This window comes from Flavobacterium glycines, assembly GCF_900100165.1.
Lineage (GTDB): Bacteria > Bacteroidota > Bacteroidia > Flavobacteriales > Flavobacteriaceae > Flavobacterium > Flavobacterium glycines.
Genome location: NZ_FNEO01000003.1, coordinates 57,672 through 115,342 on the forward strand (window position 1 = coordinate 57,672; position 57,671 = coordinate 115,342).

Annotated in this window: 37 protein-coding genes (2 of these 37 cut by a window edge); 9 read left to right on the forward strand and 28 right to left on the reverse strand. The window is 34.2% G+C overall.

Features of this window, described 5'->3' with window-relative positions:
* Positions 1 to 1,642, forward strand: partial view of a phenylalanine--tRNA ligase subunit beta gene (gene pheT / locus BLR17_RS10065; protein ID WP_066323801.1) — the 3' portion only. The gene continues 779 nt to the left of window position 1, outside the view; only the last 1,642 of its 2,421 coding nucleotides appear in the window; its start codon lies beyond the left edge, outside the window; the stop codon is at positions 1,640 to 1,642.
* Between the two features lie 80 nt (positions 1,643 to 1,722).
* Here the strand turns inward: pheT and BLR17_RS10070 are convergent, their stop codons facing one another.
* From BLR17_RS10070 to BLR17_RS10080, 3 genes are all read right to left on the reverse strand, one after another.
* A complete protein-coding gene (locus BLR17_RS10070) occupies positions 1,723 to 2,679 on the reverse strand; it encodes a phosphoribosylaminoimidazolesuccinocarboxamide synthase (protein ID WP_066323798.1) in 957 nt (318 codons plus the stop codon).
* Positions 2,680 to 2,761: 82 nt separating this feature from the next.
* Positions 2,762 to 3,592 carry a Cof-type HAD-IIB family hydrolase gene (locus tag BLR17_RS10075; protein WP_066323794.1) on the reverse strand — a complete coding sequence of 277 codons (831 nt, stop codon included), beginning with the start codon at positions 3,590 to 3,592 and terminating at the stop codon, positions 2,762 to 2,764.
* A gap of 196 nt (positions 3,593 to 3,788) precedes the next feature.
* Positions 3,789 to 4,739 carry a PhoH family protein gene (locus BLR17_RS10080; protein ID WP_066323791.1) on the reverse strand — a complete coding sequence of 317 codons (951 nt, stop codon included), beginning with the start codon at positions 4,737 to 4,739 and terminating at the stop codon, positions 3,789 to 3,791.
* Positions 4,740 to 4,935: 196 nt separating this feature from the next.
* Here BLR17_RS10080 and BLR17_RS10085 point away from each other — a divergent pair, with 196 nt between their 5' ends.
* The 4 genes from BLR17_RS10085 (at position 4,936) to dnaN (ending at position 9,444) form a co-directional block, all read left to right on the forward strand.
* The gene (locus BLR17_RS10085; RefSeq protein WP_066323790.1) at positions 4,936 to 5,766 is read left to right on the forward strand and encodes an SAM hydrolase/SAM-dependent halogenase family protein; all 831 of its coding nucleotides are present in this window, start codon (positions 4,936 to 4,938) and stop codon (positions 5,764 to 5,766) included.
* A gap of 42 nt (positions 5,767 to 5,808) precedes the next feature.
* Positions 5,809 to 6,534, forward strand: coding sequence for a gliding motility-associated ABC transporter permease subunit GldF (gldF, locus tag BLR17_RS10090; RefSeq protein ID WP_066323788.1), 726 nt, complete (start codon positions 5,809 to 5,811; stop codon positions 6,532 to 6,534).
* The gene (gldG, locus tag BLR17_RS10095; protein ID WP_066323787.1) at positions 6,534 to 8,219 is read left to right on the forward strand and encodes a gliding motility-associated ABC transporter substrate-binding protein GldG; all 1,686 of its coding nucleotides are present in this window, start codon (positions 6,534 to 6,536) and stop codon (positions 8,217 to 8,219) included. The genes gldF and gldG overlap by 1 nt, the downstream gene beginning before the upstream one ends.
* A 106-nt stretch (positions 8,220 to 8,325) precedes the next feature.
* Positions 8,326 to 9,444 (forward strand): DNA polymerase III subunit beta, encoded by a 1,119-nt coding sequence (gene dnaN, locus BLR17_RS10100; RefSeq protein WP_066323786.1) that lies wholly within the window; start codon positions 8,326 to 8,328, stop codon positions 9,442 to 9,444.
* A 330-nt stretch (positions 9,445 to 9,774) separates the two neighbouring features.
* Here dnaN and BLR17_RS10105 read toward each other — a convergent pair whose 3' ends face one another.
* Both BLR17_RS10105 and BLR17_RS10110 read right to left on the reverse strand, forming a co-directional pair.
* Positions 9,775 to 11,547 carry a MutS-related protein gene (locus tag BLR17_RS10105; RefSeq protein ID WP_066323785.1) on the reverse strand — a complete coding sequence of 591 codons (1,773 nt, stop codon included), beginning with the start codon at positions 11,545 to 11,547 and terminating at the stop codon, positions 9,775 to 9,777.
* A 70-nt stretch (positions 11,548 to 11,617) separates the two neighbouring features.
* Complete coding sequence (locus tag BLR17_RS10110) at positions 11,618 to 12,451, reverse strand: universal stress protein (RefSeq protein WP_066323783.1); 834 nt, start codon at positions 12,449 to 12,451, stop codon at positions 11,618 to 11,620.
* A 146-nt stretch (positions 12,452 to 12,597) separates the two neighbouring features.
* Here BLR17_RS10110 and mnmE point away from each other — a divergent pair, with 146 nt between their 5' ends.
* Both mnmE and BLR17_RS10120 read left to right on the forward strand, forming a co-directional pair.
* Positions 12,598 to 14,010: a tRNA uridine-5-carboxymethylaminomethyl(34) synthesis GTPase MnmE gene (gene mnmE, locus BLR17_RS10115; protein WP_066323781.1), complete on the forward strand. Its 1,413-nt coding sequence runs from the start codon at positions 12,598 to 12,600 to the stop codon at positions 14,008 to 14,010.
* A 221-nt stretch (positions 14,011 to 14,231) separates the two neighbouring features.
* The gene (locus tag BLR17_RS10120) at positions 14,232 to 14,501 is read left to right on the forward strand and encodes a hypothetical protein (protein ID WP_066323778.1); all 270 of its coding nucleotides are present in this window, start codon (positions 14,232 to 14,234) and stop codon (positions 14,499 to 14,501) included.
* Positions 14,502 to 14,573: 72 nt separating this feature from the next.
* Here the strand turns inward: BLR17_RS10120 and BLR17_RS10125 are convergent, their stop codons facing one another.
* The 4 genes from BLR17_RS10125 to BLR17_RS10140 all read right to left on the reverse strand — a co-directional run bounded on the left by BLR17_RS10125 (position 14,574) and on the right by BLR17_RS10140 (position 18,733).
* Positions 14,574 to 16,064: a sialate O-acetylesterase gene (locus BLR17_RS10125; RefSeq protein WP_066323777.1), complete on the reverse strand. Its 1,491-nt coding sequence runs from the start codon at positions 16,062 to 16,064 to the stop codon at positions 14,574 to 14,576.
* Positions 16,065 to 16,123: 59 nt separating this feature from the next.
* A complete protein-coding gene (locus BLR17_RS10130; RefSeq protein ID WP_066323774.1) occupies positions 16,124 to 16,426 on the reverse strand; it encodes a hypothetical protein in 303 nt (100 codons plus the stop codon).
* Positions 16,427 to 16,697: 271 nt separating this feature from the next.
* A complete protein-coding gene (gene uxuA / locus BLR17_RS10135) occupies positions 16,698 to 17,906 on the reverse strand; it encodes a mannonate dehydratase (RefSeq protein WP_066323771.1) in 1,209 nt (402 codons plus the stop codon).
* 11 nt (positions 17,907 to 17,917) lie between these two features.
* Complete coding sequence (locus tag BLR17_RS10140) at positions 17,918 to 18,733, reverse strand: SDR family oxidoreductase (protein ID WP_066323768.1); 816 nt, start codon at positions 18,731 to 18,733, stop codon at positions 17,918 to 17,920.
* A 114-nt stretch (positions 18,734 to 18,847) separates the two neighbouring features.
* On the opposite strand from BLR17_RS10140, the gene BLR17_RS10145 reads away from it, so the two are divergent.
* Entirely contained in the window at positions 18,848 to 19,717 is an 870-nt protein-coding gene (locus BLR17_RS10145) for an AraC family transcriptional regulator (RefSeq protein WP_066323963.1), read from the forward strand.
* A gap of 109 nt (positions 19,718 to 19,826) precedes the next feature.
* Here BLR17_RS10145 and BLR17_RS10150 read toward each other — a convergent pair whose 3' ends face one another.
* The 10 genes from BLR17_RS10150 to BLR17_RS10195 all read right to left on the reverse strand — a co-directional run bounded on the left by BLR17_RS10150 (position 19,827) and on the right by BLR17_RS10195 (position 43,221).
* Entirely contained in the window at positions 19,827 to 21,134 is a 1,308-nt protein-coding gene (locus BLR17_RS10150; RefSeq protein WP_066323766.1) for a rhamnogalacturonan acetylesterase, read from the reverse strand.
* 24 nt (positions 21,135 to 21,158) lie between these two features.
* A complete protein-coding gene (locus BLR17_RS10155; protein ID WP_066323763.1) occupies positions 21,159 to 22,604 on the reverse strand; it encodes a sialate O-acetylesterase in 1,446 nt (481 codons plus the stop codon).
* Between the two features lie 234 nt (positions 22,605 to 22,838).
* Positions 22,839 to 25,823, reverse strand: a complete 2,985-nt coding sequence (locus BLR17_RS10160) for a glycoside hydrolase family 2 protein (protein ID WP_066323760.1) — start codon at positions 25,821 to 25,823, stop codon at positions 22,839 to 22,841.
* Positions 25,824 to 26,141: 318 nt separating this feature from the next.
* Positions 26,142 to 26,768, reverse strand: coding sequence for a hypothetical protein (locus BLR17_RS10165; protein ID WP_245683132.1), 627 nt, complete (start codon positions 26,766 to 26,768; stop codon positions 26,142 to 26,144).
* A gap of 144 nt (positions 26,769 to 26,912) precedes the next feature.
* The gene (locus BLR17_RS10170) at positions 26,913 to 30,566 is read right to left on the reverse strand and encodes a hybrid sensor histidine kinase/response regulator transcription factor (protein ID WP_066323756.1); all 3,654 of its coding nucleotides are present in this window, start codon (positions 30,564 to 30,566) and stop codon (positions 26,913 to 26,915) included.
* 189 nt (positions 30,567 to 30,755) lie between these two features.
* Positions 30,756 to 33,668: an exo-beta-1,4-galactosidase gene (locus BLR17_RS10175; RefSeq protein WP_066323754.1), complete on the reverse strand. Its 2,913-nt coding sequence runs from the start codon at positions 33,666 to 33,668 to the stop codon at positions 30,756 to 30,758.
* A gap of 10 nt (positions 33,669 to 33,678) precedes the next feature.
* Positions 33,679 to 36,027 carry a beta-galactosidase gene (locus BLR17_RS10180; protein ID WP_066323750.1) on the reverse strand — a complete coding sequence of 783 codons (2,349 nt, stop codon included), beginning with the start codon at positions 36,025 to 36,027 and terminating at the stop codon, positions 33,679 to 33,681.
* A gap of 18 nt (positions 36,028 to 36,045) precedes the next feature.
* Complete coding sequence (locus BLR17_RS10185) at positions 36,046 to 38,469, reverse strand: beta-galactosidase (RefSeq protein ID WP_066323747.1); 2,424 nt, start codon at positions 38,467 to 38,469, stop codon at positions 36,046 to 36,048.
* A gap of 33 nt (positions 38,470 to 38,502) precedes the next feature.
* Positions 38,503 to 41,793, reverse strand: a complete 3,291-nt coding sequence (locus BLR17_RS10190) for a DUF5107 domain-containing protein (RefSeq protein WP_066323745.1) — start codon at positions 41,791 to 41,793, stop codon at positions 38,503 to 38,505.
* 30 nt (positions 41,794 to 41,823) lie between these two features.
* The gene (locus BLR17_RS10195; protein ID WP_066323743.1) at positions 41,824 to 43,221 is read right to left on the reverse strand and encodes a sugar porter family MFS transporter; all 1,398 of its coding nucleotides are present in this window, start codon (positions 43,219 to 43,221) and stop codon (positions 41,824 to 41,826) included.
* A gap of 137 nt (positions 43,222 to 43,358) precedes the next feature.
* On the opposite strand from BLR17_RS10195, the gene BLR17_RS10200 reads away from it, so the two are divergent.
* A complete protein-coding gene (locus tag BLR17_RS10200) occupies positions 43,359 to 44,237 on the forward strand; it encodes an AraC family transcriptional regulator (protein WP_066323739.1) in 879 nt (292 codons plus the stop codon).
* Here BLR17_RS10200 and BLR17_RS10205 read toward each other — a convergent pair.
* From BLR17_RS10205 to BLR17_RS10245, 9 genes are all read right to left on the reverse strand, one after another.
* Complete coding sequence (locus BLR17_RS10205) at positions 44,234 to 45,211, reverse strand: M20/M25/M40 family metallo-hydrolase (RefSeq protein ID WP_066323737.1); 978 nt, start codon at positions 45,209 to 45,211, stop codon at positions 44,234 to 44,236. The genes BLR17_RS10200 and BLR17_RS10205 overlap by 4 nt on opposite strands.
* 54 nt (positions 45,212 to 45,265) lie before the next feature.
* Entirely contained in the window at positions 45,266 to 45,598 is a 333-nt protein-coding gene (locus tag BLR17_RS10210; RefSeq protein ID WP_066323735.1) for an L-rhamnose mutarotase, read from the reverse strand.
* A gap of 41 nt (positions 45,599 to 45,639) precedes the next feature.
* The gene (locus BLR17_RS10215; protein WP_066323733.1) at positions 45,640 to 46,701 is read right to left on the reverse strand and encodes a sialidase family protein; all 1,062 of its coding nucleotides are present in this window, start codon (positions 46,699 to 46,701) and stop codon (positions 45,640 to 45,642) included.
* Positions 46,702 to 46,732: 31 nt separating this feature from the next.
* Positions 46,733 to 48,064 (reverse strand): sugar MFS transporter, encoded by a 1,332-nt coding sequence (locus tag BLR17_RS10220; RefSeq protein WP_245683133.1) that lies wholly within the window; start codon positions 48,062 to 48,064, stop codon positions 46,733 to 46,735.
* A 28-nt stretch (positions 48,065 to 48,092) separates the two neighbouring features.
* Positions 48,093 to 48,815 carry a copper homeostasis protein CutC gene (locus tag BLR17_RS10225; protein WP_066323731.1) on the reverse strand — a complete coding sequence of 241 codons (723 nt, stop codon included), beginning with the start codon at positions 48,813 to 48,815 and terminating at the stop codon, positions 48,093 to 48,095.
* 136 nt (positions 48,816 to 48,951) lie between these two features.
* Positions 48,952 to 50,523 (reverse strand): SusD/RagB family nutrient-binding outer membrane lipoprotein, encoded by a 1,572-nt coding sequence (locus tag BLR17_RS10230; RefSeq protein WP_066323728.1) that lies wholly within the window; start codon positions 50,521 to 50,523, stop codon positions 48,952 to 48,954.
* A 10-nt stretch (positions 50,524 to 50,533) separates the two neighbouring features.
* A complete protein-coding gene (locus tag BLR17_RS10235; RefSeq protein ID WP_066323725.1) occupies positions 50,534 to 53,647 on the reverse strand; it encodes a SusC/RagA family TonB-linked outer membrane protein in 3,114 nt (1,037 codons plus the stop codon).
* A gap of 403 nt (positions 53,648 to 54,050) precedes the next feature.
* Complete coding sequence (gene nagB / locus BLR17_RS10240; protein WP_066323957.1) at positions 54,051 to 55,964, reverse strand: glucosamine-6-phosphate deaminase; 1,914 nt, start codon at positions 55,962 to 55,964, stop codon at positions 54,051 to 54,053.
* 141 nt (positions 55,965 to 56,105) lie between these two features.
* On the reverse strand, positions 56,106 to 57,671 hold the 3' portion of the coding sequence (locus BLR17_RS10245) for an alpha-L-fucosidase (protein ID WP_066323723.1). 525 nt of this gene lie beyond the right edge of the window; the window shows 1,566 of its 2,091 coding nt (coding positions 526–2,091); its start codon lies beyond the right edge, outside the window; the stop codon is at positions 56,106 to 56,108.

Genomic DNA, 57,671 nt, shown 5'->3' on the forward strand with positions numbered 1-57,671 from the left:
CAATATTGTCGATGTAACTAATTATGTTTTGCACGATTTAGGACAACCATTACATGCTTTTGACGCTGCCAAAATCAATGGGAAAATCCATGTAAAAACAGTTGAAGCAGGAACAAAATTCATCACTTTGGATGAAGTGGAAAGAACATTACATGAAGAAGATTTGATGATTTGTGATGATAAAGGTCCACTATGTATTGCAGGTGTTTTAGGAGGACAAAACTCCGGAGTAAGTAACAACACTACTTCTATTTTCTTAGAAAGTGCTTATTTCAATCCGGTGAGTATCAGAAAAACAGCCAAAAGACATCAATTAAGTACAGATGCTTCCTTCAGATTTGAAAGAGGGATTGATCCTTCCATTACAGCTTATGCTTTAAAACGTGCGGCTTTATTAATTCAGGAAGTAGCCGGTGGAAATATTACTTCAGAAATTGTTGAAATTTACACTAAAAAGGTAGAAGATTTCTCTGTATTTGTAAATTTTGATAAGGTTACTAAAATTATCGGCCAACAAATTCCAAAAGACACTATCAAAAAAATATTAGCTTCATTAGATATTAAAGTCAATAGTGTTTCGGATGCCGGTTTAGGATTAACAATTCCTGCTTATCGTGTAGATGTACAAAGAGAAATTGATGTTATTGAAGAAATTCTGAGAGTTTACGGTTATAATAAAATTGATTTTTCAAATAAGTTAAATGCTACTGTTTTCAACGCTCCGAGAAACGAAGATTATAAAGTACAAAATATTGTTGGCAATCAACTGAATTCACAAGGATTCCACGAAATGATGGCCAATTCATTGACTACTGCTTCTTATGTTCAGCTTTCAGAAATGTTAAAAGAAGAGCACAATGTAACGATGTTAAATCCATTGAGCAACGATTTGGCAGCTATGCGCCAATCATTATTATTCTCCGGATTAGAAGCTATTGCTTATAACATCAATCGTAAAAATGCCGATTTAAGATTATTCGAATTTGGAAAATCCTACCATAAATTCCTTTCGGGTTATGAAGAACAAAAACACCTTACGCTATTTTTAACAGGAAACAGAAATCAGGAAAACTGGACTAATCCACAAAAACCTTCCGATTTCTTCTTATTCAAAGGTTATGTAGAAGGAATTTTTACCCGATTAGGAATTCAAAAAACACAAAACAGCCCTGTAAAATCTGATGTTTTCTCAGAAGGAATTGCGATTGTTTCCGGTCATAATATTTTAGTTGAATTTGGTGTGGTAAAAAAATCTATTCTGAAACATTTCGGAATTAAACAAGAGGTTTTCTTTGCTGATTTTAATTGGGAAAATGTTTTAAAATCGATTCCAAACAAAATTAAGTACAGCGAAATCACTAAATATCCGGAAGTACGTAGAGACTTGGCTTTATTGATTGACCAAAATGTAAACTACGACAGTATTTACGCAATTGCAAGACAAACTGAGAAAAGCTTACTAAAAAACATCAACCTTTTTGATGTATATGAAGGTAAAAATCTGCCGGAAGGTAAAAAATCATATGCTTTAAGTTTTATCCTTCAGGATGATTCAAAAACACTTACTGATGCTCAAATTGATAAAATCATGAGCAAACTGCAAAAGAATTTTGAAACTGAACTTGGAGCCAGTTTGAGATAATTCTCAACATTTCAAATAAAACAAAACCCATCTTGTTCTAAAAAACGAGATGGGTTTTATTGATTCTATTTGTATCAAAATTATTTTTGACCTGCTAAATAAGCCAAAACATTCTTTTCAATTCTTTCATTGATATTCGAAATATCAGCCTTAACAAACTTCTCTCCTATGATATTTTCGTATAATTCGATGTATCTTTCAGAAACACTTTCAATGTAAGCATCTGTCATTTCAGGAATTTGTTGTCCTTCCTGACCTTGAAAACCATTTTCTATTAACCAACGACGAACAAATTCTTTAGACAATTGTTTTTGCTCCTCACCTTTTGCCTGTCTTTCTGCGTAACCTTCAGCATAAAAATAACGGGAAGAATCCGGAGTATGAATTTCGTCAATCAATACAATTTTTCCATCCTTAGTTTTTCCAAATTCGTATTTGGTATCCACCAAAATCAATCCGCGGCTTGCTGCAATTTCAGTTCCTCTTTGAAACAACGCTCTGGTATATTTTTCTAAAACTAAATAATCCTCTTCGCTCACGATCCCTTTTGCCAAAATATCTTCTCTTGAAATATCCGCATCGTGTTCACCGTTATCCGCTTTGGTAGTTGGTGTAATAATTGGTTCCGGAAATTTATCGTTTTCTTTTAAGCCTTCAGGCATTGTAACTCCACAAATTTGTCTTTTACCAGCAGCATATTCGCGTGAAGCATGCCCTGATAAATAACCACGAATAACCATTTCTACTTTGAAAGGCTCACATAAATGACCTACAGCCACACTTGGATCCGGAGTAGCAATCAACCAGTTTGGAACAATATCCTGAGTCAATTCCATGAATTTAGTAGCAATTTGGTTTAGAATTTGTCCTTTGTACGGAATTCCTTTTGGCAAAACCACATCAAAAGCCGAAAGCCTGTCGGTTGCCACCATTACTAATAACTCATCATTAATATTGTAAACTTCTCTTACTTTACCTCTATAAACCGATTTCTGATTTGGAAAATTAAAATTAGTTGTTCTGATTGTATTGCTCATTTAGATACGTATTGCGTTGATTTTATAAGAATGCAAATTTAGGATTATTTTGAATAGAAAAACAAAGAAAGTTCCCTGTCTTTTATTTAGATTCTAAGCTTGTATTTTTTAAAATATTTTCAACCAAATAATTCGCAACTCCGTCTTGGTGATTTTTTGAAATCACTTCCAAATGTGCCAATTTGTTTTTCAAACTATCCGGTGCATTTCCCATCAACAAACCTTTGGCAGTAGCATTCAACATACCCTCATCATTGTAACCATCTCCAAAAGAAATGGCCTGATGAAATTCGTATCCTTCTTTTTCTAAAATTCGCCCAATAGCAACACTTTTATCTACCGATTTGTTCATAAACTCCAAACAATGTGGCAAGCTAAACGCATGACTAAATGTATCAGGATATTTCTCTAAAATTTGCTCTCTCAATTCGAGCAATTTTCCGTGGCTTTCATGCTTAAAGAATATTTTGATAGCATTAAAATCGGTAATTTCTTTATAATTAACTAATTCAGGAACATAACTTAACTTAGTTTGAAATTCCAACAACTTATTGTCATGTTTATTTGTTTGCCAAACATTTTCTTTAAACAAAACAACGGTATATTCATCTGGAATATCCATCTGCATTACAGATTGTACGGCATTACTTTCCATATTAGTAGCAAAAATCAATTCTTTATCTGGTGCATGAATTCTAGCACCATTAGAAGTAACCAAATAAATAGGAAAATCTAAAGTTTCTACAATGGACATCGCATCCAAATGATGACGACCTGTAGCCACAATAATTAAATAATTCTGATTGTATAATTCTCTAAAAACCTCTTTGGTATAATCTGAAATTTGATGATCACTGTTTAATAATGTTCCGTCTAAATCACTTACAATGACTTTTATCTTTTCTTTTATCATAAATTCATTCGCTCTTATTGTTTTGCAAAAATACCGAAAATACAGGGAAAGAATTTTAAATATATATCAAAATAACAGCAATTTAACGTATTGCTAAACATTATTCCTGTTCTAAAATTTTCAAAATTTACCAAGGATATAAAAAAAGACGACCCCAAATGGAGTCGTCCTTAAATTTGTTCTCAATAATCAAAAATTAATCGGTGTTCTCAGTATACTTATAAGCATCGATTACTTTTTTAACTAATCGGTGGCGTACAATGTCTTTGTCGTCCAGATAAATAATTCCAATTCCTTCAATATCTTTTAAGACCAATAATGCTTCTTTTAATCCTGAAATGGTTCTGCGTGGCAAATCAACCTGTCCCGGATCTCCGGTTACCATGAATTTGGCATTTTTCCCCATACGGGTTAAAAACATTTTCATTTGCGAATGGGTGGTGTTTTGAGCTTCATCCAGAATTACAAAAGCATTATCCAGTGTACGTCCGCGCATAAATGCCAATGGTGCAATTTGGATAATTCCTTTTGCAATATGATCTTCCAGTTTTTCGTTCGGAATCATATCGCGTAAAGCATCATAAAGCGGTTGCATGTAAGGATCCAGTTTTTCTTTCATATCTCCCGGAAGAAAACCTAAATTTTCCCCTGCTTCTACTGCCGGACGGGTAAGGATGATGCGTTTTACCTGTTTTTCTTTCAATGCTTTTACAGCCATTGCTACTCCTGTATACGTCTTTCCTGTCCCTGCCGGTCCTACAGCAAAAACCATATCGTTTTTGTTGATGGTATCAACCAGTAATTGTTGGTTAGGAGTCATTGCTTTTACAATTTTCCCTCCTACTCCGTGTACTAAAATTTTATCATTTGGACTCATTTTTCGGTCGTCCTGAGCATCTCCTAAAATTACGCGTTCAATTACATTATCATCAATATTGTTGTAACGGGTAAAATGAAGCATCAATCTTTGAAAACGCCTTTCGAACTCGTCCAATATGTCTTTTTCTCCAAATGCTTTTAAAGTTGTTCCTCTGGCAACTATTTTTAATTTTGGATAATATTTTTTAATGGTTTCAAGATGAGTGTCTTGAGCACCCCAAAACTCTTTTGGAGCGATGTCTATGAGCTCGATGATTCTTTCGTTCAAAGGGTATAGTTTTAGAATATTACTAAATCAATTTAAAAACTCATCCAAAATGCTTTTTCATCTTGGCTTTATTTGGTTACTATATTAGAATTTATTTTTGCTTTTTTGCTTTTTTGAGATTACTATTATTAGCTTTGCATATCTCAAATTTAATAAAATTTAATTTTAGATTTCACCAATAGTTATAAACAAAAATATGTCAATAATTACCCTTACTACCGATTACGGCTTGAAAGATCACTTTGTTGGTTCTTTAAAAGGGAAAATTTTATCTGAGTATCCGGAGGCTCAAATTATTGATATTTCGCATGATATAGATCCGTTTAACATTGTAGAAGCCAGCTACATTATTGGCGCTTCGTATTCAAGTTTTCCCAAAGGAACCGTTCACCTTATTGGTGTAGATATGGAATTGAATAAAGAAAACCTACACATTGTAATGCAATGGAACGATTCGTACTTTATTGCTGCCGATAATGGAATTTTAAGTATGCTTTCGCAAAAGATAGTTCCGCAAAAAATTGTAGCGATCAATATACACGATCGCTTACCCAGTGATGCTTCGGGACTGGACGTTTTTGTTACAGTGGCTTGTCATATTGCCCGCGGAGGTTTGCTCAATGTAATTGGCAGAGAGATAAACAATGTAAAAGAAGTGACCGAAATGAAAGCGGTAGTTTCTAATGATTCCAACAGCTTGAAAGGACATGTAATTTATATTGACCATTTTGGAAACGTGGTAACAAATATTACCAAAAAACAATTTCTGGAAGTTGCCAAAGGCAGACCGTATGAAATCCAGATGAAAACCAAAAATATCAAAACCATATTGCCTAATTATTCAGCCATTGCTATTTCTGACAAATACCCAATTAAAAATTACGAAGGCGAAAAACTGGCCATTTTTAATGAAGCGGGCTACCTCGAAATTGCTATTTTCAGGAGTAATCCATCCAAAATTGGTTCCGCAAGCAGCTTATTAGGACTGAATTATCGCGATGCCGTAACTATTGAATTTAAGAATTAAAAAATTCAAATAACCAATTAACAAATACACGAATAAACATATATGAAAGCCCTATTATTACGTGAAATTAAATCCTTTTTTGGTTCGCCAATAGGTTATTTAGTTATCGCCATTTTTCTTATCATCAACGGATTATTCCTTTGGGTATTTGAAGGCGATTACAATATTCCAAATTCAGGATTTGCCGACATGACTCCTTTTTTCAGCCTGGCACCCTGGATATTAATTTTCTTAATTCCAGCTGTAAGTATGCGTAGTTTTTCGGACGAAAGAAAACAAGGAACACTTGAGTTGTTACTAACTAAACCATTGTCTGTTTGGCAAATAGCCGGAGGAAAGTTTCTTGGCACTTTATTCTTAATCATCATCGCGATTATTCCAAGTTTTATTTATGTCCAAGTCATTTCTAATTTAGGAATACCTGAAGGCAATATAGACATGGGAAGTACTATTGGTTCCTATTTTGGATTATTATTTTTAATTGCTGCTTATTCATCAATAGGAATATTCACTTCTACCCTATCTGATAACCAAATTGTAGCTTTTATTTTAGCCGTTTTTTTATGCTTCTTTTTCTATTTTGGATTCGAAGGTTTTGCTACTATTACACCATCAATTTCTTCAATAATTTCATCTTTAGGAATGCAAAATCACTTTAAAAGCATGAGCCGTGGTGTAATTGACACCCGCGATTTAATTTATTTTATAAGTCTTACACTAGCTTTTCTTTCGTTTACTGTTTACCAACTTAAATCTTTTAAATTGTAATGATAACTGCTAAAAAAAGAAACCTTAAATCAGTCGTAATTACAATTGCTATTCTTTTAGTATTAAATATTATTGGTAATTACTTTTTTCATCGTTTTGATTTAACCAAAGACAAAAGATATACCTTATCGCAAACCTCTTTAAACATCATTAAACAGGTTAAAGAACCGCTTTCGGTAAAAATCTATATGGAAGGCGATTTACCTGCCGAATTCAAAAGATTACAACAGGAAACTAAAGAATTACTGGAAGAATTTCAGGCTTACAATTCGAATATTATTTTCGAGTTTGTAAATCCTTTAGAAAATGAAGACGAAAGCATGAACAACATCAAAGCGTTGTACATGAAAGGCCTGACCCCTGTAAACATAACCGTAGACGACAAAGGAAAACAATCTCAGGCTATGGTTTTTCCGTGGGCAATAGCCGTTTATCATAACAAAGAAGTGAATATTCCATTGTTGAAAAATATTATGGGAGCCTCAACTACCGAAAAAGTAATTGGTTCAGTACAACATTTGGAATACTCCATTGCCGACGCTTTAAATAAAATTACTAAAGAGAAACAAAAAAAGATAGCAGTAATTAAAGGAAACGGAGAAATCCAGGATGTTTTAATAGCTAAATTTCTTTTACAAATTAGGGAAAGTTACCACATTGGACCTTTCACCTTAGATTCTGTAGCAAAAAATCCAATTGGTACATTAGACGCTTTAAAAAAATATGATTTAGCCATTATTGCCAAACCAACAGAAGCTTTTACAGATGCTGAAAAACAAGTCTTAGACCAGTTTGTCATCAATGGCGGAAAAAGTATGTGGTTAATGGAACAAACAACTGTAGAAATGGACAGTTTGTACAATGAAGCAGGTGCTACTCTCGCCTTTCCCAGAAATCTGAATTTGAATGATATGTTCTTTAAATACGGAATTCGAATCAATCCTGAAATTGTAAAAGACGAACAAGGAAGTCCTATAAAACTTGCTACAGGTGAGCCAGGAAGTGCAACGCAATACCAATCTTTCAACTGGAAATTTGCTCCTTTAGTTTATCCGGAAAGTCAGCATCCTATTGTGAAGAATTTAGGAGGAATTAAATTTGATTTTGCCAATCCAATTGACACTTTGAAAAACGGAATCAAAAAAACGGTTCTATTACAATCTTCACAATATTCTAAAAAAATCGGAACACCAGCCGAAATCAATTTGAATATTGTAACTGAAGAAACCAGTCCGAATCATTACATCAATACCGGAAATATTCCGATGGCGGTTTTACTCGAAGGCAACTTTCATTCGGCATTTCAAAACCGGGTTTTAGCTTTCAAACAAAACAATTTTGAAGCAACCGGAAAAAACAATAAAATGATTGTCATTTCGGATGGGGACATCATAAAAAACCAATTGGATAAAAATTATGCTCCTGTAGAATTAGGATTTGATCAACGTTCCGGAAATTTATACGACAATAAAGATTTCCTGCTTAATTGTGTAAATTACCTACTGGATGACAATGGACTTATTAACATTCGTTCTAAAGATTTAGACCTGCCTTTATTAGATAAAGAAAAAGTTTACGACAATTACACCCTGACTCAAGTCATAACTATCGGGCTTCCAATTCTAATTTTAGGCATTTTTGGAGTTGTATTTAGCCTTTTAAGAAAACGCAAATACAGCAGATAGATGTTAATAAAAAATTTTCTAAACTAGATTTGTTTACGATATATTTGTAAAAATGTATCATTTGTAAATTCCAAAAAAAGATACCCAAAAAAATAAAATATACCAGATGAAATTTATAGTATCGAGTTCGTACTTATTAAAGCAATTACAAGTTTTAGGAAGCGTTATCAACAGTAGCAATACCCTGCCTATTCTGGATAACTTCTTATTTGAATTAGACAATAACGAATTAACAGTTTCTGCCTCTGATTTAGAAACTACCATGTCAGCAACTTTGTCTATCGATTCTACAAGTAAAGGAAGCGTAGCTGTTCCTGCTAAATTACTTTTGGAAATCTTAAAAACATTCCCGGAACAACCTTTAACATTTACAGTTGAAGAAAACAGCACTATAGAAATCAGCTCTAATTCAGGAAAATACGCTTTAGCTTATGCTCCTGGAGAAGAATTTCCTAAAGCAGTAAACTTAGACGAACCATCTGTAACTTTAGTTCCTGCCGATGTTTTAGCAACTGCAGTAAGTAAAACCATTTTTGCTGCCGGAAACGACGATTTACGTCCGGTAATGTCCGGAGTATTCTTCCAGTTTTCTCCACAAGGTTTGACTTTTGTGGCTACTGATGCTCACAAATTAGTAAAATATGCCCGTACAGATGTTACCGCATCTCATGTTGCTGATTTTATTATGCCAAAGAAACCGTTGACTATCTTAAAAAATATTCTTGCTACTTCTGACGCTGAAGTAAAAATTGAATACAACGATTCGAATGCTACTTTTTCTTTTGACAACTATGTTTTAATGTGTCGTTTAATTGATGGAAAATATCCAAATTACGAAGCTGTAATTCCAAAAGAAAATCCAAATAAATTAATGATTGACCGTTCTCAGTTTTTGAGTTCTGTACGTCGTGTGGCTATCTTCTCAAACAAAACAACGCATCAAATTCGTTTGAAAATCGCAGGAGCTGAATTGAATGTTTCAGCCGAAGATATTGATTACTCTAACAAAGCCGAAGAAAGACTGACTTGTGATTATCAGGGTGACGATATGCAAATAGGTTACAATTCCCGTTTCCTGACTGAAATGTTAACCAATCTTCAATCAGATATGATTATGCTGGAAATGTCCTTACCTAACCGTGCAGGGATCTTAACACCTGTTGATGGATTAGAAGAAGGCGAAACAGTAACCATGCTTGTTATGCCTGTAATGTTAAATAGCTAAAATATTTTTGCTAAAAAAACGAAATCAATAAAATTTGCAGTATTTATTTTTGATATTAAAATATAATACTTATAATTGCAAAACAAAAATTGTTATTAACCAACCATTTTTTATATTTAAAAAACCGCGATTCCTCCTTGAAAAGCGGTTTTTTTTCGTTTTAAACTTTTTTAACCATTTAAGTCATATAAGCTATATAAGTTTAAAAAAACAACCACAGGTCAGATAGACTAAAAGGGTTTTAAATCCTTTGTGAACTTTGCAAAAAGATTATATGTAACTTATATGGTGAAAAATAATTAATCACTGATTTTTACCGATTATTTTTGATTAAATAATTTCCATTTTTTTCATTAAAAAGGTTGCACTCTTATTTTGGCAAATTCCTTTTCGAAGTTTATAATCAAAATGCAAATCATTCTCCTTGATTTCGACCTCAAAGCAATTGTTAGTCAAAATCTCCGGAAATTCATTAGTAGTTAAACAAACTTCGATATCGTGAGTAGCAATAGCTCCTAAAGCTTTTTTAGCAATCACTTTTTTTAGCACCTCAATGGTTCCATTGCGTTTATCATCTGAATTGGTTCCTCTTAAAATTTCATCCAATAAAACAAAAGCCGGCTCTATAGCCAAACCATCCATAATTTGTTTTAAACGCTTGATTTCGGCAAAGAAATAGGATTCGCTATCTGATAAAGAATCCGACAATCGCATGGAAACCAAAACCGGCAACGGATGAACATCGGCCTGAGCAGCACAAACCACCGAACCGGTTCCCGTCAAAACCATATTAATTCCTAAACTGCGTAAAAAAGTACTTTTGCCCGACATATTGGAACCGGTCAAAATCATAAACGATTGGGGATAAAAATAAGTATCATTCCCTACCCTTGTTTTCGGATTCAACAACGGATGACCCAAATTAGTAAAACCAATTTTATATTCGGAATTAATGCTTGGGAAAACAAAATCAGGATTATTATAGGAGAAATTAGCCAGACTATTCAGTTTTTCGAATTCGCCAATAACATCCAGCCAATCTTCTAAATCGGCGGCATGTTCTTTTTTCCAAGCTAATAAGGCTTTTAAAACATGAAAATTAAATAAAAATGTTCCGTTGAATACCACTGCGGTGACCAAATTAGCAATAGTATCATTTCGGGAAAACAATTCCGAAAGTTGTTTTAAATGTACACTTGCAGGCTCTTTTTTCAATTGCAAACGTTGTTGCAGGACTTTTAATTTTGCGGAAGCAAAAATGGTATTTTCTATTTTTTCAAGCAAAAGTCCGTACTTGCCAATTATTTTATCAATATTATCCGAATTGGCTATTTCTAACTGAATACGTTTGATAAACCTACCCAAAACCATCAAATTAATCAGAAACAGATAACTCAAACTTTTAAGAATAATCATATTAGACGTAAATCCATAAATCACCGAAGTCATCAAAAATAAAACGGGACTCACATAAGCGAAAACCAGAGTCCAATTAGGCAAAGATTCTCTATTAAAACGACTCCAATCTAATAAAGACTGATAACTGGATTCCTTATCCTCGGTTACTTTGGCCAAAGCCAGAAACTCCTGTCGAAATGCTATTTTTTGAGTTAACTCTTTAATGGCTTCCTGGTTTTTCTGAATTTCCTCATTTAAAGATTTGTGTAATAAACCATCCGCTAAAATCTTTTTCCCAATATAAGTCGCCGTTCGATTCAGATACTGAAACAACGAATTATTTCCAAAAATATCTAAATCATAAGCATATGAATGATGGAAATCAATAAATTCAGCTCCGTTTTCAAAAGGAATCGCTTTCCTTTCTAAAAAATCAATTTCATTCTTATTGATGTCTAAAAGTGCCTGATTTATTTTTTTCTTAAACTGAAGTTTAGAATGAATTCGCATTAAAAAAATGAAGGCAGCAAAAAACAAAACGGCCAATAACAAACACAAAACTCCTGTATTTTGAAAATAATAATACAAGAAAGTAAAAAACAGCGCAACACTAATCAGTCTTAACAAACTAATTAAATTGTACTTACTGTTAATTCTACTCAATTCATCTGTGTAAAAACTAACCTTAGACTTATATATATCCATAATTTATTAAATGAATTACAAATATATAGGAGCCTAATTTATAAAGTGTAAAAAAACGCTAAAAAGTAAATTATTGAATAGGAATAACTAAAATAGGAAGATCCCAATGCGCCGCACAATCCTTAGTCAGACTGTGATGAAATAGATTTTCAAAAAAATTGCGTTTATAAGTCAACATTGCTAAAATGTCCACATCTTTAAACAAAATAAAATCAAGAATACTTTCTTTAACTTCTTCGCTAAAAACGACAGTAAATTCTACCGGCTCTCCGGCAAATTCTTCTTCCCATTTTTTAATGGTTTCTTTAGAGACATCTGAAGTATCCGTTTTAACATAAAGACATTTGATTTTTGCTTTCATTTTTTTAGCAATTTCAACAACATCTTTCAATGCCGCCTTGTCTTTAGGTCGAAATCGGGTTGTAAAACCAATATTTTTTATCGATTTGTATTTGGCTTCCAAAGGAACACTCAAAACAGGAATACGAACATCCGAAATAACAGTAGTAGTATTGGTTCCTAAAAATAATTCGGTCCAGCTCTTTTCCCCTTCTGTTCCCATAACAATGTAATCAATTTGATCCTCTTCTATCGCTCTTTCAATGGTATACAATAAATTTCCATCCATTAACCGATGTGTCATTTTAATATTTTCCAAATTGCGTTGCTGAGCAATGGCATGAAGTTTAGGTAATTCATCTTTAAAAACCTCAAATTGTGTCAATTCTACTGATTCATAAATCAACATATAATTTTCCGGAAAATACTGACTGTCAAAAACAGGCAAATCAAAAGCATGCAATAATATGAGTTCTCCATCTATTCGATTTGCAAATTCTAAAGCATGGACAAAAGCATTGGTAGCAGTTTCAGAAAAATCGGTAGGAAATAATATGCGTTTCATTTTAAATCAGATATAAAATTAGACATCAACAAACAGAATAAAGATACGATTTTAACGTATTAATTCCCAATAAATTATACTTTTATATTTCAAGGTTAAGCTATACTTCTTTAGATTTAGTACCTTTGCGGCCAATTCAGAAAAAAATGCTAAACAACGATTCTATAGTAGCTCTGGCAACAGCATCCGGAGCAGGAGCCATTGCCATTATTCGTATTTCGGGAGCCGATGCCATTAGCATTGGGAATTCGGTTTTTAAATCGGTAAAAAACAAAGATTTAACCCAGCAAAAATCACATACCCTGCATTTAGGGCAAATTGTTGACGGTACAAAAACACTGGACGAAGTTCTGGTATCTGTTTTTAAAGGTCCTAATTCATACACCGGAGAGAATACAATAGAAATTTCCTGCCACGGTTCTACTTATATCCAGCAGCAAATTATTCAGCTGTTGCTTAGAAAAGGCTGTCGCATGGCTGAAGCAGGCGAATTTACCCTGCGTGCCTTTTTGAACGGAAAACTCGACTTATCTCAGGCCGAAGCCGTAGCCGATTTGATTGCTTCAGACAACGAAGCCAGTCACCAAATTGCGATGCAGCAAATGCGCGGTGGTTTCTCTAACGAAATTGCCAAACTGCGTGAAGAATTATTGAATTTTGCTTCTTTAATCGAATTAGAATTAGACTTTGCCGAAGAAGATGTAGAGTTTGCCGACCGTACTCAATTTAACGAATTGATTAACCGAATCGAATTAGTCTTAAAACGCTTAGTTGATTCCTTTGCTGTTGGAAACGTAATTAAAAACGGAATTCCTGTAGCCATTGTGGGTGAACCCAATGTTGGAAAATCGACTTTACTGAACGCTTTACTGAATGAAGAACGCGCCATCGTTTCAGACATTGCCGGAACAACACGAGACACTATCGAAGATGAATTAGTCATTGGCGGAATCGGATTCCGTTTTATCGATACTGCCGGAATTCGTGAGACTCAGGATTATGTGGAAAGCATCGGAATCAAGAAAACTTTTGAAAAAATAGAACAGGCACAGGTGGTTTTGTATTTAGTTGATGGTTGTCAGTTGTCAGAAAACCAAAAATTAGATGATTTATTGGTGGATATTGGAAAAATAAAAAATCAATTTCCTTTAAAACCTATCGTTTTTATCATCAACAAAAAAGATTTAATTTCCGAAGAAAATTTAGCAGAAATCAACAAAAAACTTACTTCTGACAACGATCAACTTACCACCATTTTCATCTCTGCCAAACAAAATAGTGGTATTGAAGAACTGAAAAACCAATTGCTATCGTTTGTCAACACCGGAGCATTACGCAATAACGAAACAATCGTTACTAATACAAGACATTACGATTCGCTACTTAAAGCTTTAGAAGAAATTCAAAAAGTAAAATACGGACTGGAAACCAATCTATCCAGCGACCTGATGGCATTGGATATCAAAGAAGCTCTGTACCAGTTTGGTATGATTACCGGACAAGTCACCAATGACGAATTACTTGGGAATATCTTTGCTAACTTCTGTATCGGGAAATAAGTCACAAAAACACCACATAACAGAACACTGTAAACCCTTTATTTTAAAGGGTTTTTTATTTTTATAAAAAATTATAGTAAGTTATATTTTGTTATTTTTTGGTATGATTTGTACCTAATTTGTACCTCAAATTAATATAATTTCTATATTTGTTAGAAACTGGATAAATTATGTCCCTTAATTCATCTTATTTCATCATAATTCCTCTTAATTCTATTTAAATGAGTTCAAACATTTTTATAACGAAAATTTGTGAAAATTGTAATAAACCATTTACAGAAAGAACAACGAAAACAAAATTTTGTTCTCAGACATGCGCCAGCAAAGCCTTTAAAATAAGGCAAAGACAAATTAAGGTGCAAAAAACAAATGATGAGACTTTTTTAAAAATAAACAAGATAAAAGAACCGATAAAAGACAAGGAATTTTTATCGGTGAAAGTAATTATCTTAAAAAAAATAAAGCAAAACAATAACATACCGCAAACCTAAATTTTCGTTTATTCAATGTTTAATGCTAAGAACAGTAATATAAATATGTTTTATTTACTATAAAATCTAATTCTATTTTTCTAAATCTTTCATCGCAACTACTTCGTATTTTTTATCTTTTAAATATTCCAGAATATTTTTTAAAAAATCAATGGAAGTAGTATAATCCGGATGTAAGATATCAGGAATACCATGGAAAGTTAATACTAAAATATCCTCTTCTTTTATATTTTGTAAAGCTTCTAATGTTCGATTTTCGTATTTATCAGAAGATATAACAGTAAAACTTGGAATAGCAAATTCTGAATCCTTATCAGCTTTATAATATTTAGCTCCTCCGGTTCTTGCAAATTGATACCCCAATTCTTTTAATATGCGTTGTGAAATAGTGTCATACCGATTTCCGGGATAAGCAAAAGAAATTGGTTTTGGAATTCCATACTCTTTGCATTTATCATCAATATACTTTACTTCCTCTTTTATTTTATCAGGACTCAGTTTCGTTAGATTTTTATGATGTCCGCTATGATTTCCAATTTCAAAACCCTTTTTATGTAATTCACGAATTTGATTCCAATTCATAAATTCCTTTTCTTCTCCGGCATTTTTTACAGGAAAATCACAAACAAAAAAAGTTGCTTTAAAACCGTACTTTTGCAACAATGGTGCTACATTATTGTAATGCGAAATTTCAGCATCATCAAAAGTCAATACTACTTTAGCTTTAGCCGTTTTTTTTAAAGAAACTTTTTTAGGCTTCTCCGCTTTAGACTTATTGCTTTCCTCTGGGGTTTTCCCTTCCAGCTTTTTCATCGCAGCTGCATATCTTTTACCTAATTCACGAGCCGAAGCAGTATTAAAATGCAAATGATCCCCGCCATCAGTCAAATCCTGTGCAGTTACTACTGCTGCATTAGCTACTTCATTAGGCAATTGACTAATAATTGGATTAATGTAATTTACTTTGTTAAAATACCCTATTTCTCCCGCAATAAAAGGCAAATTTGGCGCATTTAGATCTTTTCTTAAATTATCCACCAAAGCTTTGAGTTTTGACAAATAAACTGCTGCTCTTTTAGCATCATTATCCGATTCCCCCTGATGCCATAAAATCCCTTTCAAGACTCCGCTTTGCATGGCAACTTTAGCACGTGCAACGGCTTCATCATAAGGGAAATTATCAAAATATTTAGCCCCGGGCGACCATACTTTTATTGGAGAACCTCCCCAGGCACAAGGTATCAAACCTATTTGAGAATTTTTCTTTCCCTCAAGCATGCTTTTGGCAAAACTGATAGCGGGTCCAACTCCTGCTGAAGCCCTGTCAAAATGAACCGGATCTTTGGCTACTACCCAATTATTATTTTTATCAAGCATTAAAATAGCTTCTGATGTTTCCTGACTTTGTGCATCAACAGTTCCTCTACCCGCCATATTAGACTGTCCGATAAGCAAATACAAATCCAGTGTCCTGGCTGTTTTATTTTGTGCATAAGCATTAAAACCGATGCTTAAAAATAAACAACTTATTAACTCGAATATGATTTTTAATTTTATTTTCATCGTCTTAACAATATAAAATTCCCGTTATTGACTAACGGGAATTAAACTATCAAATCAATTTATTTATTAGCCTTCAACTCTTTTTGACGGGCTACTTGATCAGGAGTTAAAATTGCATTAATTTGTTTTCCAATCTCTCTGATTTTTGCTCTGTTAGCATCCTTCGTATCTGGATTAGCCTTGATATCATCATATAATTTTTTTTGTTCTTCAAATAAAGGCAACATTAATTTTTGTTGCTCAGCAGTTAAAGACAATTCAGTTGTCATTTTCTCTACTTTTTTTGTTGACCAAGCTGATACTTCCTGAGCAAATCCGTTTAATCCTAGAGCCAATAAGGCTACAATAAATAATTTTTTCATTTTTGGTTAATTTTAAGGTTATTCAAAACATTCATAATTAATCCCCAAAATTAATTTCACTAACAAATCTTTCATTATCACACTTTGCCAATCTTTATCAAAATAGGACATCAACACACAATCACCTTAAAAACAATATTTTAAAATTTTAATTTTAGCTACTTATTTCCATAAAAGTCAAAAAAATGATAAAATTGTTATTATAAAAACGAAAGAGCCTCCTATATGAAGACTCTTTCGTTTTTATAATAATACAGAATTCTTTTTTTCTTTAATTTTGAATTGAATAACGAATTCCCATTTCAAGTCCTGCCAATTCAGCCAGACCTTTTAACCTTCCAATTAATGGATATCCGGGATTTCCGCTTCTGTTAAAATCGTCTAACATTTTATGTCCGTGATCCGGACGGATAGGCAAATTATAATCGGTTCTTCCTACAGACTTTCTTCTGATTTGTTCTTCGACAATGGCTTTCATTACTCCCGGCAAATCCACTGTTGGATCTAAATGCTCTGTTTCATAAAAATCTCCGTTGTCTAAAATTTTGGTACTTCTTAAATGAAGAAAATGCACACGCGCGGCATATTTTTTGAAAATTTCAGCCAAATTATTGTCTTTTCTCGCTCCTAATGAACCGGTACAAAAAGTAATACCGTTATGTAAAGACGGACAAACAGTAGATAACCATTCGAAATCATCTGCTGAACTCATAATACGTGGTAATCCTAATAACGGGAAAGGAGGATCATCTGGATGTACGGCTAAACTAACTCCGGATTCTTCAGCAACAGGAATGACTTCGTTTAAGAAAAAAGCAAAGTTTTCTCTTAATTTATGTTTGTCAATCCCGTCATATTCAGCCAATAATTTTAAAAATATTTTGATAGGCTCTTTTTCATCTTCTCCCACAGCTCCGTCAATAAAAGACTGAGTAGCAACAATAATATTATAAGCAAGTGCACGAGCATCTTCTTTGGTTAAAGTCTGATAAAGATCCTCTGCTTTTTTAATTTGGTCTTCAGAATAATCCTTAGAAGCATTGGGTCTTTCTAAAATAAATAGATCAAATGCAGCAAACAAATCGGCTCCAAAATACATCGCTACCGTACCGTTCTCAAGTGTATAATTCAAATTGGTTCTGGCCCAATCCAATACCGGCATGAAATTATAGCAAATAGTTGTAACTCCACATTTTCCTAAGTTTTTGACGCTTTCCTTATAATTGGCAATAATTCTGTCGCGGCTTGCTTTTCCTTTCTTGATATCTTCATGAACCGGCAAACTTTCAACCACATCCCATGTAAGACCATGCGATTCAATATTATTTTTAGTCTTCAAAATCTCTTCTACCGACCAAATTTCGCCATTCGGAATATGGTGTAATGCCGTAACTATACCGGTTGCTCCTGTTTGTTTAATTTGCTCCAGACTAATTGGATCCTTTGCTCCAAACCATCTTAATGTCTTTTTTAATTCCATTTTATTATTTTTTAAACTCCGCTAAAAGAACTAAATCCTCCATCAACCGGAATAATCGTACCAGTTATAAAACTTGCCGCATCCGAACATAAAAATTGAACAATTCCATTCAATTCATTGATATCTCCAAAACGTTTCATTGGGGTTCTTGCTAATACTTTTTTACTTCTTTCTGTGTAAGAACCATCTTCATTGATCAACACTTTTCTGTTTTGATCTCCAACAAAAAATCCGGGAGAAATTGCATTTACTCTTACTTTTTCTCCAAATTTAGTCCCCAACTCCATAGCAAGCCATTTAGTAAAAATATCAATCCCACTCTTAGCTACAGAATATCCCGGTACTCTTGTTATTGCAGACAATGTTGACATCGAAGATACATTAATTATACTTCCTTTCCCTTGATTTGCCATAACTTCTCCAAAAACAATACAAGGATAAACACTTCCATTCAAATTCAAATCGGTTACTTTTTCAAAGTCACTAATTTTCATATCAAAAACAGTTTGTTCCTCAGTTAATGTTGCACCGGGCATATTTCCTCCTGCTGCATTGATCAGGATATCAATTGTTCTCCAGCTATCCAGGATTTTTTTGCGTGTTTCTTTCATTTCTTCAACATCCAAAACATTGGATACAAAACCTATGGCTTCACCGCCCATTTGTTTTAATTCCTCCACACGATCATTTACATTTTCTTCTCTGATATCCAGTACAACCACCTTACATCCTGCACTAATTAAGTGTTTTGCAATGCTTCCTCCAAGTACTCCACCACCACCGGTAACAATTGCCACTTTTCCTTTAATACTAAATGTATCATTCATATCTTATTTATTTTTAGATTAATAGAGATACAAATTTAAAGAGAAGCAAAGCCAATTTTATTTCCTAAATTTGCATACAATGACACTATTTTTGCAAGTTAAAAAATGTTGCCTATGAGAACAATTATGAACGAACGGCTTCCTATTTCGGAATCTTCTCCTTTAAAAGCACGTTTTTTTGATTATGCCTATTTTTCTTATCCCTTACATTTTCATTCCGAATACGAGATTATTTACATTCAGGAAGGTACGGGAACCCGATTTCTAGGTAACAACATTGCTCAATTTGATGCCGGCGATATATTGTTGATTGGTTCTAATTTACCGCATTTTATGAAAAGTGATGATGAATACCATTCCGGAAATACCGATTTAAGAGTGAAGGGTACCATCATTCAATTTGAAAAAGATTTTATGTATTATGCGATCAATCATTATCCGCATTTTATCAAAATCAAAAAATTATTGCAGGATTCTGTCAGAGGGATTTACTTTTCTTCAGCCAGGTCGCCAAAATTAAAGGATTTATTAGCCAGACTGCCTCTGGAAAACGGTTTGAACCAACTGATGCTTTTTTTGGAATTGCTGAAAGAAATGTCGGAAACCGACAACAGACAAATTATTTCCACGTCGGATTTTATCAATGAAACCATTTATGATACAGCAAGAATCGACAAAATAATATCCTATTTGAATAAAAACTACACCCGCCATATCAGTCTTGAAGAAATCGCCTCTTTTGCCGCGATGAATGCAGCTGCTTTTTGTCGTTATTTTAAAAGCAAAACAGGTAAATCTTTTAAAAACTATATATTGGATATGCGCATTGGTTATGCCTGCAAATTATTGATTATGGAAGATATCAGTATTTCAGACATAAGTAGTCAATGTGGCTTTGAATCCATTTCTCATTTCAATAAAACATTCAAAAAAAGCCTGGGATATGTTCCGTCTCAATACCGAAAAACAATGTTAAAGAATTAAATATTCTTTTCTGTCTAAAAAAAGTCTTCGACAGGCTCAGACTGACAGAAATAATTATAAAAAAAGAGCCTTCTATCTGAAGACTCTTTCTTATACTATTTCTCAAATTTTAATTCCCATCCGGTTTAGTTGTTTCAATTCTAACACTAGCCGGCACAGTCCATTCACTTGGCTGAGATGGCTTTTTAGGATCATATTTAGGCACTGTGGTTTTTATATTTTTAGCAATATCTAACTTTAAATCTCTGATTCCCTGCACCACACATTTCGCTACTTCATTAGCACCGAAACTACAAAAATGGGTATTATCAGCTAAGGCTTTTTCCTGATTTGGGAAAGTATTGGCAGGATAAAATACGAATGCTTTTTTAGAAAGTTCGTCATCCCAGCTTTCATACATAGACGTCGTCATGTCGGTAATATCTATCAAAGGTACTTTCATTTCAGCAGCTACCTTACGCATCGCGTCCGGAAATTCACCATGTGTTGGTTCTAAAGTTCCGTCAGCATTAAAGTGGCGTCTTTGGGTAGGCGTTATCAATACCGGAATTCCTCCTTTTTCTCTTGTTCTGCTTACAAATTCTTTCAACAAAGTGGTATATTGTCCCCAGGCACCTTTTCCTTCACCTTTGGCTTTTTCATCATTGTGACCAAATTCAATAAAAAGATAATCGCCTGGTTGCATCAAGTATAGAATTTTCTCCAATCGATTGCCTGATTTAAAAGAACTCAATGCCAAACCGGAACAGGCATAATTAGCCACTGACACATCTGTAGTTAAATAATTTGGAAAGTACTGTCCCCAAGAGCCCCAAGGCTCGTTCCCCTGATCGGTAACAGTGGAATCTCCTGCTATAAAAAGTGTTCTAATTTTTGAAACTGCTGTAATTTTAATACTTTGGATATTAGGCGTTCCTAAAAACTCCAAAGTCAATTTATTATCCCAATTCAAGCCGCTGATTTCGCTAGGTTTTAAACCTATTTTTTTATTTCCATCAAATTCTCCTGTTCTTACATTTACAATAAAACGCTCCGTTTTTATTTCTTTTTCAGCTGTTTTTATTTCGCGTAACATCAATCGTCTGGATTCCGCATTTACTGTAGTTACTGCTTTTGTATCTCCTCCTAAAACAACCTCAACACTGTAATTCCCTTCAGGCAATTTTATCGAAAAATAAAACGGACTACTGGCTGAAATTGATTTCTTATCAAAGGTTAGGTTTTTATCCGATTGAAAATCGAATCCATAACCCAAAGCATCACTATATTCAATTACTTTATTAATTACTGTTCCTGAATTGCTTTTAGCTTGCTCTCCAAAATTAAATTCTAATGCAGCTTGCTTTTTTTGAGCATTTGCACTGAAAAACAAGCTAATAGCCAGCAGCGATAAAAAACTTTTTTTTAAGTGTTTCATGGTAAAATTTATAATTATATTTTTTTATTTTTTGGTTCTAAAAGGCAAGGCAGGCAAACCTTCGTTATTAAAAAGATTAGGCATAGCAGCTTCATTCCAAGCAAATCGGACTTCGACCGGTTTTTTTATTTTTTCACTGCTAACAATTACTTTATTACCAACAATCACTGCTTTTGCATTTTCAAAAGAACCATCTCCTGAACCTATTTGGAACCAGGACAACAAACCGTCATTAGCAGTTGTTTTCAATCCCGAACCAACAGAATCAAACTCCAAAATGGCTTTATCACCATCAATAGTCATTTTTTTAAAAACAGGTCCGCTATACACCACGTTTTTCTTTCCATATTGCGTTGCCAATGCCCAGCCGGCCAAGCGTTCGCCTACAATCCATTTGTAAGATGGATGAATATCAGCAAGATTATCAACTAAGTCGGTTGTCACTACCATACCTGTGTTGGGAACGCGTTTCATAACCTGAGTTTGTGCTTCCCAAAATTGTGGCAAAGTTTCCGAAGTATGTTTTATCGGGTCTTTCTCGCGGTGAGAATAATTATACGGAGCCAATTGCACAAAGTAAAACGGTAGTTTGTTATCCAGCCAGGCTGCTCTCCAACTGTCTATGAGTGCTTTTTGCTTATCAGTATAAATCGCTATATCTCCATTAATCAAATTGGTTTCGCCCTGATACCAAAGAAAGCCGCCCAATGTGTAAGGAGCCATAGGGCGAATCATCGCTTCAAAACGCATTCCTACTTGCTGATTATCCAATTTTTCATTTGTAATTTTATTAGCGAATAACGAATTAGAAGCATAAGCCTGCATTGGAGTCCAATTTTCGATAGGAGTCCCTCCCCAGGCCGAAGTGATAATTCCCACAGGAACATTCAATTCCTTCATTAATCTTTTAGCAAAAAAATAAGCCGCTGCCGATGTTGGAACCAATCCGGTGCTGTCAGCAATATGCCAGCCATCCGAAGGCAGGGTTTTGGATTTCAAATCTTTATTTACATACAACAATCTCAAACGCGGATCCTGCTTAGCGCGAAATGCGTCCTTCAAATAGTTTGGGTTTCCTTTTTGAGGTTTGGCATATTTGGGATGATTGTTCATCGAATACTCCATATTGGACTGACCCGATGCCAGCCAAACTTCTCCTACCAATATATTTTGAAGCGTAATTTTATTTTTAGCTCCCATAATTTCCATAACAGCCGGAGTCGAAGACGCTTCCATAGAATCCAAAGAAAGCGACCATTTGCCTTCGGCATTAGCCTTTGTTTTCTTATTTTGTTTTTTAAAACTCACCGAAATACTTTCATTGGGCTCAGCATTACCCCAGATAACTACTTTCTTACCACGCTGCAATACCATATTGTCACTAATCACTTTCGGCAGTTCAATCGCGTGTAAATTGCAAATACTTCCTAATAACAATAAGCTAAAGATGAATTTAAGTTTGGTTTTCATTTTATATTTATTTGGTTGTTGTTAATTTTATTTTTTTAAAATTATGTGATTTATATTTTTTTAACAAATGTTAAATTTTTACATTTTTAAACTGAACACGGAGGACTTCAATATCGACATTTAAAAAAGCCTATCTCCATTTAAAAAAAAATTTCGATAGACTTTTCAAAAAATTGACTAAACCATTTATAAAAAATATAAACTTCTCTTTTGTTCGTTTAAAGTGAAAACAAATTAACGAATAGGCTCGTAAAATTCCACTTCAACAATAGGCAATTGTGGCGTTTTCGAATTAGATTGTTTTAAACCTGCATCATCTACTTTTCCGGTGATTTCAACCAGATTGATGTCTTTACTGTTTTTTGAAGTTCCCATCAATTCTATCTGAACTATCTTTCCTTTAACCGGAGTGACATCAAGGGTTACATAACCCAAACTGGTAGGAGTAACTCCTTCAAAAACTTTTTTCCCATCTACCGAAATTCGAATAGGATACTTTTTACTTCTCCATCCGGCTAATTTCAATACTACCTGATTGATAGTAGCTTCACGTTCTAAAACGTATTCAATTTTTGGGCTTCCATCATCATTTGTCCATTGGCTCAATTCGTTATCGTCGAAACTTTTTGCGGCATCAGCAGGATTAGCATCGGTTTTTGCTTCTGAAATCTTAACACTATTTCTAGTTTTTTTGAAAGAAGGTGTAGCTGGCGTAGGTCCTTTTTCAACATACGATGGCAGCTTATCCGCTGGCATAGCCAATGATAACTTTTGAAGATCTGTTTTATTCGTATTGATACTTAATTCAGCCGTTTTCAGTGACTCAGAAGTTGCTTTTACCTTAATTATCCCGGCTAAATCACTGGCTTTTACAAAAATTCTATTCACTCCACATTCTACCGGAAGATTTTTAGAACCAATATAATTATCTGGTCCTTGCGCAATTCCTCCTATGAAAGTCCCCTGACCCTGAACATCAAAATTAATCATGTTCATCGCGGTAGGGCAACGATTGCCTTTGTTGTCCACAACTTCAACTTCTACAATTGCCAAATCATTAGCATTGGCTAACATTCCGCCCGGTCTTTGAATTGCATTTAATTTTAGCGCAAAAGGCTTTCCAGCTGTTTTAATTTCGTCCGCACAAACTTGTTTCCCTGACTGATTATAACCAACAGCTTTAATAGCTCCCGACTGATATTCTATGTTTTTAAATGTAAACACAAACTTTTTATCCTGTTTTCCTTTTCCAAAACTTTTTCCGTTAACGAATAATTCTACTGCATCGGCAGTTGAAATAACCGTAATGTCTTTAGTCACTCCTTTTTCGTAATTCCAATGACCAATAATATGAGCTGCCGGTTTATCAGTATCAACCCAACCATCCCAAATTACCTGATGGGTATAAAATCCGTCTTTAGGAATTCGCATTGGGTCTACTTCCCCACTTCGACGGTAATTTTCCTGTCCGCGGTAATGCGTATTCGAATCACTAAAAATAATATTTACACCTCCTGAACTCACACGGTCTCCCGTTCCCGGACGCGCTTCCCAATAGTCATACCAACGTACCGCATTTTCTATAGCATGCGCATCCTGATTGTGATTGTAAGCACTGGCATCAACTACTTTTGTTCCGTTTACATTTTCATGTGTAGTTCCTCCGGTTCCTTCTTTATGATAAGGCGGTGTAAATTCGTCCCAATATTTACGCAAACCTTCGTCACGGCTGTACTCAGTGGCCCAAAAAGGATGTTTTGCACTCTTATTAATGTATAGCATTTCTCCTCCATATTCAGCTACCTTACTATCAAGCATTTCTCTACTTCCAATCGCTCTTCCTCCAAAAGGATCATATTGATCTCTTATAGCTTTCATTTCCTGCATATGTTCTTCTGAAATACTTTCGTTTCCTGATTCGTAGAACAAAATACTAGGATTATTACGGTTGTAAATTATCGCATCACGCATCAATTCGGTGCGTTGTTCCCATCTGCGTCCTGTAACATCTTTCTCCGAATCTCCAGCCGGCATCGCTTGAATTAAACCCACACGGTCACAGGATTCTACATCCTGTTTCCAAGGCGTAATGTGCATCCATCGTACCAGATTACCATTACTTTTTACCATCAGACTATTCGAATAATCACTCAACCATGCCGGAACCGACATTCCTACCGAAGGCCATTCGTTACTGGTACGTTGTGCATAACCGTGCATCATAATCACACGGTCGTTTAGATACACCATTCCTTTTTCGAACTTCGTTTTACGGAAACCTGTTCGAACAACTACTGCATCAACTGGATTATTATCAATTAGTAATTCACTTGAAACAGTATACAAATAACCATAACCCCAACTCCAGAAATTCAGATTATTTAGTTCCTTGGATGCTTTAAGATCTTTCGTTTCGTTAGCAGCTATTGTAAAAGCATCTCCTAAAAATGAAGCCACTTCTTTTCCGTCCATATCGGCTACACTCACTTTTAATTGAGCTTTTACCGCTGTTGGATTCTCGTTCCTAACCTGTGAAGACACATTGATTAAAGCTTTTTTCTTTGCAATATCAAAATCAGTAGCATACACATAAGTTCCTGTAGTTCCTAAACCGGAATACAACGGCAATGTTTGATACACTTTTGACTTAATATGCAGGAATACATTCTTTGGAATCCCTCCGTAGTTAGCATTAAAATTTTTGTCATTCCATTGAAAAGTAGAACCTGTTGCTTTTTCATGGTAGCGCCAATCATTATCCGTTTTTACGGCAATCACATTTTCCTGAGGATACGGTTCCAAATACGAAGTCACATCCAAACCAAAAGCCATAGCTCCGTTTTCGTGCAAGCCTACCAAAGTACCATTCACATACACTTCGCCCATTTGTCGCACTCCTTCGAACTCAATAAAAACTTTCTTGTCGGCAGCTTCTTTAGGCAATTGAAACGTTTTGCGGTACCAGGCAATTCCGGTGGATAAATGCGAGATATCCACTTTAAACGCTTCGGCCTGATTCCAGGCATAAGGAAGATTAACATTAGTCCATTTGTTATCATCAAAATTGAGCTGCTTAGCTTCTTCTGCCTCGCCCACATTTAACTTCCAACCGTAATTGAAATTATACTTAACTTTTTCCGATTCCTTTATTTGAGCAAAAATGCCGTTTGTCGATAAGGATAACAAACACACTCCTGCTACTAATCCTTTTAAGTTCATATTACTTTTTTATTAATTATTCATTCGAAATTATAACACTTATACTTCGCCATAAGCTTTTACAAATGTAGATTTCCCTCTATATTTTGAATTATCAATAGTTGCCATTTTCTGTCATATCCTGACATTTGACCGTATTTGATAAGAAATGGCGCAATCTGACTGCTGAAAATGGATAAAAACTTAATGTTCAATCCCTAAATTTAAAAAAATCTGCCTAATATCTGTGAAAACAATCTCACGCAGATTAGGCAGATTTATACAGATTTTCTAAAATTGTTTAATACTTACGTATTAGGAAAACGAGGTATGTCTTTTTTAATACGGACTTTTAGCTGTTGTTGCATTTTCAGGTAACTGAAATTCTTTATCATCAAGTTTTAACTCTTTCACTTCTGTAGCGATACTTGTCAGGGTATATTGAGGATTATCAATAATAATTTTCAATGGTAATGCTTTGGCTACTTTTAAATAGTCGTACCAATTTCCAAATAAATGTTTTGTAAAAAAAGATATATCTGCGCCAATTTTAGAGTTGAAGTAATATTTTTGTATTCCGCTTTTACAAGTCAAAACAACTTCGTCACAATTATAGCCAAGAACTTCTGTCACACCTTTGTTTACTTCAACTTTTAAAACTTCGTCAGGATTTGTAGCACCATCATTCCAAAAAATTGTTTCAGAGTTCGACATTTTATTGTAAAGTTTGTTGTCTTTGTTAATGTAAAGTTGCCATTGAAACATTTTTCCATTAAGATTAGATTTGTAATCGCCACCTTTGATGATGTAATTTTGTGTTGTACCCATCATTACTTCAAATTGTTCGCTTGTTACATTTGGAAGTTTACTGGTGTAAGCATTTTGGTACACAATTTTACCTTGAAAAGTCTGTCCAAAAACTGCTGATGTCAGAACAATCATTGCGATTGTAAATAATTTTTTCATTTGCCTTGATTTGTTAATTATGTTTTTGCTTTATAATAAATAACAAACCTTTCTTAATCTCACTTTAATGAGCTTATACACGAAAATTTGTTTCTCTCTATTACTTTTCAAATATATTTAAATATTCTTACAAATAATTAAAAACTATTTTCCATACTGCGAAGGACTGCAACCAAAATGCTTGGAGAAAGTTCGTGAGAAGTTAGACGGTTCCGAAAAACCTAACTTATAGGCAATCTGAGAAATGTTCAAATCAGAATTTCGGAGTAATTCTTCCGCCTGATTCATCTTGACTTTCGTAATAAATTCATGCACGGTATTACCGGATATTCCCTTTAATTTTCGATACAATTGTCTGGAACTGATATTAAGCAGTTTGGCCAATTCTTCCGAATTGAATTCGACATCTTCAATATTCAGTTGAATCAGATGAATTACTTTTTCCAAAAACTCATTATCCTGATCCGGCATCTCTTCCTGCAATTGCTCAATGGTGGCAATACCGGCCAATTTTTTCTGAAGAATGATTCTGTTTTCTAAGACACTTTTAATTTGGGCTCTTAACACATCCACATTAAAAGGCTTCATCACATAGGCTTCGGCACCTAAATTATAGGCTTCTATTTTACTTTCGTCGGCACCTTTAGCCGTTAACAAAATAACCGGAATGTGACAGGTATTTTCATCCCTTTTTAATTCCTTACAAAGTTCTGTCCCCTCCATTTCGGGCATCATAATATCAGAAACGATGATATCGGGAATTTGTTTAATAGCTGTTTCTAATCCTTTTTTACCGTCATACTCCTGAAATACAATATAGTCTTTGCTCAATTCTTTATTCAAATAAGTTTGAATATCAGGATTATCTTCCACTATCAAAATAGTTGGTTTAACACCTTCAAAAGACGGTTCATCCAGCGGCTGAATCGGATAATTATCTTCAAAAAACGTTTTTTCAGGAACCAACTCTACTGCATTCTCAGATGCTGCAACAAATGGTAAAGTGATAAATACTTTTGTTCCTTTTTTCAAAACACTCTCAATGCTTATAGTTCCATTTAAAAAGTGCACCAGATTTCTGGTTAGTGACAAACCAATACCGGATGAATAACCATAATACGGACTTGGCCCCACATTATTAAAAGGTTCGAATATTTTCTCTAATTCCGATTCCTCGATTCCAATACCATTGTCTTCAATTACTATATCAATAGTCGATGCAGCAATATTTTGCGTTACCGAAATACTCACTTTTCCTCCATCGGGAGTGTATTTAAAAGCATTGGAAAGAATATTGGTAATAATTTGCTCTGTTTTTTCAAAATCCAGATAACAAGGCAATGTTTTTTCGGAAGTATGCAATTGCAGACCAATATTTCGTTTTGTCGAAATAAATTTGAACGTATTGTAACAGCTTTCCATGAATGCATTAAAATCCTGAACCGTAGGATTGCTTTTTAATTTTCCGGTTTCGGATTTTCTAAAATCCAAAATTTGAGCTATCAGCTTACTCAAATAACTAATATTTCTATTAACAATTGAAAAATAAACTTCCTTATCTTCGGGAGGCAATGTTTCGTCCTGAAGACGTTTTAAAGGATCAACAATTAACGTTAAAGGTGTTTTTAAATCATGGGAAATATTGGTAAAAAACTCTATTTTTTCTTTGTTTAACTCTTCCTGTTTTTCTGTATTGAGTCGCTCTAATTTAATTTCGTTTTTCAATCGATCCCTATATAATATCTCTTTGAAAATCCAGTAAACAATACCCACCAACAAAGACAAAAACAGTATCTTAGCTAACCAGGTGTCATACCAGGGTGCATCAACATGTACCTCTAAAGTTGTTATTGGTGATTTTGTATCATTAAGCGAAACGATACGGGCTTTAAAAACATAACTGCCCGGAGGCACTTTGTTATAGGTTATTTTACTACTGGCTGTCTTAATCCATTTGTCTTCATAACCTTCTAACATGTACTCATAAACCTCTTTATTGGTTTTATTGTAATTTAAAGAAGCTAATTCTATGGCAAAATTTCGATTATCATAATCCAATTCAATCGATTGAGTTTGCGACAAATCCTTAGTCAAAACATCCCTTCCTTTTACGGTATCCATCGGTATCACTTTCTCATTGGACAGATACAGGGTTTTAAAAATAAGTTTATTATTGGTCACAACCGTTTTTATCTCAGCAGGATTAAAAGCCAGGTACCCATTTTTATCCCCAAAATATATTTTCTGACTTAGCGGATCTTTATAAAAAGCTCTTTCCGAAAAAGTCCATGAACCAAATTGGTCTTCTTTTCGATAATTAGAAATTTTATTGGTAACAATATTAATCATCGAGATTCCCTGTTTGTGGGCAATCCATAGATTTCCTTTGGCATCATCCGTTATCGAAGAAATGTATGTATTTGGAGTTTCCGATAATAACTGCACTTTTTCAATTTTCATCGGATTACTACGGGGATTAATTTTATTCAAACCTTCACTACTACCCACCCAAATGTTTCCTTTTTTATCCTTATGTAAGGCATAAATAATATTACCTGAAATAGTATTCATTGAATCAGATCCGAAAGTATTCAGTAATAATTCGTCATAAATAACTCCTTTATTATTTATTTTCAATCGAATAACCCCATTTCCTTCTGTTGCCAACCAAAGTTCATGATCATTTACCGATAAGACATCCATAACACTTCGGTCTTTAACTTTGTTTGACAAATTAAAAAAGCGAATACTGTCGTTACTTAAATCGATACGTGCAATACCATTATAAAGTCCTACCCATAAATAATTATCCCCAGACGCTTCCAAAGCATAAATGGACCAGGTTTCTAACTTTGGAGATAAAACTTTATTGATTATTGACTTACAACGATTCGTTTTTGGATTGTAACACTCTAAACCGTTAATACCTCCTATCCAAATTTGACCTTTAGTGTCTCTGAAAAAACTACGTACAAGCCCTACCTGACTATTTGACTTATAAAAAGGATTAGCATAATCCAAGCCTTCTTTATTGTAAATTAATATGCCTTCGTCCGTCCCTAACCAAACTCTATCTCCTACTTTCAATACCGCTTTGACAATAGCCAATTTAGTATTTTCACTTCCTTTTCTAAAACTATAATGCAGTTCAAAAGGATTCCGGTTTGGGTTTGCCTTATAAACATCACCTCCACGAGTACCCAGCCAGATTATATTTTCGTCATCTACAAAAAAATCGGTAATATAATCATCCAATAATTGTCCCGGATGATTGATATTAGCCGTATAACGATATTCTTTGCCTGATTTTATATCCTGAGCAGTAAACTGATGTTCCGATAAAAGATACCTTTTTCCGTTTACAATACGGTCTTTATTTAATAAATTAGAATTACTGCTTAACTTTTCAACTATGCTCTTAGGCACTTTATTATTGGCAACAATCTTAAAAGAATTTAACTGATAATTAAAGCGAACATATTTTTTATCGAAAGTTAGAAACCAAAGCCCCAACTTCTTATCCGAAATAATATTACGGATTCTGTTATTAGGCAGTGATGTTTTATCATTAGGATTGTGATAATAGAAATCAAATGTTTTGCCATCATATCGATAAGCTCCATTCCAGCTCCCAATCCAGATATACCCCACAGAATCCTTGGCAATACCGTGAATCTGAGTAACAGGATTAATCTCACGACCGGTAATTTTTTCAAAAAAGAGATTTTGTCCTAAACAATTTGTTACAGATAAATTGATGAACAACAAACAAAATAAAACAACTAACTTTCTATACATTATATTTTGACTAAAATGTTACACAAATATAAAGGTATGTTAATCATAAATCCTATTAAACATTTTAATTTTAACCCTTTGGGATGAAATAGTTTTGGTCCTGTTTTTTTGTCAGTTCTAATCTTTTGAAAATAAAAAAAGAGCTAAACAAATCATTTAGCTCCTTTCTAACTCTTTTATAATACAATTTTAATTCACCTTATTCTGATTCGAATTAGGTTTTAATTCATCAGGACTGTCTTTTGTATAAGTATTAAAAACCTCTTTTGAAGGACTTTTAAAAATATCTTCAATCAACTCAACCGACAATTGATTTTTAGGATTGAATGCATCAGAATTCATATAATTTTGCAGCGAATAAAATAATTGTTTCGAAGCTAATTTATTTTGAACCTCAGGACCTAAATCAGCACTGGATACGATAATTTTGCCTTTACTTACTTTTGCTTCGAAAACCAAAGCCAATCTACGGTTCATAAACCAAGTATCAATCGGTTGGATTAACGGACGGAAATCAGCCGGAAAATCTTCTAAATTCATCACCTGAGCGCGATTTTGAATATCCCACCACTGTAAATCGCTATAGTATGAAGTTGGAAAATTTTTAAAAGCAGCACTTTTATCCTGAATCAACATTCCGGTTACGTGTGGCGGACGCATTTTAAACCAGGAAGTATTCCAAAAAACAGGTAAAAAGTTCATCACTACTTCTTTTCCTTTTACCACTTTTCCGGAAGCATTTAAAAACACCTTTCCTCCATTTTTCAATACCTCTTTGGCTTTGTCATCCAAAACTGTTGTATAGTATATTGATGGTTCTACTTTTATGCTTACTTCAGGATAAACCCAAAAATCCCAGTCGTTTGCAAAAGTTGTTCCGTTTACTTTTACTTCGAGATTTAATTTAGATGCCTCTTTGATTTGATTCAAAGGAAAACTTACATTACCTACATTCAACCCATTTGCGTTTTCATAGGTTTTAGCATCAAAACTGCCTGAAGCCAACTGTTCCGCTTTTTCGTTTTTAATAGTCCAACTGATTACAGCATTTTTCAAAGGAGTGGCTCCGGAATGAAAAAGCGCAATTGTTGCATTAAAACTTTCATTATTATGATAAACAAACTTTGCAATTTTAGCCAATGGTACAGTTGAATTACAAAAACGACTGAATTCTTTCGCCGTTACATATCCTTTTTCCTGAAAAAAGGCATCCAACATTCCCACCAAAGCGGTTCCCTGCCCTGGAAAATCCTGCAATCCTAACATTTGGAATCCACCATAATCAGGTGTTCTTAATATTTTTTCAATCTCGTTCTTATAACACAACACCTGTAATTTTCCGGAGGCATTTAAAAAATCTTTCGCCTGATCACTCATATGGTGATCCGCTAAATCCTGACGGAACATTTCGAAATTTTTAGCTCGATATACACCTGTATATTTTTGAATTTCATCAAAATTTGGAAACACGCAATATTGACCAATTTCGTGCGCTACAAATGGCACTTTGAACTTTTGAATTTCGGCACTGAAATCAGATTCAGTTTCTAAGGTTTTATCCCATTTTAAACCTCTTACTCCACCACGTACTAAATATTCGGCATTAGGAATTACAGGCCAGCTTCCTCCTACTGACATTCCCGTATAGACTCTTCTGGAATCTTTTGCTTTCCAAAAATCAACAAATTCGTTCAAATATTTTACCTGATTTCCAGCAGGCTCATTCCCTGCTGACAACATCGTAAACGAAGCATAATTACCATATTGTTTAGCCATACGTTGGGTTTCGTAATAAATAAACTGATCAACAGCCTGACCTAAACCAACTTTCACTCCGTGGTTAGGCCAACTTGGACCTTCGGGTTGCAAATACAATCCCACTTTATCTGCCGCTATAAAAGCTTCTTCCGGAGGACACCAGGAATGAAAACGAACATGATTTAAACCATAGGATTTTATTTTCTGTAAAATGGTTTCCCAGGCTTCTACCGTTGTTGCGGGATAACCTGTAAGCGGAAATTCGCAATTATGCACTGTTCCTCTCAAAACTACCGGAATACCATTAATCATAAAATGATTCCCCTGAATTTTAAATTCTCGCATTCCGAAGGAAACGGTTTTTTCAGTTTTTATTTCTTTGGAAACCAACTTTACATTCAAATTATACAAAGCCGGATTAAATTCGTCCCAGCTAAGCATACCTGCTCCAAAAGGCAATTCGAGTGTGATACTGTTTTTTGATTTTTTGCTTACTGAAAAGTTAGCTACAACTTCTTTGGTTTGATCTGAATTATTACTGTTGAAACTTTTTGCTGAAATCGAAACATTTCCTTTAAAATTTTTCAAAGAACTGTTTTCAACGGAAATTTTTACAATTGCTTTACGATTTTTTAAATCCGGATATACCTGAACATCATCAAAGAAAACCGGTTCAAAAGTTTGCAAAGCAATCGCACCTATAATTCCGTTCCAATTTCCCTGGGTATGGTCGGTAACACTATGCGAATCCGGCCCTACATTTATCTTATTTATTCGATTATCTATACGAATAGTAATGCGTTGTTTCCCTGGTGCCAGATAAGCCGTTAAATCATAGTCATGCGGCGCAACTAAGGAATTTTGCATGCCCACTTCTTTGTCGTTTACCCACACACGGGTTTCAATATGAGCTCTTTCCAAATGTAAAACAATACGTTTGCCTTTCCAATTTTCAGGAATAGTTACCTCTTTTTGATACCAGGCAGCACCCACATAATGTCGGGCAGGTGTTAACCAAAAAGGAATATGAATATTTCCCGGCTCACGGTATTTTTTTAAACTGGGTCTGAAATAAAAGGAACTGTCATAAATAGAACCAGTCCATTTGGTCTTAAGTGTAATTTCATCTCCTTTTAAAAATTCAGCCATGGAACCCGGCAAATGAATATTATCCGAAAGATTGCGGTTGTACCATTTTTGAGAAATACCTTCATCTTGTCGGTCTATTTCAAAATGCCAATTCCCTTCCAGACGAATTTCCTCATCCTTCTTAGTTTTATCTTTGAAACTACTCAAAAAGACAATGATTGCAAAAAAAAGGCAGAAATAACTATATTTTTTCATTAGGCTGATTTTAATTTTTAATAGAAAATGGATTCTGTTTAATGTAAAAACGATATGATTTTATATTCCCATTCGTATTTTTATCTGTTCGGGGTAAATACTTAAAACCTTTAATTTTTATGGTTTCACCTAAATCCACTACTACTTGATGAGGATGAGGCATCTTTGAAACTGTCCAGGCAGTAGACCATAAAGTAGATTCCTGCTGGTCAAATATTTTTTCAGCCGAATAATTACCTACTGAAACTTCTTCACTGTCAGCATAGACTATTTTCCACTTAGAACGGTTTATTGCTAGGCCATCAGCACCAATTAATTCCAATTCTGCAATACAAGTACTTTGATCTTTTGGATTTTGTGAATCTAAAGCCTCAAAACAGAAATACTGACCTTCAACTTCTTTATTAAAAATCACTTCCTTCCAGCCTTGTCCAGCACTAAACGATCCTGAATCCGTTACTGTTTCAGCTGACAAATCGAGTGTTTCTCCTTTTTTTCGGTGTAAAAGAGATTCATCAATTACTATTTTATCTAAAACGGGTACTGTAAAACCTACTGTTGTAAGTTCTTTTGGCGTTTCTAAATCCAGAATGATAATTTCGTTTTTACCTTTTTTCAACCAGCATCCAGGCATATAAAGGGTTTGTTGCGGACCAATTTTCCAATATCTTCCAATATTATAGCCATTCACCCAAACCATACCTTTTCCCCAGCTACTCATATCGATATAAGTATCACCTGCATTATCAAGATTAAAAGTTGCCCGATGCCATGCCGGACCATTAGCTTTTGCTATTTTGAATTTTAGATTTTTCTGGAAATTATAATCTACCGGAAAATTAAAAACTTCCCAATTGGTCAATAGAGTCGCATTGGAAGAAACTAACATTTCCACTTTTTCTGTAATCCCTTTTCGATCAATAATGGCTTTCCCATAGTTTACGCGACCATTAGCGTCTACTAAAATATCCAGCACATCTCCTTTTTTGGCCTGAGGTATTTTAATTGTATTTTCATCTTTGCGACGATCTAAATTACCAATCAACTTTCCATTGATATAAATGTTTGCCCAATCATGCAAATCAGTAATTTTCAATTGAAAATTAGTAGCTGATTCCGGGAATTTAGTTCTGTACAAAATTCGTCCCCAACCCTGATCAAAGGCTTCCATAGGCTTAATCGTTTCCGACGCAATGCCTTTAGGAAGATTTTCAAACAAGGAAGCTGATTCCTCAAAAGTTATTTTAGGAATTGCTATGACCGGATAATTTGCAGGCAATTCCGAAATAGTTTCACCCGGATTAAGATAATTTTTCAATAGATCACGAACAGCATAGAATTTATCCGTTGGCTGTCCTCCCTCATTTATTGGAGCATTATAATCGTAAGAGGCAACCATAGAACCAAAAGGAGGTGCATTGGCTCCACCCCATTGCCCAAAGGAAGTTCCTCCATGAGCCATGTAAAGACTACAGGAAATATTACGATCCAACATGTCTTTTAAACTGCCAATAAAACTGCTTACCGAACGGGTTTCGTGTGCTCTTCCCCAATAATCAAACCATCCTGTCCAATATTCACTGCACATTAATGGCGCTTTAGGATACACTTCTTTATACTTTTCAAATTGCTTATCAATATTAGAACCAGCGCCAAAGTTTAAAGCAGTATAAACCCCATCAACATCATATTTGAAAAAGTTGGAACTCCAGTCACAACGGAATAGCTGTACTTTGTCAAATCCTGATGCACGAACGGCATCACGCACTTGTTGCATATAAGCTACATCCTGCCCAAAAACACCATATTCGTTTTCGACCTGAACCATAATAATATTTCCTCCATTTTGAATTTGATAGCGGGCTAATTGCTTACCCACCTGCTTCAAATAATTAATGGAGCGTTCCATAAAATACGGATCATTTTTAGTTCTTACCTGAATGTCATTTTTCTTCAAAAGCCACCAGGGTAAACCTCCCATATCCCATTCGGCACAGGCATATGGACCGGGACGAACAATACAATACATACCATTTTTTTGAATGAGTCGCACAAATTCGGCCACATCTTTTTGTCCCGTAAAATCAAATTTACCAGGCTGTTGTTCGTGAAAATTCCAAAAAAGATAAATACAAATAGTATTCATACCCATGGCTTTACACATTTGAATGCGATGTTCCCAATATTCACGTGGTATTCTGGGGAAATGAATTTCGCCGGCACGCACTATAAATGGCTTACCATTTAACAGAAAGGATTTCTCCCCGGCAACAAATGTTCCTTTTTTGGAATCAATTTGAGCTATCGCCGTCAACGAAATAAAAAAAATAAGAATAAAAATACTCCTCGATAATTTCATGTTTATTTTTGGTTGGGTTTAGTTAGTTTTCAAAACTACATTTACTTTGTATTCTACCGAAATTATTGGCTGCTTAATTTCCAAAAAACTTTTCTTCTCCCCAAAATCAGGAAGCACTTCTTTATCCAGATAACTTAAGTAAGGTGCATCTTTTTGCATAGGCATAAAATAAAAATACATATCATTGCTTTTCAAAGCTTCCTGATATTTTTTCAATCCGATAGTCCACGGTTTACTGGTATAAAGATTGTCGGTTTGTAATTCGCCATTCATCATACAAATACCACGATCACCACGATAATCAAAAGTAACAAACAAGTCATTCACCTTAGACAAATCCAAACTTCCGGCTTTAAGTACAAAATGACTGTTGTCTGTTTGTATCAATTTTATATCCGATGCAACTTTAGGCAAAGTCAGACGCCAGTTACTGATTTTTTTTGAAATTGATTTCATTTTTTCCAATTTTCCTTCAGCTGGTGTAGGCTTTGTATCATTTGGGAAAACAGAAAAATTGATTTGCTCATTATCAGTACTGATTAACGAAATTTTCTCTTTAGCATCCAATACAACCGCTTCACTGATAATCAATTTTTGATTTCCAAATTCTCCCACTAAATAGGCTTTTTGAGCTTCTTTTTCAGGAAGCACCAAAAATGAAATACCATTCACTTCAAATTCATTTATTTGTTGAGAATTGCATTTCACAACTGTATTTCCATTTCTAGTTTCTGTTTGGATTCCAACAACTTTTTGTTTTCCTTTAAAAACGATTTCAGGAGCAATCGCGTCAACAACAAACAAAACATTATATTTTTTAGTTTGATTTTCAAATCGACATAGTGGTTGCACTGTAGCCATTTTGATAGGCACTCCATCATAATTAACATTAAACGGAAAAATGGCCGAACTTCCTGCTTTCAATGTAAAAGTTCCCGATTCCGGAAATTTAACTGCTCCTGTTTTGGTTTGAACAGTCACACTCAAATTTTCCAAATCATTCATTTTTAAATGATCCTGAAAATTGTGCATGAATAAATAGCCTTTTGTGCCGTCACATCTTACCGAATAACGCAAAGTTTGAGTATTTTCCGCTTTAATTGTAGCATTCGTTTCTGGCAAAACAGGGTATAAGGGTGCTAAATCATCTCCGTAGGTTTTTAAAAAATAATTAATCAATTTTAAGGAAAAATAACCGGAGCTCAAATTCCCAAATTCACCAATTGGCGACTGATAATCATAGGATTTATTGTTTAATCCCGAACCTTCTGACATGAAATAATTACCCACAGAAGGTGTCGTTCCTCCATGATACATATAAAAACCTAATCCGTTAGTGCCACTACCTACGGTTCTGACCATCATTGGAAGAAAACTTTCTCCGGGAACTCTTGGACGTCTTGCATAAGTAACCGCCATTCCGGTTCCCAATTCTGCCGCCATAGAAGGATACAAATTCACATCATAACTCACTGGTGAATAATCCGGTTGCTGATGAATATTTTTAAACAAATAAAAAGGTGACGGACTGTTTCCTGCTGTCCAAAACGGATAAGCATAACCCGCCATTACCGGAATAGAACCTTTTTCTATAATTGTGGCATAACCCCATCCTGTTGCGGTATAAATTGGAGCAATGAGTCCTGCTTTTATAGCCAATTCTTTCAGGGTTTTCATATGATCTTTACCCACATTGGCAAATTCGTTTCCCTGTTCGTTAATTCCAACACCATCCTGAACAATTTTTTTGTCGCGACCTGCCGCTGTTCTTTCTTTTGGAGCATCCGTATAAGTAAATCCCCAAGGTGCCGAAGAATGCTGGTATTCATTTTCAATCTGAACTCCTATAATTGGTCCTCCGTCTTTGAATAGTAAGCCTGATAACTGCTGTCCAATTTCCTTATAAAAACGATTGGTATAAAACAAATAGATCGGATCGTTGCTTCTTACATCAATTGGTCTTCCGTATAACCAATCCGGAAGTCCGCCGTTACGCATTTCGCCATGAGCGAACGGACCTATACGCATTAAAACCTGCAAACCATTTTTGGCACACAACTCAGTAAATTTCCGCACATCCAAATCGGCTTTCCAGTCAAAAACACCTTCTTTGAATTCGTGTAAATTCCAAAAAACATAAGTAGCCACAACAGTAATTCCGCCGGCTTTCATTTTTTTTAATTCTTCGTCCCAATATTGATGTGGATAACGACTAAAGTGAAATTCGCCAATAACCGGAATAAAAGCTTTGCGATTATGTTCTAAATAAAAACTATTAACCGTGATTGTATCTCCTGTTTTATTATTTCCGCCCAAATCCAAATGCCCGCGCAAGACATCTGTTTTGACCTTTGTAATATCAATAACATAGGAATTTTGAGCAATTGTTTTAACAGAGTAACAACTTAAAAGTAAAATGAATAACTTTTTATATTTAAACATTATATATCTATTTAATTAAATTAACAGTTTAAATTATATAATCTCTTTTTGAATACTATTTGCCATTGCTAAATGAACCTGAACTCCCTGATGGTTACTATCCATTTTAGCTGCTTCTTTCAAATGAAAGATGGCATTATCCACTTTGTCCAATCCAAAATAACCTAAGCCTAACATATAATGACAATGAATCTTATTTCTAAAAGTCAAATCATCTTCCCATATTAACAAATCGGGCAAAGAAACCGCAAAATAATCCAATTTAATCAATTCGTTTATATATCTGTTTCCAAAAGCAATCAAAGCATCAAAACGTTGTTGAGCCTCTTCGGTATTACCTAATTTTAACAAAGCCAATCCCTGATAAAATATTTTATCCGGTTTTTGGTCGTTGTAAAATATTGCAGCTGCGGGTTCGCTACTTCCGTCTTTGGCTAATTGCCAGTATTCTTTTGCCAATTCGATATTTCCCAAGCCTTCATATGCACAACCCAACCAATAATGAAAATCATTTTCCTGAGCGCCATCCAGTTTTCCTTCGCCTAAATTATGCGGGTATTCTAAACAAGCATTCAACAAAACAATTGCTTTTTCAAACTCTTTTTCGGAAAGGTGTTTTTTAGCCAATTCAACTCTGGCAATTTGATATTGATTGGGTACTTTTCCTTCTCCTCCTTCCCAGGGATGAAAAATTTTAATATCAATTAAATCAATTGCTTGCTGAAAATCATTTAACTGATTACATAAAGTAGCATATTCCAAATAAACATCATCCCGTTGCTGTACCAAATGGTAATGTTTTTTCAAAAATTCCAATCGTTCCTGATGTGGTCTGCAAATACGTTTGTACAATTGATCCAATTCCATTAAAATACGAGCATCTGAAGTATCCAAAGAAAAAGCTTTTTCTAAAGACGCTATTGCTTTTTCTTGCTGTCCCAATTTATTAAAATAAGCTAAAGCTAAATTTCTATGCGCTGTTGGAAAATTACCATCTATAGTAACCGATTTTACCCAACAGTAAATTGCTTCAGAATACTGACGTTTGTCGTACCATAAATTTCCTAAATAATAAGGTGCTTTACCATCTTTTGGATTTACTTTTTGTGCTATTTCTAAAGCCAAAATAGCTTCTAAACGATTAGGAAAACAATATTCCGGAGCATGAGAAGCTGCTTTTTCAAAAGCAACTTTAGAATCTTTTGAGGCCAAATTCAAAGCCCAACCCATATAATAATACGTCATTGGAGTAGTCTGACAAACTTTTATCCCTTCCTCGATTATTTGTACAGCTTCATCATACATTCCGGCAGCTATATAATCCAAAGCTACTATTTCATAATTATGAATTTCGCCTCTCATTACAGCATGCATCTCTTCTAAAATACTAGAATCATTGGAAATTAAATAAGTCTCAAAACGACATCCAAAATTGAATAAATCAATTTTCAAGCTGTCTTTAATCAATGTTAAAGCATCCTCATTTTTAGATAATTTACGCAAAATCGCTACTTTTAATGTACGCGCTTTTTGATTGTGCCAGTTGCGCACTAAAGACTTATCAATTTCATACAGCGCCTCTTGAAAATTAGTATTTACACAGGAAATTTGGGCACATCCAAAATAACCGGCATCCTGCATAGCTGCGTTCCAACAGGATTTATAAAATGCATCGTAAGCTTCCTTATACTTACTTTGATACTGCAAAGCCAAACCTAAATTATAATGTGGTTCTCCATCATAAGGATTCGGATTGCGTTGCAGTTGTGTTTTTATAGCTTCTTTAAAATACTTTTCTGCTTCTGCAAATTTTCCTCTGCGAAGCAACCACAATCCCATAGCATTATTATTTCGCACATCCGAAGCATCTCTTTTTAAAGCTTCCAGATAATAATCGGTCGCACTGTAAGTGGCGTGACGGTACTGTTCTAAATGTAATCCTGTTAAATACAATTGCTCACAAGTAGGCGTTTCTTCAGGTAAAAGAGCCGCTTTGGCCGGTTCAGGTTTTTCTTTTTCCTGTTGTTCTTCGGCTTTAACACTTAATAATTCACGACCATTTTCAGCAAAAACAAATAATGCTAAATCAATTATTTTTGCTGTTCCAACAGTCACTTCACGTTCATAAACCGCTTCAGGACTTAAATCTGTTATTTCTTCAAAAAGACCTTCCAAGACAATCTTGGCATTTTTTTGCAAAGAAGTAGCAAAAATTTTGATTACTGCTTTATCCTCATTCTTATCAATATTCATCAAAATATCCTGAGAAGCATTTTTAACTACACCTAACTCGCGATACGGTAAAAAATACTGAGTAAAAGTCTTTTCCTCATAAGGTTGCATCCAACTGAAATCGGGTTGGTTATCCGTATAAACACCAGCCATCAATTCGATATAAGGACCGTCTTCATCAGTTAAATTTCTATCCCAGGCTTTTCCAAAATCGCCATTACCCCAGGTCCATTGTTTTTTTCCTGGTGAAATATGATGATTAGCCACATGCAAAACACCTGCCTGAGTATCATTTTCATAACCTCCAACAAAATTAAATTCGGAATTAATGGCCATATACGACGTTGGAACCGGAATATTTTTATAATTCGAAATATCCACTTCTGCAGAATAATCTACTTTATAATAAGTCCCTGTTGCAATTGGGAAAGTAGAAACATCTCTTTTTCCATGATCAAAAACGGCATGCACATCCGGTGGAAAAACAGATTGATAGTGTTCATTTACAGCAACAGCCGGATTAGCCCACCATAAAAATGTTTGTGGTACCGGAGTTGGATTATACAGTTTTCCTTTAATTTCTAAATAAGCTTTCCCGGGATGTAATGTAAATCCCGCCATCCCTTTTTGATGGAACATTTTCTCATTTTCACTTACCCAAACAGTAAAGCTGCCATCGGCATTTTTTTCAATAGTATGATCTACAGGCAAAAAAGTACTCGGACGATGGTGTTGTGGCCAGTTAAATTCGATTCCTCCCGAAATCCATGGTCCAGTCAATCCTACCAGAGCAGGTTTTATCACCTGATTGTAGTAAATAAAATGGCGTTGTTTGATTTTGTCGTAAGCCATTTGAACCCTGCCGCCTAATTCTGGCAAAATCATCACTTTGATGTATTCATTTTCAAGATAAATGGCGTTGTAAATTTTATCCCGCTTCTCATCTTCAATTTTTTCTACCACCGGATATGGATAAACTGCACCACTGCTACCCTGATACACTCTTTTTTCAAGAAAAATAGGATTCTTTTCAGCTTTCCCAATTTCATAAGTAGGGATAACTACATCTTCTTGCCAGGCTTTTACACTCATTGTATTCTCTTCTTATTATATTATACAGCGTTACTTCACTAATTCATTTTCAATTTCTTCTAAAGTTTTTCCTTTTGTTTCTGGTAATCGTATCAAAACAAACAAAAACCCTAAAACACAAATTCCTGCATATACCCAAAATGTACCTGCTGCTCCTAAAGTTTTATTTAGCAAAGGGAAAGTATAAGTAAGAATAAAACAGGCTACCCATAAAGCAAAAGTGGCCAATGCCATAGCAGCACCACGTACCCGATTAGGAAAAATTTCAGAAAGAATTACCCAGGTTATTGGCGCCAATGACATAGCATAAACAGCAATAGCAATTACTACCAAGGAAAGAACTGCAACACCTTTTAAATCAAAATAAAAAGCACTACCTAAAAGCAAATAAGTGATTGTTAAACCTAATGCACCAAAAACCATCAGTTTTTTGCGTCCCCATTTATCTACCGTAAACATAGCAACTAACGTAAATATAAGATTTACTGTTCCCGTAATAACGATATTGAACAAAGTATCACTTACACCATAACCGGCAGCTGTAAAGATCTCCTCGGCATAATTAAAAACAGTATTGATGCCACACCATTGTTGAAATACCGCTATAACGATTCCAATGACTAATACATCTTTAAATTTCGGATTAAAAAGCGCTTTAAAATCAATCTTTTCGGTCACATCATCTAAAGTTGCTTTTATATTAGCCATTTCTTCGTGAGCATAAACTTCGCCACCAATCTTTTGCAACGTGGGGAATGCTTTATCCGCTTTACCAGCTTTCATCAACCAACGCGGACTTTCCGGAAGTGTAAACACCAACAGGAAAAAAACTACTGAAGGCACGGCACAGGCAAAAAACATCCAGCGCCAGCCCATTTGTCCATTCCATGAAGAACGAATAAATGCATCACTCACTCCTGCCGGAACTTTATCTGCAATTAATAAATTGACAATTTGTGCCGCCAAAATTCCAACAACAAGTGTCATTTGATTCAATGCCACAAAACGTCCTCTGAGATGCGAAGGAGCTACTTCGGCAATATACATCGGTGAAAGTGCCGATGCCAAACCAATTCCTACTCCCCCTACAATCCTGAACACAACAAATATCCAATAAGCAGAAGCCAATCCTGTTCCCAAAGAAGCAACTGTAAACAAAAATGCGGAAAGTAATAAAGGCCATTTTCGACCAAACTTATCGCTGATGACTCCCGATACAACCGCACCAAGAATACAACCAATCAAAGCGGAACTCATAGCCCAGGCTTGTAAATTGGCCGAAGTGGTAATATCAAAAAAACGTTCGTAAAAAGGCTTTGCTCCACCAATTACTACCCAATCATATCCAAAAAGTAGTCCGCCCAAAGCAGACACCATGGAAATTGCAAGTAAATAATTATTGTTAAATTGTTTTTTTTGGCTTGTCATAATATTTGGTTGTTTTTAATAGAAATGCTTTAAAACAAAATTACATTTCATTATACGGCAACCAATGGATAATTTATTGAAAAAAATGGACTATATTACGACGCTTTTTAAAATTAATAGCAAATACTACTTTTAGAATGAACAATCTACCGAATCCAAAAATAAAAGCCGGTTTTTTAGGCCAAACAATGGTGGTCTTGTCACCGGAACAAAAAAAAGAAATAGTAAATCATCCTTTTTCACAAAATTTGTATTTGGATGCTATTGGCTATTTTCCCAACGCCAAACATCATAACCGATCCCGAAAAAATGGAATAAACGAATATATATTTCTGTATTGTTTAAAAGGAGAAGGCTGGATAACAACCAATAAGAAAACGATAAAATTAACACCAAATACAGCTTTTATTATCCCAAAAAACACGCCGCATAAATATGGAAGTTCTTTAAAAGATCCCTGGAGTATTTACTGGATCCATTTTTCAGGAAATTATGCTGATGTTTTTTATGAACGCTTTTTTAAAGAAAAAGAAAACAATATCCCCATCCCTTTTGACGAAAACAAAATTGTGCTTTTAAAGGATATTATTACCGTTTTGGAAAATGAATTAAACGAAGAAAAAACGGAATTCATTCATTTTAAATTAAGCAGTTTTTTAAGTTCAGTTTGTTATTCAAATTTATTAGAAAACACCATTAATGATAAGATTAGTCAATCCATTTCCTATATGAAAAACAATTTAAACCAATTGATTACTATTGAAAAATTGGCCCAAGAAGCCTGCTTTTCTGTTTCGAGGTATTCAGAACTTTTCAAACAAAAAACAGGGTATTCACCTATTTTATATTTTATTCGATTAAAAATACAAAAAGCCTGTGAATACCTCTATTTTACGAATATGAGTATTAAAGAAATATGTAAAGAAGTGGGCTTTGAAGACCCTTACTATTTTTCCAGAATGTTCAAAAAACAAATAGGAATCTCTCCTATGCAATATAAAAAATCACTCAGCTAATTTTGATTGATAAAATACAGTGTCTGAGGATAATTGGCAATTGAAAGTAAAGCATTGTAAATATACTGAGTAACTAAAGCTCCACCCTTAAAATTTATTAAATCAAAATCGTCTTCCGGAGTATGGTATTGTGGATGACCTCCAGTATGAAATCCTACTGCCGAGATACCCGCTTTATAGAAAGAAACATGATCAGAACCTCCTACGTCACCGGCATGAATAACAGGATTCAAGCCACTGTTTTCTCCTATTTTTTTCATCAAATCCACACCATCTGGAAAAGTTCCGGCTCCTCCCATGTAGATTTTTTTTTCGACATTTAAACGTCCTACCATATCCATATTCAGCATTACTTTTACGGATGCCATAGGCACTGGCAAATGTTTGATAAAATATTTAGAGCCCAACAAACCTTCTTCTTCTCCGCTAAAAGAAACAAAAATAATACTTCTCTTAGGTTTCACTTTAGCTTTGGTAACTTGGTCCAAAATACACAACAAAGCCGAAACTCCGGATGCATTATCATCGGCACCATTATGAATGGCTAGAGTATCCTTTTTTTTACTGCTTGAACCTTTTCCACCCCAGCCCCAATGATCATAATGAGCACCAATTACGATGTACTCGTTTTTGAGTTGACCATCCGAACCTTCGATATAACCAACCACATTTTGAGTAACTACACTATCCGATTTTACTTTATTGATATCTGCTTTTACAAACAATTTAAAGGGTTGAAAATAATTTCCATTGAATTTTTCCAAACCATATTTCTTAAAATATTTTCTAACATAAGCAGCCGCATCATTATTTCCTTTAGTACCTGGAAACCGGCCTTCCAATTTATCTGATGAAAGGTATTTATCATGTTTATAAAAAGTTTTTGCTAAATGATTATTTTGTGCATTAACAGCAAAACTAAAAGCCACTAAAACAACAACACATTTTAATTGATTTTTTTTGAAAAGTAACATATTTCAATTCAGATTATTTATTTGTTTTCTAAACCTTGGTTTTAAAATCAAAAACTATTTAAACTCAAAAATTTTATCCATCAACAGCCATTTTTCAACAGGTTTAGCTCCGGGAAGAGCTTGTTGAAACTTCCACATTAGATCCTCCCATTCCTGAACTTTTGGGTTTGACGCGTCTAATTTTGATTTTTCTTCAAAAGAAAAATGAGTATCAGCTTCAATAATCATAAACAAACGATCCTGAATATTATAAATCTCAAGATTTTTAATTCCTGACTCTTTAATACTTTCAAGTATCTCCGGCCAAACATTTTGATGAAATCTTTTATATTCTTCAATTAAATCTGAATCATTTTTTAAATCTAAAGCAAGGCAATATTTTTTCATTTCTTATTTTATTATACTAAGTTCAAAGTAACTCAGGTTTGTTATTTTTTGATTTCAAAATTTACATACTTAATGTATTTTCGGTTGTAGGTATAAACCACATGAATTTGGCCATTCATTGTTTGAATAATTGCCGGATAACTGAATTCTCCTTCTTTTTGATTTTCAAGATCAAACAACTTTTTCCATTTTATACCATCATTGGAATATTCTACATCCAAAACATTACGTCCGTAAAACCAATCTTTTCCTTGTGGTAATGGATTATTTACCAATAAAAAAGATTGATTAGTTATTTGCAAAGCATCAATTCCGGAATTAGAATTAACAACTTCTGTCATTTCTGCATTTGTCCAGGTTTTTCCGTAATCATAAGACCAACTTGTGATTAACTTATTATGTTTGCTTCTGAAAAATAATTGCAAACTTTTATTGGAATGGACAAGAATTGTTGGCTGAATGATATCATATCTTTTATCATTTGGAATAGTAATTTTAGACCAGGAATCCGTGCTTTCATTATACATTTCAACATGCGCTCTCCATTCATTACTAGAAACACTTTCGGTACTACTACCACATAAAATAATTCCGGGACTTACTTGAATAGCTTTATTTCTTATTGGTCCTAAGAATCCATCCGGCAAATATTTAGTTGCAGTCCAGGTACTTCCGTTATCAACAGAGGTAATCATTGCTCCCAACCATTCTCTTGGATTTTTTCCAACTTTATAAAAAAGGTATAATTTTTTAGTCTTTTTACTTTTAAATAAAACCGGATTCCAGCACGGCAAAGTATCTCCTTTTATTATTGCAGGTTTTACAACTAATTGAGGCGAAGTCCAAATACCTTCTTTTAATTTGGATGTATAAATACCCACATCCTTTGCTCCTTCATAACTTCCGCCAAACCATGAAGCCATAATTTCATTTGGCAGATATTCAACTAAAGTAGCTGCATGGCTATTTGTTGTTACTGGTGGATTTGCAATATATGATGTTGTAATATGTTTCGCTTCAGATTTTACTGGTAATGATTTACACGAATAAGTTAAAAAAACAATCGTGAATCCAATACCGTATTTTATCAATTTTGAGTTCATCCAAACATCTGTTTATTAATATCTATGTTGTTTATTTTTTACCAAGACCTAATTTATGACCTGCTACTGCATAATACAAAATGATGATATAACAAGGCAACAAAATCCAATATCCTTTAGTTGCAGCTGTAGCAGTCGCTAAAGCCTCATTCATACCCTGAGCCATCAAATCTACTTTTTTAGCATCAACTAAGTTTCCATACAAAGGAGGAATAATCGCTCCACCAGATATTGCCATAATTAATAATGCTGAAGCTGTTTTAGTAAACTTGCCAAGACCTTTTAATGTTAAAGGCCAAACAGCCGGCCAAACCAAAGCATTTGCCATTCCTAAAGCAGCCACAAACAACACCGAAGTAAATCCTGAAGTGAAAACGATACAAAATGATAAAACTATTCCTAAAACAGCACTAACTTTTAAAGCCAATGTTTGTGAAATATATTTAGGAATTAATATAGCACCTAAAGCATAAGTAGCTACCATTGCCATCAAAGTAAAAGTGGTAAAAAACTTAGCATCGGCAACAGGAATGCCTAATGAAATTCCATAAGCAATAATGGTATCTCCAGCTATCACTTCTACTCCCACATACATAAAAAGGGTTAAGACTCCCAACCATAAATGTGGAAATTGAAAAATACTGGTTTTTGTTGTAGCAGCATCATTGGATTCTTTTATTGGTTCTGCTTCTACATCAGGAAGTGGTGCTTTTCTTATCAGAAATCCCAAAATAAATAAAACAGCAGCCATAACAAGGTAAGGCATTACAACACTATCTGCCATTATATTTAACAATTCTGCTTTTTCTGTTGCACTAACCACGCTTAACTGCTCTTTGATTTCATCAATTCCTGATAACAATAATGCTCCAAAAATCAGAGAACCTAAAGATCCGGCAATTTTATTAGCAATTCCCATAATTGAGATTCTTTTTGCCGCACTATCAATTGGTCCTAAAATAGTAATGTACGGATTAGAAGCGGTTTGCAACAAGGTCATTCCTGCTCCTTGAATAAAAATTCCTGTCAAAAACATCCAATACGTTCTTGCTTCGGCAGCAGGAATAAAAACCAAAGCTCCTATTCCCATGATAAACAAACCTAAGGACATTCCTTTCTTATAACCTATTTTTGATAATATCAGTGAAGCTGGTAAAGCCATGACCACAAACGAAATATAAGAAGCTGAAGCTACTAAAAGCGATTGTGCCGATGTTAATTCGTTTATCGTTTTCATAAACGGAATTAAGGCTCCGTTAATCCAGGTAACAAATCCGAAGATAAAAAAGAGACAAGCGATAATTAAAATAGGCAGTAATGTATTATTACTTGTTTTTGGCAAAGACATGGTATTTGTATTCATAATTCAATTTTTACTATTTGATTTTTCACTAACGAATCAAATCAACTATATTTTTAATTTTATCATAATCGGAATGAACAATACTATTTTCATTAAAAAAAACACTACTGTTCATTGGAATTTTTCCTTCATCTTTTAGATATTCTATTTTGGAAGCTGAACAATGAATTTCCTTAAATCCTGCTTCTTTAAAAGTTAAAACATTTTCAGAATTAATCCCTCCACCTGGAAAAATTAGTAACTTGTTTTGGGCTTTTATTTCTAATTCTTTAAGAAGCACTATTCCTTCTTGTGCAGAACTCTTTTTTCCTGAAGTCAAAATTCGGTTAGCACCAATAGCGATAAGTTGTTCAACTGCATCTGAAGAATTTTCTATCCAGTCAAAAGCTCTGTGAAAAGTAAAAGATAATGGTTTTGACAATTCAATTAATTCTTGCGTTCTGATAACATCAATAGTATTATCGGCTTTCAAAACGCCTGAAACAATTCCCTGACAACCCAATTTTTTACACAGCTTAATGTCTGTTTTTATAATTTCAAACTCTTCTTCTGAATATGTAAAATTTCCACTACGCGGCCGTATCAAAACATGTACAGGAATGGAAAGATTTTCTATCACTTTTTTTATCAAACCGTAAGAAGGTGTAATTCCTCCCAATGCTAACTCAGAGCAGAGTTCAATGCGATTTGCACCGGCATTTTGAGCATTTATAGCCGATTGATAAGAGGAAGCACAAATTTCAAGAAGCATATACTAACTTTTAAAAGGTTCTAATGATTTGCGAAACTTATAATCCACACACACTTAGAAAAAATAAAAGGAGAATTACTTCTCCTTTTATTCTAATTATTAAATGAAAGAGACTAAAAATTATCTCAAAAAAGAATTAATTAACGTCCCACCAAAGTTTAGTGCTTCCTTTATCAGCACCACCTAACAATTGAACTGCTGCATTTACCGCATCACCATTAGTACTATATTCATTAGGTAAATAAGTTATACGTTTCATAACTCCTTTTCCAATTGTAGCGTCCTCAGTTGTAAGCAGAGGATACAAAATATTAGCATCAGTTCTACGTAAATCAGACCACGCTTCCCATGATTCAGGAAAAAGACCTAAATATTTTTGAATTGCAATTTGTTTCTTTTGATTTGCTACAGTTCCTGACCATGCAACTGGTACATTCACAGGTGGTGTAGAATCAGTATACAAACTTCCAAATGTAGGTACAGCACCAGTAGTAGTTCCTGCAATATAGGCAGTTATTTGGCTTTCATCAGTTACACCCCATTGTTGTAAAGACAAACGAATACCATCTTCATATAATGCTTTCGCTGTTCCTCCCATACTCCAACCTTTCAAAACACCTTCAGCACGATTAAAATCTGTCTCAGAAGCCATCATTACTTCTATGTTTTTTGTAGCATTATCTGAAAATGTTGTTACCTGATTAGTTCCACTAAAATCTTTACTTTGCCATGGAATTGTTGCTCCCATCCCATTTGGTAAACCAACAAACTGACCTTTATATGTAGAAGTATTATCTAATACAGGACTAAACCATTTTGCCATTCTAGGATCATTATATCCTTTAAGCATACTTTCCATATCAGCAGTCATATAAAATCCCCAATATTTCATAATATCTACAAAATTATTATATGTATCTGAAGTAACTTTATAATATGCATTATCACTGTTTGAAACCATAACACCAGCACTTACAGCTGCTTCTGCTTGAGTTTTAGCTTTTGCAGCATCTATGTCTGAAATTCTCAAAGCTAAACGCAATCTTAATGAATTTCCAAATTTTCTCCATTGTTCAATATTTCCACTATACAAGGCATCATAGTCTTTAAATACCCCAACAGTCGTTGCGGAACTCGCACCTAATGTAGTATTTGCAGCATCTAATAATTTAAAAAAATCAGTATACATTGCCTCTTGAGAATCATAAGCCACTGATTTACCTCCTATACCTGCCTGAGTATATGGAATTGGTCCCCACTCATCCGTAAATCTGTGAAACATATATACTTTCCAGATATCTAAAACAGCTAATGCTTCCGCATTTCCTTCAGCTGCTTTATACGTATTTAACAATGAAGGTACTGCCAAAGTATAAAATCGTAACCAACCTCTGCTTCTCCATCCATCATTAACACCATTTGCATCTGTAGCTGCTGCCCATCCCGGAGCCATATAATGTGCAAACATCATAGAGTGTAAAGCCGTTGCTAATCCATAAGTTCCATAATCATCTCCCGGTAAACTCCATGAAGCATTACCAATTCCTTTATATAAAGCATTTGCAAATGCCGGACCGGCCATTGTTGCATTCAATTGATCAGAGGTAAGTGTATTTGGATTTGTATTTACTTCATTAAAATCCGAAGTACAACCCGTTATCTGAAACAAGAAAGCTATCGCTAAAAATTTAACTATATTATTTTTCATAATTTATTTTTTAAAAGTTGAATTTTACATTAAATCCAAAATCTCTAGTACTTGGAATATTATAAGATTCTATTCCCTGAAGGTTTCCAACACTTACTCCTTGTTCAGGATCAAAATATTTTGCTTTATTAACAAAGAAGAATAAATTTCTACCTACAATAGAGAAATTAACTCCTGTAAATGGTGATTTCTTCAAAATTTCACTTGGTAAAGAATAACCTAAAACTACTTCTCTCAATCTGATATTCGTTGCATCAAAAACAAAATCTTCAGCTGATTTTGGATCTCTGCTTGCTACTTGTGACCAATAGTTTTCTGCAGTAATTGAAGTTGTATTAGTAGAATAGGTACCATCACCATTATCATTAACACCATTAACTACAAAACCGTCTCTTCCAGCCAAAGTAATTGTACTTGCTCCTGCACCTGCCATTCTTGCCTGAGAATACGAAATAGTTTTTCCTCCCATACGGAAATCAATTAAGAAACTCAAACTAAAATCTTTATATTTAAATGTATTTTGTAAACCTGCAGTCCAGTCCGGATTAAAATTCCCGGCAAGAACATCAAAACCTGATGTAAACTCCGGTAATCCAGTTGTTGCATTAACAATTATTTCTCCAGCACCATTACGTTTGAAACCACGAATATATAAATCTCCATATCCACCACCTTTTTTCACAATTGTTTGCGCTAATCTTTCGTACCCCGTAGATAAATTTAATTCATCCTGACCTTCAGCCAGACTTAAAACTTTAGTTCTGTAGGTTGCAAAGTTTGCTGTTGCATCCCATGAAAAATTAGGTTGGTCAACAATTTTAGCATTCAAAACTAATTCAATTCCTTTATTCTGAATTTTTCCTCCGTTAATTACTTGTTTAGAATATCCTGAAGATTCAGGTAAATTAATTGTGAAAATTTGATCCTTAGTATCCGTTTGGAACCAAGTAAAATCTAAACCAATTCTATTATTGAAAAATCTTGTATTTAAACCAAATTCTGTTGAACTTGAAATTTCAGGTTTAAGATTAGGATTATTTTTTAAAGTTGATGCTTGAACTACACCTCCGTTGAAACCATAAAAATACAATTGATTAGCTAACAGATAAGGATCAGTATCATTTCCAACTTGTGCAAACGATCCTCTAACTTTTAAGAAAGACAACCAGTCTGATTTAATATCTAACATATCTGTAACAATTCCTGATAAACCAACAGATGGATAAAAGAAAGATCTGTTATTAACAGGTAAAGTAGAAGACCAATCATTACGTGCAGTAACATCTAAAAACAAATAGTCTTTATATCCTAGTTGAGCTGAACCATACAAAGAGTTCACTTTTTTATGACTAAATTCAGGTGTTACTGTAGTGTTTTGTAAATTAGTTAATGTAAAATAGTTTCTTTTAGTTAAGGTACCTCCACTACTTAAAGAAGTATTTTTTTGATTTCTGGCATTACCACCAAAATTTGCATTCAATTTAAAATCACCCAATTCTTTTTTATATGACAAAAGAAAATCTGTATTCATTTCTAAATTGTCTCCAATTGATTCAGAGTAACTACCAAAATCCTGATTTAGGATAGCAACAGCAGCATAACGAGAGACTTTAGATTTATTTGTAGCCTGATCTAAACCAGTTCTAACCATCAAACTTAACTCCTTTGTAAAATCATAGCTCAATGAAGCGAAAGTAATAATTCTACTTCTTTCATCAGTTCTTAGGTTTCTTTTTGCTAACCAAAAAGGATTTGCCCCCAAAGTACTCAAAGTATTTGCATCGATATAATTATATCTTATTTGACCTGCATCATCAATATATTGATAATCTTTATATTGACTGTAAGGTAAACTTCTTGGCATAGTATAAAGTGCCTCTCCTATTGAACCTTCTCCAGCACTTATTGCATTATCTACTTTTTGATTGATGTAATTAGTTTTAACATCCAATTTTAATTTGTCTGTTAAACTGCTAGTCAAACGTAAATTTACATTATGCCTTTCAAGTTCATTTCCTATAACAATCCCTTTTGCATCAGTATTAGTATATGAAAAATAACCTTGCGTTTTTTCATTCCCCATAGATGCAGTTAAATTTTTAGACCAGTTGTAACCTGTTTTGAAAAAATCTAAGGAATTATTTGGTTGAGGAGTCAATGCATAAGTAGCCGGACCATCATAATTAGGATTATGATTTAATTGCCAGGCTGCAACTGACTGACCTTCCATTTTTGGTCCCCAACTAGTTTTAGATAAAGCATTATAAACTCCGCCAGCACCTTGTCCATAAACATTTTGTTGATTTAACAAATTATAAGCACTTGATGCCATAAAATTTGATGAAACCGAAATTTGAGCTTTTCCTTTTTTGGAACCACTTTTAGTAGTAATAACGATAACCCCATTACTAGCTCGAGAACCGTATAAAGCAGCAGCAGAAGGGCCTTTCAATACTGTTATCGTATCTATATCATCAGGATTAATGTTTGAAATTCCATCAAAACTTGTAGTTCCTCCGATATCTGTAGCTGGTGAAGTTACAGTATTATCCATAGGAACTCCATCAATAACATATAAAGGTTGATTGTTTCCTGTGAGAGAACGATTTCCCCTTAATGTAATTCTGGAAGAACTCCCCACTCCACTTCCTGTAGTTGAAAAGTTAAGTCCCGCTACTTTTCCAGAAAGTGAGTTTGCAACGTTCAAAGATCTTGCTTCCGAAAGTTCTTTTGTTGACACTGTCTGTGCCGAATAAGTCAACGACTTTTTTTCTCTTTTAATACCTAAAGCTGTTACAACAACCTCATTAAGTTTTTGGGAATCTTCAGTTAAAGAAATTGTAATAGTACCAGCTCCATTAAGAACTACTTCTTTTGTAGTATACCCCATAAATGAGACTACCAAAGTAGCAGTCTTATTAGGAACTTTAATTGTAAAATTTCCATCCAAATCTGATGAAGCACCAGCGTTAGGAAATCCTTTTACAATAACACTCGCACCAGGCAGTCCTATCCCGTTTGCAGCATCTGTAATTTTACCTGAAACTGTTGTATTTTGTGCTTTTGCATTGTGAAACATAAACAGGCAAAATACAAGCAGTAGTTTTAATACTTTTTGAATCATAATTTTGTTTTTGAGTTAGTAAATTTGTTTCAATTAGTTAACCTTGAGTTAATACTTAGTTAAATGTAAAGAGAAAGATTCATTTGCTTTTCATAATTTCGACCAATGACAAATTTAAAAAGGTGTTGGTCAAATTCGGGTATTATTTTCATTAAAAAACTTATTTTACTACATATTTACTAAAGATTTTAACACGATTACATGTATTATTAAATTATCAATTACACCTAAAATCAATATATCTTTCAACTTAAATATTAAAACAAAATCTATTTCTCAAAAAAACTAAAATAATCTTAAAACAAAAGAGGTTGTTTACAAAATAGTAAAACAACCTCTTTTTTATTAGTGTAATTTAATAAATAACCAAAAAACTAAATTACACTCCCAACCTAACCAATTTTTAAAAGTGATAACGCTTAAATGCCTCAATTGCAGCATAATCAGCTAATCCTAAATCATTATATTTTTTTGCCGTAGCTCTGTTTCTATCTTCAGCACGAACCCAAAACTCTCTGCTATCATCTCCCTGAAACATAACTCCGTCTTTTTGAGATTGATGATAAAAAATAGCATGTCGCTTTTTTAATACCTGATCCGGACTCATAGGAACCGCCATTTCAATTTGATAAGATTCCCATTCGTGCCAGGCTCCGCGATACAACCAAACCCAACAATCATCCATATAACTGTTGTGCTTCAATTGTTTTAATGCTTCAAACAAACTATCCAAACACACTTTATGAGTTCCATGCGGATCAGCCAAATCTCCTGCTGCATAAATTTGATGCGGTTTTATTTCATCAATAAGTTCACACATGATTTTAATATCAACCGCTGTAAGATTTCCTTTTTTTACTGTTCCTGTTTCGTAGAATGGTAAATTAAGAAAGTGAACATTAGAATCAGGAACTCCTAAATATCGCGTTGCTGCCAGTGATTCACTTCTTCTAATTAACCCTTTTAACTTTCTAACTTCGATAGAATCGATATCATTCTTTCCTTTATTTTTCAGAAAATTAATAATGTCATTTGACTCATTTGATTCTGAATTTAAAACCGAAGAAACTTCCGCAAACTTCAACGCTTCCTCATTTGAAACTGCAATATTACCGGAAGTTTGATAAGCAACATGAACCTCATGTCCCTGCTCAACTAATCTATCAAAAGTTCCTCCCATTGAAATTACATCATCATCCGGATGAGGACTAAAAATAATAACTCTCTTTTTAGCCGGATTAGAACGTTCTGGTCGATAAGTATCATCTGCAAATGGTTTTCCACCTGGCCATCCTGTAATGGTATGCTGCAAATGATTGAACATTTTTATATTCAAATTATATGCAGTTCCTTCCTCTGCCAATAAGCCTGACATACCGTTATCATTATAATCTTTATCAGTTAATTTCAAAATAGGTTTACTGGTTAATTCACTTAACCACACTACAGCTTTTAACTTTAATTCGTCAGTCCAAACACATGATTTAACTAACCACGGCGTTTTTACTCTGGTCAATTCTGAAGAGGCTTCAGTATCTAAAACAAAAGTGGTATTATTATGTTCTTGCAAATAAGTAGCTGGTACCTGAGATGACATTTCGCCTTCAATAGCTTCTTTCAATATATCTGCTTTACTAATACCCCAAGCTAATAATACAATTCTCTTAGCATTCCTAACAGTTCCAATTCCCATAGTAATTGCTTTTCTGGGCACATTATCAATACCTAAAAATGCAGGAGCAGCATCTACTCTGGTCAGATGATCTAAAGTAATACTTCTTGTACCTGAATTGATATGAGAACCTGGTTCATTAAAACCAATATGCCCTGTTCTTCCAATTCCTAAAAGCTGAAAATCTAATCCTCCATAAGAAATTATTTTCATCTCATAATCAATACAATATTGTTGTAATTCTTCAGGACTTACAGTACCATTGGGAATATTAATATTTTCGGGAAGAATATCTACATGGTTAAAAAGATGTTCATGCATAAAATGATGATAACTCTGAATATTATTCTTATCCATAGGATAATATTCATCTAAGTTAAATGTTACCACATTTTTAAAACTCAAATTCTCCTCCTTGTGCATTCTTACAAGTTCTTCGTACACCTTTATAGGAGAAGATCCCGTTGCTAATCCTAACACACATGGCTCATTTAATCCTTCTTTTCTATGAATTAAATTGGCTATTTCATGAGCAACCAATATTGAGGCTTCTTTTGATGACTCGAAAATAACATTATGAATTTTTTCGAAACGTGTTTCTTCAAACTTTCCAGCTTCTCTGTAACTAATACCTTCTTTAAACATAACCATTTTTTTATTTATAACATAAAATTACTATTTCATACAGGCCTGAAATTATAAATTCGACTAACAACAAGCCTACTTCGGCAAAAGACATTTTTTTTTGCTTTTATAGTTTATTTTAATCAAATTTTGATCTCTTTGTCATTCAACAATACTAATCTCTCCAATTGTAATTATCTTAAAATCAGCTACTACAGATTTAGCAACAAAACGCAAATACTTTGTTTTCAAAGAATTAAAAACCTTAACTTGTTCTATTGGATTATTCTTAATATTTGAAAATTCACCTTCTGATTGTTTTGTCCAGTTCACTCCGTCTGTACTGCTATACAATTCATAATTTGAAATTAAACCAGGATTTTCAACCGCTTGATTTGGAGTATAAGTGAATCCTTTAATACTGATTAGATTACCTAAATCAATTACTACTTCTTGCGGATGCTGACTAAGATCAGCTCCAAAACTCCAGCTTGAATCGGGATTACCATCTATTATCCTGTTAGCTGTATTGATATCGCCGCTGGAAACAGAAACAATTTTCCAATTTTCTTTTGAAACCCCATATTTAGCAATCCTAACAGCACTACTGATTCCTTCTTCATTTATCGAAACAGCATTTATTTCGACAGCTTTATCATACTTAAATGGAACTGTATATTTTGTACTGGACAAAGTAGGTTTTGAACCATCGAGCGTATAATAAATGTGATTTCCTGTTTCTGCTTCCATTGTAATCATACCCAATTTATCCCTTTTCACCATTGGCATTCGAACAAATGTTGGCGCATTAAAAGCCTGAATATTAGAAATCATAATACTTGCTTTAGAGTCCGTAATATTGACTCTAAGTGCTGTGGCCGTAACTCGAGGTATTCTCAATATTCTTTTGTAACCTATAGTTGTTTCATTGGCAATAGTTTGCCATTTACCATCCACTTTGGCCTCCACTGTAAAAGCTTTAACCCGTTGCCCTAGTCTTATATACTCCTGAAGCAATATTCTATTAAAAGCAGTTGGTTTTCTGAATGTAAAGAGTACCGAAGCTTTAGTTATATTATCATCTGTAGCCCAATAACTTTCTTTATTTCCATCAATAGTATTTTTAGGAGCATAACTATTATTATTTGCTCTAAAATTATCAGCTGTAACCTTAGCATTAGACAAAACTTCCGTTTTAAAATCAGCTTTAATTACTACTGAATATTCTTTTAATCTTTGGATATCATTTTCATGTATTAATCCTCTTCTATCCGGAGGAATATTCAATAAAAACGTTGCATTTCGTCCAACTGATTTATAATAAAAATCAACCATTTCGTCTAATGTATGCACTTTATCATCTTCTGATGTATGATAAAACCACCCTGGTCTAATCGAAACATCAGCCTCGCCAGGCACCCATTTTTCCCCATCTTCATGTCCTGACATATATTCTGTATAATGTACTTTTCCGGCTAAATCATCTTTTTGACGCAAAAGAGACCAATTAGTTGTATTAGCATAACCTTCTTCATTGCCTATCCATCTCGCTTCTGAAGGTCCAATTCCCCAAACCAGAGTATTAGGAGCTAAACTATAAATTAGTTTATAGGTTTCATCCCAGTTGTAATATTCCAAAGTATTTATTTTTCTCGTTTCATTTGCTCCTCCGTAATACCCATCTCCACCATTAGCACCATCAAACCACATTTCAAAAACATCTCCATA

Bases quoted from the DNA above. Each gene is read 5' to 3' on its own strand.
- BLR17_RS10215 (WP_066323733.1), bottom strand. From the start codon at position 46,701: ATGAACTCAAAATTGATAAAATACGGTATTGGATTCACGATTGTTTTT.
- BLR17_RS10200 (WP_066323739.1), top strand. From the start codon at position 43,359: ATGAACAATCTACCGAATCCAAAAATAAAAGCCGGTTTTTTAGGCCAA.
- BLR17_RS10225 (WP_066323731.1), bottom strand. From the start codon at position 48,815: ATGCTTCTTGAAATTTGTGCTTCCTCTTATCAATCGGCTATAAATGCT.
- gldG (WP_066323787.1), top strand. From the start codon at position 6,534: ATGATAACTGCTAAAAAAAGAAACCTTAAATCAGTCGTAATTACAATT.
- BLR17_RS10230 (WP_066323728.1), bottom strand. From the start codon at position 50,523: ATGAAAAATAATATAGTTAAATTTTTAGCGATAGCTTTCTTGTTTCAG.
- BLR17_RS10085 (WP_066323790.1), top strand. From the start codon at position 4,936: ATGTCAATAATTACCCTTACTACCGATTACGGCTTGAAAGATCACTTT.
- BLR17_RS10205 (WP_066323737.1), bottom strand. From the start codon at position 45,211: ATGTTACTTTTCAAAAAAAATCAATTAAAATGTGTTGTTGTTTTAGTG.
- BLR17_RS10160 (WP_066323760.1), bottom strand. From the start codon at position 25,823: ATGAACTTAAAAGGATTAGTAGCAGGAGTGTGTTTGTTATCCTTATCG.
- gldF (WP_066323788.1), top strand. From the start codon at position 5,809: ATGAAAGCCCTATTATTACGTGAAATTAAATCCTTTTTTGGTTCGCCA.
- dnaN (WP_066323786.1), top strand. From the start codon at position 8,326: ATGAAATTTATAGTATCGAGTTCGTACTTATTAAAGCAATTACAAGTT.
- BLR17_RS10180 (WP_066323750.1), bottom strand. From the start codon at position 36,027: ATGAAATTATCGAGGAGTATTTTTATTCTTATTTTTTTTATTTCGTTG.
- BLR17_RS10170 (WP_066323756.1), bottom strand. From the start codon at position 30,566: ATGTATAGAAAGTTAGTTGTTTTATTTTGTTTGTTGTTCATCAATTTA.
- BLR17_RS10195 (WP_066323743.1), bottom strand. From the start codon at position 43,221: ATGACAAGCCAAAAAAAACAATTTAACAATAATTATTTACTTGCAATT.
- BLR17_RS10155 (WP_066323763.1), bottom strand. From the start codon at position 22,604: ATGAAAACCAAACTTAAATTCATCTTTAGCTTATTGTTATTAGGAAGT.
- BLR17_RS10120 (WP_066323778.1), top strand. From the start codon at position 14,232: ATGAGTTCAAACATTTTTATAACGAAAATTTGTGAAAATTGTAATAAA.
- BLR17_RS10165 (WP_245683132.1), bottom strand. From the start codon at position 26,768: ATGAAAAAATTATTTACAATCGCAATGATTGTTCTGACATCAGCAGTT.
- BLR17_RS10105 (WP_066323785.1), bottom strand. From the start codon at position 11,547: ATGGATATATATAAGTCTAAGGTTAGTTTTTACACAGATGAATTGAGT.
- BLR17_RS10125 (WP_066323777.1), bottom strand. From the start codon at position 16,064: ATGAAAATAAAATTAAAAATCATATTCGAGTTAATAAGTTGTTTATTT.
- nagB (WP_066323957.1), bottom strand. From the start codon at position 55,964: ATGTTTAAAGAAGGTATTAGTTACAGAGAAGCTGGAAAGTTTGAAGAA.
- mnmE (WP_066323781.1), top strand. From the start codon at position 12,598: ATGCTAAACAACGATTCTATAGTAGCTCTGGCAACAGCATCCGGAGCA.
- BLR17_RS10235 (WP_066323725.1), bottom strand. From the start codon at position 53,647: ATGATTCAAAAAGTATTAAAACTACTGCTTGTATTTTGCCTGTTTATG.
- BLR17_RS10220 (WP_245683133.1), bottom strand. From the start codon at position 48,064: ATGAATACAAATACCATGTCTTTGCCAAAAACAAGTAATAATACATTA.
- BLR17_RS10210 (WP_066323735.1), bottom strand. From the start codon at position 45,598: ATGAAAAAATATTGCCTTGCTTTAGATTTAAAAAATGATTCAGATTTA.
- BLR17_RS10130 (WP_066323774.1), bottom strand. From the start codon at position 16,426: ATGAAAAAATTATTTATTGTAGCCTTATTGGCTCTAGGATTAAACGGA.
- BLR17_RS10150 (WP_066323766.1), bottom strand. From the start codon at position 21,134: ATGAAACACTTAAAAAAAAGTTTTTTATCGCTGCTGGCTATTAGCTTG.
- BLR17_RS10140 (WP_066323768.1), bottom strand. From the start codon at position 18,733: ATGAATGATACATTTAGTATTAAAGGAAAAGTGGCAATTGTTACCGGT.
- BLR17_RS10190 (WP_066323745.1), bottom strand. From the start codon at position 41,793: ATGAGTGTAAAAGCCTGGCAAGAAGATGTAGTTATCCCTACTTATGAA.
- BLR17_RS10110 (WP_066323783.1), bottom strand. From the start codon at position 12,451: ATGAAACGCATATTATTTCCTACCGATTTTTCTGAAACTGCTACCAAT.
- BLR17_RS10185 (WP_066323747.1), bottom strand. From the start codon at position 38,469: ATGTTTAAATATAAAAAGTTATTCATTTTACTTTTAAGTTGTTACTCT.
- BLR17_RS10075 (WP_066323794.1), bottom strand. From the start codon at position 3,592: ATGATAAAAGAAAAGATAAAAGTCATTGTAAGTGATTTAGACGGAACA.
- uxuA (WP_066323771.1), bottom strand. From the start codon at position 17,906: ATGGAATTAAAAAAGACATTAAGATGGTTTGGAGCAAAGGATCCAATT.
- BLR17_RS10175 (WP_066323754.1), bottom strand. From the start codon at position 33,668: ATGAAAAAATATAGTTATTTCTGCCTTTTTTTTGCAATCATTGTCTTT.
- BLR17_RS10070 (WP_066323798.1), bottom strand. From the start codon at position 2,679: ATGAGCAATACAATCAGAACAACTAATTTTAATTTTCCAAATCAGAAA.
- BLR17_RS10145 (WP_066323963.1), top strand. From the start codon at position 18,848: ATGAGAACAATTATGAACGAACGGCTTCCTATTTCGGAATCTTCTCCT.